Genomic DNA, 44,170 nt, shown 5'->3' with positions numbered 1-44,170 from the left:
TCTGACTGCCGAAGGCGATGAGCAAAGATCGTTTCGATTCCGATGCCGCCTCTCCGTTCGGAGAGGCGCCGCGATTAAGGACTCCGGCAAGGAATCCATTGAGCCATGCGCGCTGTTCGGCGCTGAATGGTGCGTTTTCAGGAATGAGGGGGACGATTTTCATCTGTCAGAGCGGCTTGAGAGATGGTTCGGAGAATCAGAAGTCCAGCTGCAGCTGGACGTAGGCGAAGTGGGCGGTGCTGTGCGGTCCAGTGTCAGCCAGATAGTCGCCTGGGAAGAAGATGCTGTAGCCAGCCTGCAGACCGACGTGGGGATTGACTTTGTAGATGGCGGTGAGATCAACCTCCTGACCGCGGAACTTCCCTGCTGAAACCGAAGCGGCGTTGACCGGGCGAACGGCCGTCACCCCATTGACGCGTCGCCACGCGTCGGCCGTGTTGTCCATCCAGTAGAGATGATAGTCGATCATCACCTTGAGCTTGGCCGAGGGGGTGAAGCTGATGTTCAACTGCGGGTTGTGCATGTTGATCCAGCCTGTGGTGTCCATGAATCCGTAGAACAGGTGGTTCGTGGGATACAGGTTCTGGAAAGTGCCGAGGTCACCATCGTTCGGATCGCCGTCGCCGGGGCTGTAGTTGTATTGCAGTCCGATGCGCGGCTTCCATGAGGACTTCAGCCAGTTGTAGCCCACGCCCCAGTGACCTGCGAAGGCGCTCAGGTTGCGGCCGGATACTTCTCCCGTCTGATAGGCCATTTCGGTTTCGTAGTCGAAGCCGCCAAGCTTTGCAGGATCCCCTTTCCAAAGGGTGCCGAAAGTCAGGAAACTGGTGTCGCCGCGGATCGGGCCGAAGCTGCCATTGCCATCATCACGCTTGTGAAAGACATAGAAGTCGGTGGTCTTGTTGAAGGGAACAAAGAGCGTGGAGAAATAGAGGCCGCTGAAGATGTCGTTTTGCGACTCGTCATTGTCGAGAAAGGGCGACTGGTTCCACATGTGATCACGAAACGTGACGGGCGAGGAGACAAAGGCGTCCAACGACCACATCTGGGAGGTGTAGCGCAGTTTGACAGCGTCAAAGGTGCGCGCCTGATTGAGCCACTCAAGCGGACCGACGAGGCGCTGGTCTCCGTAGCTGAGGAACTGGCGGCCGATGGTGGCGCTCATTCCCTTCTTGGCGTTCCCAATTTGCACATAGGCCTTCAGGATGTCGAACACGTCGTCACCCTCCGATGCGGCAACCCCGACTTCGTTCGGGCGGCTTCCGCCTAGCTCACGAATGTCCTGCCCCTGAATGTAGAACTTCAGCCAGGGGTTCACATCATAACCAAGTCCCAGACGAAAGCGCTGCAGCAGCCAGGAGGCATCCTGCGGCCCATTGACAGCGCTGTTGAAGTCAAAGTTGTTCTCACGAGCCTCGAAGCGCATGCGTTCCTGCACATCGACCGTAAGAGCACCGAACTTGATCGGCTTGTAGGTCGGAGGAGGGGGGGCAAGAGTGAACCCCGGCACGCGGGCCGGAGCGGAAGTTTTGGGCGCTGGAGCCTGTGCGAATGCGAGCGAGGTCGTCGCCACCAGTAACGGAAGTAACCTTTTCATCGGGGTATTGGGGTAGTGTGTGTTGTTAGATCGGCTAAGCGGCGGCTTGCAGGGAAAGGGAGGCGGTGCGGCGCAGCAGCGTGCCGTCGGCACGGCGATGGTGCGTGGTCATGCCACGCTGATGGGCGCGTTCTTCGAGGAAAGAGAGAAGGTGCTCGCGGTAGTGGTGCCACTCGGGCGTTTCGATGAGCACCTTGCGATCGCGCGGACGTGGAAAGTCGATGTGCAGGATCTCACCGGCGGTGGCGGCAGGACCATCACTCATCAGCACAACTTGATCAGAGAGGTAGATGGCCTCATCCACATCATGAGTGACCATGATGGCCGTAGTGCCGGTGCGTTCGCGCAGATTGAGCAGCACATCCTGAAGCTCGAGCTTGGTGAGCTTGTCGAGCATGCCAAAGGGCTCGTCGAGAAGCAGCACCTTCGGCTGCAGGGCAAAGGCGCGGGCAAGACCGACGCGCTGGCGCATGCCTTGAGACAGGGCGCCGGGACGCTTCTCAAAACTGCCCGCGAGCCCGAGGGTTTCGAGATAATGGGCGGCGATGTCGAGCTGCTCCTTTTTGTTGAGGTGATAAAACACCTGGCGCACGCCGACCATGACGTTCTCCAGCGCGCTCATCCATGGCAGCAGATTGGGGCTCTGGAAGACCATGCCGCGATCAGGCCCCGCGCCGTCAATTTCTCGGCCATCAATGATCACACCACCTTCGGTGATACTGGACAATCCGGCCACCATGCTGAGCACGGTGCTTTTGCCGCATCCGCTGTGACCGATGATCGAGACAAGCTCGCCACGTTTGATGTGCAGGTCAAAGTCACGCACGATCACCGCGGCGCCACGAGGAGTCGGGTAGGTCTTGCCGAGTTTCGAAATGGTGACGAAGCCTTCTGCAGGCTTGTGGCTTTCCTTGTGCTTCGGCACGGCTGGAACGCCGGTTTGCGCTGCTTCGCGTTCACGAACCCAGCGAAAGGCGAAGGTCGGCCTGGCAGAACGAAGATCGATCGGATCCGCGTCCGGCAGTTCACGGACGGTGAGATTGTCAGCATTGTCTTCACGCTGTGCGACAAGGAAATCCAGCAGGCGCTTTCTCGATGCGAGAATCTCCGGCTCGGCCAGCAGTGTGGCGCGATCGCGCGGACGGCGAAGTTTCACCTCTTCGGCGGGACCAAACGTGGCCGCAGGCCCCATCGTCAGCGGAATGACGCGATCCGCCATGTAGAGGGCTTCATCGACATCGTTGGTGATCAGCAGAATCGTCTGACCGGTGCGCTGCTTGAGTTCGAGGATCTGATCCTGCAGTTCCGAACGTGTGAGTGCATCGAGAGCGCTGAGCGGCTCGTCGAGCAACAGAACGCGTGGCGCAAAGGAAAGCGCACGTGCCACCGAAACGCGCTGGCGCATGCCGCCTGAGAGTTCGCTCGGCAGCTTGCCCAGTGCTGGGGTCAGCTTGACCTGATCCACGGCATCAGCGATGCGCGCGTTGCGTTCAGGCAACGACTCGTCCTGACAGACCTGGTTCACCGCGAGCGCCACATTGCCCTTCACGCTGAGCCAGGGCAGCAGCGCGTAGGTCTGAAAGACGAGACCACGCTCGGGTCCGGGACCCGTAATCGGTTTGCCGTCGAACAACGCCTCACCTTTGTCAGGATTGACCAGCCCGGCGATCAAATTGACCAGCGTGGACTTGCCGCTGCCGGAGTAGCCGACGACGGCCACGAGTTCGCCCTCGTTCAGCGTCAGATTGATGTCACGCAGCACTTCGGTGCGATGGTTCGCCGCTCCGAAGCCGACTGAAACGTTGTTGAGTTCGATCAAGGACATGACGCAGTTCGGTTAGAGGGTCTGGCCGCCAAAAGTGACGAGGCGCTGAAGGGCCAGCATGATGCGATCGAGGACGAAACCGATGAAGCCGATGGTGAACACGGCGACGATGATCTGCGCCATGCTCTCGGTGGAACCGTTCTGGAAGGTGTCCCAAACGAACTTCCCGAGGCCCGGATTCTGCGCGAGCATGTCCGCCGCGATGAGCACCATCCAGCCCACGCCGATGGAAAGCCGCATGCCGGTGAAGATGAGCGGCAGCGCGGCGGGCAGGATGATCTTCCAGATGCGCTGAAAGGCGTTCAGCTTGAGAACCTTCGCCACGTTGAGGTAATCCTTGTCCACACCTGCAACACCGACTGCCGTATTAATCAGCGTGGGCCAAAGCGAACACAGGGTGACTGTGCCGGCGGAAATGAGCAGCGCTCGGGATACGCCTGCATCACCCGCGGGATTGTAGAGGGCGGTGACGAACACGAAGACGATCGGCAGCCACGCCAGTGGAGACACCGGCTTGAAAATCTGGATGAGAGGATTCATCGCCAGATTAAAGCGCGAACTCAATCCGCAGAGAAAGCCAAGCGGAACGGCAATGAGCGTCGCCACGCCGATGCCGATGGCCACCGTGACCAGACTGGTCATGATCTGCGTGCCGAAGGTGGGAGGCCCCGCATAGTATTTGCTGCGATAGCTTGCCGCCTTGCTGCTGTATTGGGCTGCGGAATCCGCCTTGCCAGCAGCCTTCGCCTCTTCCGCCTTCGTATCCCACTTGGCGGCGATGTTCGACATGCTGGTGAGGAACTCCTGCTTCTTGACCGCTTCATTGCGGGCAAACTCGCGCATGCCCTGCCAGGCATTCCATGTCTCCGCCGGAGTGGGAATGCGCTGACTTCCGGTGTGAACGACGTGCGAACAGAGCATCCAGAATCCCATGAACAGCGCGATCACGACGCCTGGAAGCACGGTGTTCGTGACAATCTGCTGCCACTGTTCCTTCACATCATGGCGGGCCATGATGCGAACGAAGGGGCTGAAGTAGCCGAGACCGAGTTTCTCCAGCAGGGACGCAAAGGCGAGCCTGCGGAGGGGTTCTCGTTTCGGTGGAGTCATCGCGGCGGCGGTGGTCGTGGAGGTGTCAGCTGTGGTGGCGTTCATGATGGCGGCGGCTGTCAGGGACGTGTTGAGATTTACTTGAGGCCAATCTCGAGGGCCTTGAGGTAGTCGTTCGGCTTGCGACCGTCATAGGTCTTGCCGTCGATGAACTCGGAGGTGGGCTCACGGAAGCCGTTGCTTCCGAGCGGGAAGTCCGCCTCGGTGAAGAAGCCTTCCTTGATGAGCAGCTTCGCGGCCTTCTCGTAGAGATCGGAACGATAGACCGACTTCGCCGTTTCGAAGTACCACGCGTCGGGCTTTTGTTCCTTCACCTGACCCCAGCGCACCATCTGCGTGAGATACCAGATGCAGTCGCTCGCCCACGGATAGGAGGCGTTGTGTTTGAAGAAGACATTGAAGTCCGGCATCGGGCGCTTGTCGCCGGGCTCGTACTCAAAGGTGCCGGTCATGCTGTTGGCGATCACCGCTTCATCAGCCCCCACATAGTTCGGTGCGCTGAGGATCTTCACCGCCTCCTTGCGATTTTCCGGGCTGGCATCTAGCCAGGCGCAGGCGCGGATGATTGCCTTCGTCAGTGCCAGCGTGGTGTTCGGATTCTTTTCTGCGAAAGCCTTGGTGATGCCGAAGACCTTCTCAGGATTGTAGGCCCAGATTTCGTGATCGGTGATGACCGGCACCCCGATCTTCTTGAAAACCGCCTGCTGGTTCCACGGTTCACCCACGCAGTAACCGACGATGGTGCCAGCTTCGAGCGTAGAGGGCATTTGTGGCGGTGGAGTCACGGAAAGGACGAGGTCACCGTTGAGCACTCCGGGGATGTTTTCTTCACCGGTCTTCGGATCGAAATAGAAGCCGGGATTGATGCCACCGGCCGCGAGCCAGTAACGCAGTTCGTAGTTGTGAGTGGAGACCGGAAACACCATGCCGAACTGCAGTGGTTTGCCCGTGGCTTTGGCGGCCATCACGATGGGCTTGAAACTGTCCGCCTTGATCGGATGCACCGGTTTGCCGTCGGCGTCCTTCGGGATCGCGGGCTTCATCTGCTCCCAGATGGCGTTCGACACTGTGATGCCGTTGCCGTTGTAGTCGAGGCTGATGGGCGTGATGACCTCGGCCTTCGAACCGAAACCAACGGTCGCGCCGATCGGCTGACCGGCGAGCATGTGAGCACCGTCGAGCTCGCCGGAGATGACGCGGTCGAGCAGCACCTTCCAGTTGGCCTGGGCTTCGACTTCGACGATGAGGCCCTCCTCTTCAAAGAAGCCTTTCTCCTTGGCGATGACGAGCGGGGCGCAGTCCGTCAGCTTGATGAAGCCGATCTTGAGCTGGTCTTTCTCAACATCGAGCAGTTCGGTGGTGCCGGCGGCGCGAACGAATGCGGGCGCGACGAGCAATGCCGACAACGTCAGCAGGAGCCGGCGAGTCAGGGTGGAGGGAGTACGTTTGAGTTTCATGCGAGGATGAGTTTGGAGCGGTTCTTGGATTTCGTAGTTTTGGGGGCGGCAGCTTGGGCTTTGGGAAAGGTGAGGATGCTGGAGCTCCAGCATTCGCGCAGCGCATCCGCGCCTTCGGCGCGTTGCGATGGCTGGAGCAGACCGTGGGCGATGAACTCTTCGAGCAGCCAGCGACCGCGTTCGCTGGTGGGTTCATTGGCATCGCGACGATGGAAGACATGGAAGCCGTCCACGGCGGCTTTGGCGCCGGTGCCGAGATCGAGCGGACCAACGAGGGAGCGCTTCAAGATCTCTTCGCTGACGCTGAAGTAGCCGCTCTTCACAAGGATGCGAGCCACTTCAGCGCGGTTTTCTTTCACATCGCAGAACACGCAGGCTTCCTTCAGCGCGGCAGTAATCGCCAGCGCTTCGTCAGCATGACGTTCGATAAAACTCTCCGTAGTCAGCAGCACCTTCTCCGGATGTCCGGGTGCAAGTTCTTCGCTCGTGGCGGCGATCCAGCCGATGCCGCGTTCGACGGCAGCCGAACTCCAGGGTTCGCCAACACAGCAGCCGTCCACCAAACCTGCAGTGAGGTTCGACGCCATCTGCGTGGGGGGCAGCACCACGATGCGAACTTCTTTATCGACATCGATGCCGCCTGCCACCAGCCACCGGCGCAGCAGAAAGTTGTGAGATGAGCAGCGTGAAACAACACCAAAAGTGAAACGGCGGCTCGAACTGCTGCGAATGAGCTTCTTCAGGCTGGCGGCATCACGCACGCCGCGGTTCCAAAGATCACGACTCAGCGTGATGGCGTTGCCGTGCAGATTGAAGACGAACGGAGCCACCACCCGGCAGGGCGGAGTGCTGATTCCCATGCGCATGGCCAGCGCGAGGCCGGCGATGGCATGGGCGGCATCCACCTGGCCATAAAGGAGCTTCTCCCGAATGGTGGCCCATCCGACCTCACAACTTAACTCGACTCGCACGCCATGTTTGCGGAACAGCTCGTGATCTCTGGCCACCAGCAGCGGAGCGCAGTCGGTGAGGGCGATGAACCCGATTCTGACCGGCTGAATGACTCCGCTGAGGACTGCTTTGGAACTGGAAGCTGGCTTTGGCATGACAGCCTCGGGATAAGCAGCCGCGGTGCCATCGTGCCAATCTCCCGCATAAATGATGCGCAATGTTTTTCACTTGGTGTATGAATGGTATTCATGGACCACGCCATCGACACACGCCAGCTTCGCGCCTTCGTCTGCCTCGCACGCACCGGCAGTTTCACGCAGGTGGGCCGCGAACTGCATCTCACGCAGAGCGCCATCAGCCACGCCATCAAGTCCCTCGAAACTGACCTCGGCTGCCAGCTTTTCCATCGCCAGGGCAAGAGCGTGCACCTCACCCATGCCGGACGAGAACTGCTGCCGCACGCCGAGGCAATCCTGCAATCCATGAGCCACGCTCGCAGCGTTCTCGGCACGCTCGATCAGACGCAGCGCGGCAAGCTGCGGATCGGCTGCACCACTGCGGCGGCTCAGTTCATCCTGCCGACGGTGTTCCGCGAATTCAAAGAATCGTTTCCTCAATACGAGATCCAGGTCGTCACGGGCGAGACGCCCGACACCATCGAACGCCTGCAAAAGAACCAGATCGACATCGCGGTCAGCCTGCGTCCGAAGGACGTTTCGCGCCTCGTCTGTCATCCCATCTTCGATGATGCGCTGGAGTTTCTCGTGTCACCACTCCATGCATGGGCGCAGCAGGCACCGAAGCTGAAGGACACCGCAGGAGAGACCTTCATCGTCGCCAGCCGCAACAGCATGAACTTCATCCTCATCCAGGAATACTTCATGAAGTATGGCATCCGGTTGAACAACTTCATCGAACTGGGCAGTTCTGAAGCCACCATCGAACTTGCCAAGCTCGGCATCGGCGTCGCCATCGCGGCGCGCTGGATTGCACGCAGCGAGATCGATGCCGGCCAGTTGATCGCGCAGCCGATGCCACGCGGCAAACTCAAGCGCCACTGGGCCGTCTCCACGCTCAAAGACCGACCGCTCAATCTACCGGAGCGCACGTTCATCGGCCTGTGCGAGGAGGTCGGACGACGGATGATCGACGAGCGCAAGTGACTCGCAGCACACCAGCAGTTTCTGGCGCAATACCGCCGACCTGGCCGCCAGTTCACGCTGCTCCTGCTCATACTGAGCGCGCCCTTGCGCTGTTTCGATCTTCACCGGCTTATAGCCCATGACGCCCAGGTCATAGGGACTTGCACGCATGTCGAGATCACGTCCGGCAAGAGCCAGTTCAAAACATTCCCCGATGAGATCAGCTCCCGTCCAGGGCCAAAGTTTGGAGGACCACTTGTAGAGATCCATGTTGGCATGCAGACAGGCTGACTGCTCGAGATCGGGTCGCATGTCGAGCGTGGGCTGGAGTGAGTTCAGCGGACGCGCCTCGGGCGTGAAGAATCGGAACGCATCGTAATGCGAGCAGCAAACGGGAAGCGATTCGACAAAGGCGGCAAGTTCGCTGGGTGGCAGACGCAGTTCGTATCCCTGATGCCGCACCTGCTGCGCCGACTGTCGGTACACCATCGCCCACTCATGCAGACCAAAGCAGGTGAACCTCCCTGCCCTGCCGAGAATGCGCCGGCAAAGCATCGCCACCCACGCGGCGAATTCGCGCTCACGTTGCGTGAAGCGGCGCTCATCAATGCGAAGCCGGTTTCCTTCACGAATGAAGCGATCGCTTCGCAGCCAGGGGAAGTTTTCCAAATCGTCGTCAACGACTTCCATGCTCGCACCGAGCGGCGGCACCCATTGTTTCAACTTGGCCGGCGCGAAGCTGTAATACGTAAAGAGAAAATCATGCACCGGATGCTTCGCCCCGCGGCTGCGTCGGTCCACAAAGGCGTCCGCATGCGCGACCACACGTGCTTCATGTGCCCGCATGCGTGCGTGCCACTCCCCTCTCTCCATTAGGATCATGGCACCAGCAGCGTCGCGAGACCGAGAAACGTCCCCATGCTGATGACATCCGTGGCCGTGGTGAGGAAGATGCTCGATGCCGTGGCGGGATCCGCACCAAACTTCCGCAACGTCAGCGGAATCAGCGCTCCGCTCAGACCGCTGACGACACAGCTCGCCGTCATTGCCAGCCACACCACGCAGGCGAGCACGAAGGCGCTGGGATTGTGGTTCATACGCGCATAGACCCACATGCCCACACCGGCGGAGACGCCCACCAGCATGCCGTTGAACAAACCAAGCAGCCCTTCTTTGATCACCAGCTTGCGCTCCTCCCCCGCCTTCAGATCGCCGAGCGTCATTCCTCGCAACGCGACCGCGAGCGCCTGACAGCCGGTGTTGCCGGACTGGCCCGCGAGCACCGGCAGAAACACCGCGAGCAGGACCATGCGGTCGAGCGTTCCCTGAAACACTCCCACCACCGCAGCGGCCACAAAGCAGGTCACCAGATTGATCTGCAGCCAGGGATGGCGGAACCGCAGGCTGCGCAGAAACGGTGTCGAGAGACGTTCCTCGCGCTCCACCCCGACCATCGATCCGACCTGCGCGCTGATTTCGATCGCACGCGCCTCGAACAACGTCTGCCCACGCACCAGTCCCAGAAGCACTCCGCCTTTGTCACAGATGGGATAGACCGGGTAATGCTTGTTCACGACGACCTTCATCGCATCGGTCAGCTCCATCTCCGGATCCAAAGTAAAAGGATCCGAAATCATGATGTCGGCCAGTTTCGCATCAGGCGCTGCGAGCATGAGATCGCGCATTACCAGCAGTCCCAGCAGCCGGTCCTTGTCGTCCGTGATGTAGCCGTAGGTGATGAAGGCCTTCTTCGCCAGCTTGCGCACCTCCTCGATGGTGTCCCGCGCCGTGGCTTCAGGTTTGAACACGGCCACTGGCGCCTCCATCAGCCAGCCCACGCTGTCCTCGGGATACTCGCGATTTTTGGCCCATTGCCTGGCCTTGTGCAGAGGGACGAAGTTCATCGCTGCTGTCCTCGGCTCCTCTTCCATCTCAGCCATGACTTGTTGGGCCACCATGGGATTGAGCTGCTGGAGCACCTTTGCAGCGTCCTCGCCGGAGACTTTCTCCAGCAGATCGGCGGCGTCATGCGCACCTCTCTCAGAAACGGCATCAAGCAGGGAGTCGGAGGACGTTTTCATGTGTGAGGAACGAGCCTAAACGACCCCGAGACGCTTGTCATCGGCCGGGGCGAAAAAAACCTCGCACAGGACGCAGGCACGCGCACATTCCCCGCCATGGCCCTGCATGACCGCGACTACATGCGCGAAGACTCCTCCCGTTCCTTTTCCAGAACGGTGCAGGGGCTGACGGCATTCCAGATCATTCTGGGGCTCAATGTCGCGGTGTTCGTCATGCAGTTTGTGTTTGAAGTCGGCTGGCTGCGGCATCCGCTGTCGGGAGAAGTGCTCATGCCACTGGGCGGTGTGAGCGTGCATGAACTCGCGCGCGGCAACGTGTGGACCCTGTTCACCTACATGTTCGTCCATGGCAGCGTGGCGCACTTCTTTCTGAACATGATGCTGCTGTGGTTCGCGGGTCGCGGCGTTCAGCAGGTGTTTGGCAGCCTTCATTTCACCCTGATCTATCTCCTATCCGGCATCGTCGGTGCGGGAGCGGAGATGGCGGTGAACGGCTTCGTGCAGGGAGACATCACCACGCCTCTCATCGGTGCCTCGGCGTCAGCCTTTGGCCTGCTGATGGCCCTGGCCGTGGTGCTGCCCGATGAAAAAATCACCGCCTTCATCTACTTCGTCATTCCCGTGCAGTTGCGGCTGTGGACGCTGGCGAAGGGGCTCTTCGTCATTCAGCTCGTCTTTGGTCTGGCCGGTGTTTTGTTTCAGGTGCTGCCCGAGGGGCTGCAGATCGCCTACTTCGCCCATCTCGGTGGTGCGGCGCTGGGCTGGTTCTATGCGCGCAGTCTCGGCTACGGAGGCCGTCCGCTGACCTATGCCAGCCAGTGGCAGCCCGCCGATGTCAGGCCCGAACGCCGCCCCGCCATGGCACGCGCCCGAGTGCGCCCCGTGCTCGATCTTGAAAACGAAGCCGAGGACTCGCCTCCGGCGAATCCCCTCGTGTCGCTGATCGAAGACGAGGTGAACCCGATTCTCGACAAGATCGGCCAGCACGGCATCGGCAGCCTCACCGACGAGGAACGGCGCACTCTGGAGCGCGCCAGCCGTGAACTCGAACGCCAGCGGCAGGGCAAATGAGCTTGAAGCGCCTCCGTTTCGCATGCTGCCCTCCCGCTCCGCCCGTCTTGCTGCCACTCTCTTGATTGCCCTGCTGTTCGGCTGGGTGGTGCGGACTTACCGCAAAGGCGGGACGTCCACCATTCCCGTCCCCTCCCCCGCGTTGGCTGCTCCGAAGAACGAACCGTCCGCAAACACCTTTCCCGACGAGTAATCCCCCTTTCCTTTTCCTGTTATGTCCATCGCCACCCGCAAAGGAGATCAAGGTCAGACCGACCTGCTGTTCGGCTGCCGTCTCGCCAAATCCCATCCTCGCGTCCACTCACTCGGAGCGGTGGATGAACTGAACGCCGCACTCGGACCGCTGCGCATAGCAGCCGCACGCGCGGAGACAAAGGAGATCGTGCCTCAGGTCCAGCGCTGGCTCATCGGACTCATGGGGGAACTCGCCACCCCGCCCGGTGACGAAGCTCGCTATGCGGAGACTCATCCCGAGCGCATCTCCCCAACGAATGTAGCCTGGCTCGATGAATGGGTGGCCAGGCTCGAAGCGGGCGGTGCACTGAACATCAAAGGATGGGCACTGCCCGGCGAAGCCGGTGTCATGAGCGGCGCCTACGCCGATCTCGCCCGCGTCGCGTGTCGTCGAGCGGAACGAAGTGTCATCGATCTCGAAGGAACACGCGACGGCATGCCCAACAGCGAAATCGTCCGCTTCCTCAACCGTCTCTCCGATGTTCTCTGGCTGCTCGCCCGCTGGGAGGAGCAGTGATGCCAGGCCCCCTGGCTAAAGTCGCTCAGACAGTGTGCCTGCAATGCTACTTTTTCGTTTCGCCTTCGGGCTTTGCGGGTGACGCAGGCTTCTCACCAGTGACGGGATTGGAGCCGGGAGCGGGAGCAGGTTTGATCTCCGGCTTGGGCGTCTCGGGCAACGGTGAGGAGGGCTGGGTCAATCCGGGGGCGGCCGGCGTGGACTTGAGACCCTGCAGCATCTTGCTCACATCAGGCAGGCCGGGCGCGGTGGCGCCCGCTCCTTCGGGTGCGGCGGGCGGTGCATTCTTGTCCGGTTCGGCGAGGATCTCGCTGCGTTTCTTGAGGAGGTTGCTGACGGTATATTCGCTGACGTCATAGACCCAGCCTTCGAGCTTCTTCTCGGCGGCGAGCTTGTCTTCAAGCTTCTTCTTTTCTTCGGCGAAGGCGGCGTCGTTTTTCTTCTTGTCCTCCTCCTTTTCATCCTTCACCGCCGGACGCGCCTTCGGGAGGTCGGCGCTGACGGAAACGGAGAGGTAGTACTTGTCTCCGGTGCCGTCCTTGCCGCCCTGTTTCGCGGCCTGGACGCTGTAGGTGAAGCCTTCAAAGGTGACGATTTTGGCCTTCACGGCGCCCTTCAGAGCGTCCGCGGCCTTGTCCTTGGCGAGCACGTCATTGAAGGTGGGGCTGGAGAGCAGCGTGGCGAGGGAGACCTTGCCGGCGTCGATTTTCTCGCCGGGCTTGGCGCCTTCGAGGGTGAAGTCGGTGGTCTCCGCATCGGGGCGGGAGGCCTTCCAGGAGTCCGCCGGAGTGGCGGCGGTGATTTCGACGGACTTAACCTTCTGCACGTCGAAGAAGGCCTTGTCGAGCCAAGCTTCCGGCTTGCTTTCGAGGTCGGCGAAGGTGTTGTTGATGGTCCAGATGGTTTCGCCGTCGTCAGGGCTGACCATGCGCACGAGGCGCTCGCTGTTGCCGCCGAAGGGAGAGGCGTTGGGATTGCCTGAGGAGGTAACGTTGCCACCGAGGACAAGGGACTTCTTGATGTTGCCCTTGGAGTCGAGCAGTTCGACGAGAGTGCCGATGCCGTAACCGGTGGGTTCACCGGGAGGCTGAACGCCGACCTTGGCCCAGGCTTCCTTGCCGACGAACTGCTTGCGGCTGATCTTCTGCTCCTTGAGGGCCAGGAGCGCGCGGCTGATGTGGTCGAAGCTGGCCTCGTAACCACCGCGCTCAGCGACGGTCCATGCGGTGCCGTTGAGGGCGACATTGACCTCGCTCTGGGCGTCCTTGATGCGGATCTTCTGGATGCTGTTGACGTCGAGATCCGGGACAAGCATTTCACGCATTTCCACGCCCTTGCGGGAGCCGGTGCTGAGGCGAGATTTGCGGGCCTTTTGCTGATAAAGAGCGGCTCCGACGAGTGCGGCGAGCACGGCGGTCAGGATGATGATCTTTTTCATGAGAGATAAAACAGGGTTGAAGGAGGATGAAGGAAATCAAACAGCGGCGGTGGCGGCACGACGACGGATGGCGAGCAGCAGCCCGACACAACTGACGAGCAGCGGCACGGCGAGGAAGTTCAGCCATTTGAGCCGGGTCTTGGTGGCTTCGATCTCCTTGTTCTGCTCCTTCTTGATGTCGCGCTCCTTGCGGGAGAGATCGACGTCGTTCTGCATGAGAGCCTCAAGATCCTTCTGCTGCTGCGGATCGACGATGAAGCCCTTGCCCTTGGAGTCCCGCTTCAGACGCAGAGCGCCCATTTTCTCCGCAATCTGCTGACGCTCGGCCTGCAGCGCCATGAGCTGCGGACGGTAGCGGCTTTCCACCTTCTCACGCATTTCCTTGAGGGTGCTGAAGGGGCGCACGGCGGACTTGCGGTTGCGCACCTGAAGAAGATCGCCGCCACCGGAGAGAACTTCGACGGCGTTGAGGAACATCGGCAGATTGCCGGTGCGGGAGACGAGCATGCCGGTCATGGGATCCTGCTGCACGCAGAAGGCGTCATAGAGCATGTCCACATCGGAAACGAGAATGACCACGCCTTCGCTATTGGCGGATTCTTTGAGGGAACCGTCATCTTTTTTCGGCTCCTCTTTCTTCTGTTCGGCCGGAGCGGCTGCAGGTGCTGGCGCAGCAGGAGCGGTGGCAGGAGCTGCCGGTAGAGCCACCGGCGGTGTGGTGACAGACACAGGCGGTGTGGTGGCGGTGGCAGGTTTGGGCTTTTCTTCATCCTGGGCGCCACCGGTGTCGGGTCGTCCCGGCGCTGCGGCAGGCTTGCCTGCGGGGAAGGCCGTTTTGAATTTACCTGTCAGACGAACTCCGAGGATCTGCTTGCGGCCGCTGGGATGGAATGAGGTCAGGCCCTGAGGCGAACGCGCTTTCTCCGCTTCCGAGACTTCGATCATCTCAGATTCTTCCGAACTGTTGACGAGCATGTCGGCATCTATGCCGTCGCGTTTGTCGATGCTGAAAGCACCCGCCGTCACCATGACGAGGGAGTTAAGACCGGAGGTGATGCGGTCTTCACGATTGATGGCCTCCGCGGGAAGCTGGAGCGCCGTTGGGTTGTTGCGGCCCTGCAGCATGCCGCGGTAGTTCATGTCGGCGACGACGAGGTCGCTCTTGAAGCCGACTCCCCAGGCTTTGAACAGGTTCTTCAAATCGGAGGTGGTGTTGATCATGCTCTGCTGGCCGGTCATCGGATTGGGCCGTCCGCTGAAGGCCTGGGCGACCACGCTGTTCGGGTCAACAAAAGCGATGACCTTGCCGCCGCCAAGCAGGAACTGGTCGATGGCATATTCGGCGGTCTCCGAAATGTCAGCGGGATGGAGCACGACGAGCACCTTGATGTTCGGATCGATCTTGTCCGCGCCGATGGGCACCTCGACAACCTCGTAATCGGAACGGAGCTGCTGGATGAGCACCCACGGACCATCTCCCTGCTGCTTCTGGAAGGGATACATGGGTGATCCCATGACCGGCATGGCGCTCATGACACCAACGACATTCTTGGTCGGTTTGATGACCTTCGAGATGGCGCGGGCGATGTCATACTCGACGGCGGAGCCTTCATTCGGCCCCGGCGGATTGAGGAAAGGAATGACCTCCTTCTGGTCGAGGCACTGCACCGCGAGACCGAAGTAGATTTTGTCCCCCTCCTGATTCACGGGCCCCATGTCCTGAATTTCGTCCGCACGGGCGTTGTCCTCTTCGTCGGTGTTGGGATTGGGGTGAATGGTTTCGAGGATGATCTTGTCGCCGGAGGCCTTGACCATTTCCAGCAGCAGGTCTTCCACCGCACGCACATGCGGCTTGAGCACGTTGGGCATCACGCGGTCGTCCGTGGTGTAGTAATAACGGATGGTGACTGGCTCGTCCTCGTTGAGGCGGCTGAGGATGTTTTTTGTTCCTTGGGAAAGGGTGTAGATCCGGTCTTGGGTAAGATCGACGCGGAAATTGCCAAAGCCGAGGCCGCCCACAAGAAAGTTAAGGACGACGACGATGGCGATGACCAGGATGGCGGTGATGCCGGTGGTGGATTGCTTGCTGTTCAGATTCACGCTCATGGTGTCAAAGCAGGTTGAAGATTGGTTTGATGCCAGAATCAGGCGCGTTTCGCACGCAGGGCCAGGTTGGTGATGAAGAGGGTCACGACGACGACGGAAAGGAAGTAGAGCACGTCACGGAAGACGAAGATGCCCTTGGTCATTTCAAAGAAGTGATCCATGAAGCTGAAGTAGCTGATGAAGCGAACGATGCCCTCGGCCCAGGACGGTACCGTGGCGACGATGGTGTGAGTCACGCCAGGATCACCGATCAGGGCGATGACCATGCAGAAGGCGACGCTGACGATGAAGCAAACCACCTGGCTGCGAGTGATGGCGCTCACCGCACAGGTGACGGAGAGGCAGGCCATGGCATACAGGTAGCTGGCGGTGTAGCCGCTGATGATCGGGCCCATGTCAGGATCTCCGAGATAGCAGACGGTCCAGACGATCGGGAAGGTCAGAAACAGACCGATGAGCCAGACACAGGCGGCGGCAAAGAACTTGCCAAGAATCGCCTGCCAGGGAGACACCGGCATCGTGAGCAGAAGCTCGATGGTGCCGAGACGATGCTCTTCCGACCACAAGCGCATGCCGACGGCGGGCGCCAGCACCGTGAAAATCCACGGATGCCAGACGAAGAAGCGCTCTGTCAGCGAAACGTCCTCGCTGTCGAGAATGCGCGAGAAGAAGAAGGTGAAGCCCATCGAAGCCAGGAGGAAGATGACGACGATGACGTAGAGAACCGGCGAGTTGAAGTAGGCCAGGAATTCCCGTTTGAAGACGGCAATGGTGTTCTGGATGTTTCGGTTGTTCATGTTACGTGAAATGGGGTTGGAACAGTGAATTGAAATCAGGCGGCCTTTTTATGCTCGGTGTCGGGACGCGTGATGCTGCGGAAGACTTCGTCGAGCGAGTTCGCGCCGGGGACGAGTTTCTTGAGGCTTTCGGGAGTGCCGTCGGCCACCACCTTGCCGCGGTCGATGATGATGGCACGGGAACAGGCGGCCTCGACCTCTTCGAGAATGTGCGTGGAGAAGATGATCGCCTTGTCCTTGCCCATGCGCTTGATCATGCTGCGCACCTCGTGCTTCTGATTGGGGTCGAGACCATCGGTGGGCTCGTCGAGGATGAGCACATCGGGATCGTGAATGATGCTCTGCGCGAAACAGGTGCGATGGCGGTAGCCTTTGGAAAGCGTGTCCACGCTCTGGTTGCGCACATTGTCGAGGAAGCACAGATCCAGCACACGGTCGATCGCCTTCGAACGGTCTGCCCCATGCAGGCCGCGCATCTCCGCACAGAATGCGAGGAAGCTGGCCACGGTCATGTCCGAATAGAGCGGTGCATTCTCCGGCAGATAGCCCAGCCGCTGCTTCGCCTGCTCGGGCTCCTCCAGCATGTCAATGCCGCAAAGTTTCACGCTGCCGCTGGTGGGCCGAAAGTAACCGGTGACCATGCGCATCGTCGTGGACTTGCCTGCGCCGTTCGGCCCGAGGAAGCCGAGCACTTCACCTTTTTCCACGGAGAAGGAGACATCATCGACAGCCACCTTGGTGCCGAACACTTTGATGAGGTTCTTAACTTGGATCATAACGTCGTTGGGATCGGTTGGTTGGGGGTAAAACGCCACGGGGAGGCGGTTTGGTTGTTCGCCCCCTCCGGACGTTCAATCGCGGAGCGCTGCTTTAGGGGGTACGCAGGGCTTTTCAACTGAATTTTCGCAGGGAGAGCGCGAGCTCGGTTGAACGTGGAGGCTGACAATCAGGTTGCAGAAAAAATTCAACGTGACGCGGCATTTCGCACACCTACATTCAGCGCCCCTCCGCCGACCTTCATGCTTTGGAACCAAAACATCGATCCCACCAAGGATCTGACCAAAAAGCCGTTCATTCTCTGGCGTCCGTTCATCGCCACGTGGGAATGGCTGGTGCCGCCCACGGTGGCGCACCGCGACCGTCAGTCGACACTGTCGCGCTGGGTTGCGGCCACGGTGATCGTGAGCATCTGCACTTCGCTGCTGATCCTGGGCGTCATTTATGCCCGTCCGTTGAAGAACTCTTACAAGAACATGCGGGCGGAGAGCATGGTGAAGGAGGCGCGGCGCATGGCGGAGAACGGCCAGGTCGTCAATGCGGTGATGAAAGCACAGGAGGCGTACTCCAAAGCACCTGAAAGCATCGATGCCATCCGCCTGAACTTCGAGTACTTCACGCTTATGAAGCGCGACACAGCGCTGTACTTTTACGACAAGCTCAAGGAACACGAAGCCCTCACTCCGGCCGACGAACAGCTTCATGTGCGCTGCCTGATGAACCTGGGCAAGCCCAAGGAGGCCTCCGTCGCGCTGGAAAAGCTGATGCGTGTGAAGCAGCCCAGCGAGGCGCTCATGAAACTTGCAGAGGACGTCTGGGGCCAGCGCGAGCAGCACAAGCCACTGCTCAACGTCCTGCGCAGCTACACCACGACCCATCCTGAAGACAAGGAGAGCGCACTGCGTCTCGCCAAGGTGCAGGTAGCCTCCGGAAATCCCACCGAAGCCGGCGAGGGCATGGACACGCTGTGGAGCCTGGCCTCCCAGAACGAAACGCTCGGCCTGCAGACGTTGGAGTACATCAGCAGCCTGCCTTCGCTCACTCCCGCCGACACGGCCAAGCTGATCCAACGCCTTAAGGCACACCCCAAGGCGGACGACCGTCATTATGTTCTCGCCTTGAAGCGTGAGGTTCAGCAGTTCCCGGAACGCAAGAAGGAAATCGTCATGGATGGCATGATGAAGTACCGAGACAAAAAGCGTGATCAGCTGCTGCCGTTTGTGCGCTGGCTCGTTGAAGAGGGGGAATTCAGCAAGGTCCTCACCATTCTGCCGGAGCAAGACGCCAAGACCCATCAGGGGCTGCTGGAAAACTATCTCAACGCACTGACGATGCTGCAACGCTTCAACGACTTGGAACGGCTCGTGAACGATCCCAAGGTGGCGGAGGTGCTGGATCCGGCGACCCTGACAATGTTTCGTGCGCACCTGGCCTACGTCCTGAAAAAACCCGCCGAAGAGCTTCGTGCCAAACTGATTGCCGCCAAGGATGCGGCGCAGATCAACGGACGCTACCCTGCCCTGCTGCGAATCGCCCAGTATGGTGAAGATCGCGGCCATTTCGACATCGCCGAAGACGCCTATCGCCTCACGATCAAGGCGGCTCAGCGCGCCTCGGCCTCCCCACGCATCGAACGTGAAGCCTTCACCGGGCTCATCAAAGCCTGCACGGCCAATCAGAACACCGAATCTCTGCTGCAGGCCACCCAGAGCGCCGTGCAGCGCTGGCCCGACGACACCACGTTCATCGAAAGCCATCTTTACGTCAGCCTTCTGGTCGGGAAAAACATCGAGCTGTCTCTGCGCAATGCACACAACCTGCTGAAACTGCAGCCCAAGGACAACCAGCGCAAACTCGCCGTCTCGCTCGCATTCTGGCGCCTGCAAGACATCCAGCAGGCGGTCTCCTTCCTTCAATACATGGATTTGAACCTGCTGACGGAGGGACAGCGCGCGGTGTTTGCCGCCATCGCCAACAGCGGGGGGTTCCACAACGAAGCTGTCGGCGTGATCAAGGCCATCAATCCTCGCGCAACCATGCTGCCTGAGGAACGCCGGTGTTTTGAGCGCGTTCTGGAGGTCAAGTGATGTCGGAGACTTCAGAACGTTCGGTCGCTCATTTGCCGCTCCTGCTGTAAAATGAAGGCATAAAAAAGCCGCCATGTTTCATGGCGGCTTTGATCAAACCCAGTGGCGGAGCGGACGGGGCTCGAACCCGCGACCTCCAACGTGACAGGCTGGCGTTCTAACCAACTGAACTACCGCTCCTTTGCCGTTTGGGGCCGCGATAGTAAACGCTGCCCCCTTTCTGGCAAACGGAAAGTTCCTTCCAATGAAAATTCCTCACGGCACTTCCTCGCCAGACCCCGTGTAGAACCACCCTGTGACCCGTCCATCCAGCACGAGCGCCTGTGCCTCAACTGGCTGCAGGCCAAAAATGGTACTGGCTTCGTAGTTTACTTTCACAGCCCATCCGTTTTTACCCTGAATCTTCGCGGGCTGCGGGTCCTGCCATCCAGTAATGTGTTCAGGTTTGATCTCCGTCACCTGGCCACGCTTCATGCTGGCGATGAGCAGAGGATAGCCACCATCGCTGCCTCGCACCGGTTTTCCACCGGCCTCCACTTCACCACTTGAGGGAGCAGCCTCCGGTTGCGCAGCAAGCTGCTGCTTCTTGGCTGCGATGGCCTTCAACTCCTCCGCCCTGACGACCTTCCACTTCTCGTAAACGTCATTGAGCAGTTCCTTCAAGTCGGTCCCATCAATCGGAACCAGCGCACGCGCCGGCGAGGTGGGAGTCGGGGCCAGAGTCAGTTGTCCGTTTTCCGCGGCTAGAGCAAACACCTTGGCCCCTGCCATGATTTTGCTGGCTCCGACGCTCATCTTGAACATGGCATCCTGCTTCAGCGCCACCTCGCGAGGAAATGCCGACGAAGGAATCTTCAGCCAGTTGCCGGTTAAAACTTCGATGGGATCGAATTTCGGACCAGATGAGGCCGCGACAGGCGCAGGGGCCGGAGTTGCTTCCACCGGCTTGGGCTTCTCCGCCACGACTGATTTGACGGAAGCGGGCGTTGCCGGGGTCACGTCCGGCTTTTGCTCCGGCACGACGGCCGCAGTCACGACCTTCTTCTGCTTGGGAGGATTCAGACTCTTGAACACGATCTTCTGACCGGGAGGCGCACCAAAGTAGTCGTATGCAAGAAAGGCGCCGCCGATGATGAAGATGGTATAGAACAGGGATTTCATGGGAGAGGATGTTGGGGACTCACACTCTGTCGTATGATCAAGCGATCGAGAACTTCATTATCTTGGGGCTGCTGTTACATTTTCCGTCAAGATTCTGTCAAAAGTCACGCGGACACGAGGCTTGCGGGCCTTAATGCGCGCGCTACATAGCCGCCATGCCCCAACCCAACCTGCTCCTCGGAGTCAATATCGACCATGTGGTGACCCTGCGTCAGGCACGCTATCGCAGCATGCTGGAGTCGCCCAACGCGGAACCTTCTGCGCTGGAAGCAGCATTGACCGCTGAAGCGGCGGGAGCTCATTCGATCACTGTGCATTTGCGCGCCGACCGTCGCCACATTCAGGATGACGATGTACAATTGTTGCGACAGAAGATAGGCACCAAGCTGAATCTGGAGATGGGCAACACCCGGGAGATTCTCGACATCGCACTGAGAGTGCGACCTGACTTTGTGTGCATGGTTCCTGAGAATCGCGAAGAGGTCACCACCGAAGGCGGGCTCGATGTGGCAGGTCAGCGTGATGCCCTCCGCGGCACAGTGAAGGCGCTCAATGACAATGGCACACGCGTCAGCATGTTCATCGACCCGGATCTCGATCAGGTGCGTGCCAGCGCCGAGATTGGTGCGGCGATGATCGAACTGCACACAGGAACCTTTGCCAATCACACCGGAGCCGAACGCGCCGCCGAGGTGGCGCGACTGTGCGACGCTGCAGAGCTTGGCCACACCCTGGGACTGCAGATCAATGCGGGACATGGTCTCACCACGCGCAATCTTCCCGACCTGTGGGCGGTTCCGCACCTCGCGGAGTTGAACATCGGCCATCACATCGTCTCACGCGCTGTGTTCATCGGCCTGCGCGAAGCCGTGCGCGAAATGCTGGCGGTCATGGCAACCTACCGCGACTGATTTCCCCTCATGAAAGCCACCGGAATTGGCATTGATCTCGTGGAGGTGTCCCGCATCCGCGAGCTGCTGGAAAAACACGGTCAGCGCTTCAAAGACCGCACCTTCACCGCCGGCGAGATCGCCTACTGCGATGCCTGCGCCGAACCCGCGATGCACTACGCCGCCCGTTTTGCAGCCAAGGAGGCAGCAGCAAAAGCCCTCGGCACCGGCATCTGGGCCGAAGGCGTCAACTGGACGGACATTGAAGTTGTGCGCACTGTCAGCGGCAAACCCGAAATCGCACTGCATGGAGCCGCCCGGCAGCATGCGGGCGATGCCACCTGTCTTGTGAGCCTTACGCACACCAGTGATCTGGCGATGGCGCAGGTGCTGCTGGCGTGAGCTTTCCCTTTTCACACTCCCCTGCCGCCACTAGAATCCCACCCCACCATCATGCGACGCGCGATCTATCCCGGCAGCTTCGATCCCATCACCAACGGCCACCTCGACGTTTTGCAGCGTGCGGCGGGCATTTTTGACAAACTCATCATTGCCGTGGCACGGGACAATTCCAAACAAAGCCTCTTCAGTGTGGAGGAGCGTGTGGAACTGATCCGCAGCGCCGCAGCTGAGATTCAAGGCATTGAAGTCATGCCTTTCGACGGCCTTCTGGTCAATTTTGCCCGCCAGCACCAAGCCTGCGCCCTCGTGAGAGGCCTGCGTGCCGTGTCCGACTTCGAATTCGAGTTCCAACTGGCCCTCATGAATCGTAAATTGGAACCGAACCTAGAAACTCTCTTTCTCATGCCCCGCGAAGAGTACACCTACATCAGCAGCCGCCTGGTGAAGGAGATCTGCCGCCTGGGCGGTCACATCGAGCAGTTTGTGCCGCCCAACGTCGCCACCGCCCTCCGCTCCAGGCTCCAGTCATCCTGACCTGCCCCATTTTCTCATGCACCGTCCCTTTAACATCGATCTGCGCTCCCTTCCCGACGGCGGCAAGGACATTGCCGGCCAGGAGCCCCCTGCATTCTTCGATTTGGACGCCCAGGACTCCGTTCAGGCGGTCTCCCCGCTCAAATACGAGCTGCACGTCGAACGCGACGGCACCGACCTCCTCGTAAGCGGGCGGCTGGAGGCCACCTTCAGCCTTGAGTGCGGGGCCTGCCTCGAAAGGTTCGACCACCGGGTCGAACTGCCCAAATACAGAGCCGAAATCGAGATTGAGAAGGACGCCACGATCAACTTGACGGATACGATCCGTGAAGATACTCTCTTGGCCCTTCCGAGCTACCCACGCTGTGAGGACGGCAATGTCCGGCCTCGTCAGTGTCCCGCCGAAGGCAGGTTTGAACCGGGGCTGGAAACAGCTCCCGACGAATCTCAAGGTGCGGGTCCGGGTGTGTGGGAAGCATTGAACAAGCTAAACTAGAACAGACCCCACCTCGATACTCTCATGGCCAATCCGAAGCGCAGACAATCCAAGAGCCGCCAACGCATGCGTCAAGGCGCAAACCGCTGGAAGGCACCCACCCTCAAGAGCTGCCCGGAATGCGGCACCACCATCCCCGGCCACGTTGCCTGCCCGTCCTGCGGTTACTACCGCGGCCGTCAGGTGATCAGCAAGGTCGCCGGCGAGGGCTGATTCCCCTTCCCCTCTTTTTCCAACCCCGCTGTGTCTTACGACGCGGCGGGGTTTTTGTTTTGACTGCGATCTCCAATTTGCACCGCTGACAACAACACAGCTTCGCTGACAGCCAAGGCACCTGTCTCCGACCAACAAAAAAGCCAGATGGATGAACCATCTGGCTTTTCAAAAGGAGGAATCCTGAAACGGATTATTCGGCGTTTTCTTCGACGTAGCGAACAACGTCGCCCACGGACTGAAGCTTCTCGGCCTCTTCATCAGGAACGTCGATGCCGAACTCTTCTTCGAAAGCCATCACCAACTCGACGGTGTCGAGGGAGTCGGCTCCGAGATCTTCGATGAACTTGGCTTCGGGGGTGACCTGCTCGGGATTCACGCCAAGCTGTTCAACGATGATGTCTCTGACTTTTTCTGTGATGTTTTCTGCCATAGATGGGGGTGGGTGATGGGCCGGAGCTTTAGCGGCTGAGTTTGCTTTGGCAAGGAGAAATTCCCGTGTTTTTCAAACGCGGTACAACCGGCTCATTTTTCGGCCTCTGCAGAAGGTTGTTCCGCGGTCTCAGGTTCACTGACTTTTTCGATGAGTTCACCGCTGAAACGACCGAGCAGGCGCTCCAAAACACGATCTGCTCCGGCGAATTTCAAATCGTCGAACACTGCGCGTTTTTCCGCGCCGCCACTGCTGCGATACCATGCATATGCGAGGCCCTTGTGCTCCCACTTGCGCTTGTCCACACGAAACACATCAACGTATCGGATGTTCGCGCCTTCAGGTGTCACCCAATGGTCGGCCTCACCACGCAGCACTTTGCCACGATTGCGCAGCAGGATGATGACCACGATCACTCCTCCAGCAAAGCAGCCATAGGCAAACCAGAATTGCTCGGCGATCTCGCGGTCACTGTAGAGCTTGGGATCCTCCTCCCACCCGTTCTGTGCCGCATAACTCTTCCAGCGCGGAGAGTCGCCATCCACACCAGTGGGCAGCCCCTTCGCCTGGGCATCCGCGAGCCACTGCTCCATTCGCCCTTCTTTTTTGGCGGTTTCAAACGAAGGCAGGAATTCATTCATGAACCATTCCTTCTTCTGCGCGATGGCCACCACTTTGGGATAGCCCCAAACACCGTCGTAGAGAAACACGAGCCCAAAGACCAGCAGCAGCCCGGCCAGCATTCCCATCCGGCGAAAGTACCAGCGCGTGACGCGGCACACGATCGATTCCGAGGCCTGAGCGGGAGATTGGGAGTCGGTTTCCATTAGAGGCTGATTCAATCGCAGGCACGAGGGGAAGCAACACGGGATTTTGTGTGACAAACTCCATGCAGTTTTGCAATGAGCCGGCGCTTCCCATGGCCGAATTGATGCGTATCAAAGGACAAACTTATCCGATAAACCATGATCATAGATCCTCTCTACCTCCTTCTCTTCCTCGGAACGATGGCGCTGTCCCTCTGGGCTTCGTGGCGCGTAAAAGGTGCCTACGCGAGATATTCTCAGGTGCCCGCCAGTTCCGGCCTCTCTGGCGCCCAGATTGCACAACGCATTCTGGACCTCAATGGCATCCGTGACGTCGCTGTGCGCCCTACCAAGGGCCTGCTAAGCGATCATTACGATCCAGCAAACAAGCAGCTGATGCTCTGCGAAGAAAACTACTACGGCACCAACGTCGCCGCGCTCGGCGTGGCTGCGCACGAGTGCGGGCATGCCATCCAGCACCAGCAGCTCTATGCGCCGTTGCAGTGGCGCATGGCCGCCGTGGGCATCACCACCATCGCCGGCAACATCATTCCCATCGCAGGCTTCGGCCTCTTCTACATCGCCCCCAGGATCGCCATCCCGATTCTGGCCGCCTGTTTTGGCATCGTGATGCTGTTCCAGCTCGTCACACTGCCCGTGGAATTCGATGCCACCGCCCGTGCGAAGCGCATTCTCGCGCAAACCGGGGCGGTTGCGCCCGGAGCGGAAACCGCCGCGATGAGCAAGGTCCTTGATGCCGCCGCACTGACCTACGTGGCTGCCTTCATCAGCGCCCTCGGCACCTTCCTCTACTACATCATGCACATGGTTGGTGGCCAGCGCAGCGACGATTAAGGTCGTGAAAAGCATTCCCCCTGACGCGGCGTATGAGTCCCATGCGCCGCGTTCTTTTTGCCCTCGTAATCCCCTGCCTTTCCTTTGCGGATGACATCCCGCTCATTCGCGGACTTAGCCGCACGAATCTGCTCGAGTATCGCGCCGCCGACGGCTCGAAGAGAATTGCGCAATCAGCCGCCGATTGGGAAATACGAAAGCGGGAGGCACTTCACGGCTTTCAGCAGGTGACCGGTCCTCTCCCCGGCCCGGAGATGCGCTGCTCTCTGGATCCGAAGATCAGCGAGGAAACCGACTGCGGCAGCTACGTGCGGCGGTTGATCACCTACACTTCCCAGCCAGGCGGTCAGGTGCCGGCTTATCTCTGTGTTCCGAAATCAGCGCTCAACGGAGGAAAAACACCCGCCGTTCTTTGCCTGCATCCCACGGAAAACAAAATCGGTTTCAAAGTCGTCGTCGGACTCGGAGGCAAACCGCACCGCCAATACGCCGCCGAACTCGCCGAACGTGGCTTCGTGACCCTCGCGCCGAGTTACCCCCTGCTCGCCGATTACCAGCCCAATTTAAAAGCCCTCAAAATGCCCAGCGGCACTATGAAAGCCATCTGGGACAACATCCGTGGCCTCGACTACCTCGACTCGTTGCCCTTCGTTGACCACTCACATGGCTACGGAGTCATCGGACATTCACTGGGCGGTCACAATTCCATCTACACGGCCGTGTTCGACGATCGCCTCAAGGTCATCGTCTCAAGCTGTGGCTTCGACTCCTTCCTCGACTACTATGGTGGCAACATCAAAGGCTGGAACCAGGAACGCTACATGTCTAAGATGGGCGACTACCTCGGCCGGCCGCAGGACGTGCCCTTCGACTTCTACGAACTCATCGCCTGCCTCGCCCCACGCCACGTCTTCGTCAACGCACCGCTGCGCGATGCAAACTTCCGCTGGCAAAGCGTTGACCGGATTGCAGGCGCAGCTCTGCCATTGTTTGCGCTGCATCACGCGGAGTCACACCTCCAGATCGTCCACCCGGACTCCGAACACGATTTCCCCGACGCCGAACGTTTCGCCAGCTACGAGCTGATCAAGCGCGTGCTGCGGCCTGCTCAATGACCTGCACCAGGCGCGGACACAGCTTCGAATGGGAGAACTCCGCGCCGAGCGCCTGAGCGGCTTCATTCACCGGCCTGGGGCCGAGCGCCATCGCATCGTGAATCAGGCTCACAATGCCCGCGACATCTCCATTACGTGCGAGCCTGCCATGCGCGGGATCATTCAAACGCAGCGCCAGATCACTGCCATGACTGGCTCCCGGGCCGATGAAGAGGAACGGAATGCCCAGCGTGAGGATATTGTAGATTTTGCAGGGATGCACAATGCCGACAAACGGATCGCCCATGACGACGAGATGCAGATCGGCTGCTGAAAGCGAGCCAGACAGCTTCTCCATCGGCTGATATGGCAGGCAGGTGATGTTCTTCAGCCCGCGATCGTTCGCGAATGCCTGCACTCGATTAAACTCGCTGCCACCACCTGCAAAGAGGAAGTGCACGCGATCATCTGACTGAAACTCGTCTGCCGCCGCCATCACCACATCCAGAGGATGACATGGACTGTGATTGCCGGAATACATCACGACAAACTTCCCTGTCAGCCCGTGCTCTGCACGAAACGCCTCACGCGCCGCCACATCGTACCGAACCGCCTGGTCATGCGACCACGGAGCGTCGATGTGAATGACTTCTTCTCGCACTCCCTTTGCCTTCAGGCGATCCGCCATGAAGCGATCCAGGGCGATGATGCGCGACGCACGACGAAAGCTCCAGTTCTGGATCAAGGTCAGCATGCGCTCCACAAATCCGCCTGCTTTCAACCATCCGGCGGCCACCGCTTCATCTGGATTCAAATCCATCACCCACGGCACCACCGCGCCTCCTTTCAAGAGCGCCATCACCGTGCCCAGCGTGGAAATCAGCGGCGGAGAAGTCAGGCACACCGTCACATCCTGCTTGGGCAGGAACAGCAGAATGCGCGTCGCATTCCCCCAAAAGATGGCGAAATCGACCAACCGGCGCCATTTGGCCCTCTTGCCGAGGCCCGGCGTCCAGATGCGTCGAATGTCGATGCCACGCCACGTTTCACGCACCGGATAGCGGACCTCAGGATTATCGTAGCCCCGCGACGAGGCCACCACGGTGACCCGATGGCCCGCCTTCACCAGTTCCAGTGCAAGGTCGGTCAGATGCTGCGCCGTGGCGACGTGATCCGGATGGAAGCACTGGTTGAGCAGCAGAATCTTCATCGTCGCGTCTTCGCGGACTTCATCCACGCAGTCTGCCGGCAGCCAGCTCCTCCAAGAAGGACTGATAAGTCCGGGTCAGACCGTCTTTGAGCGAAACACGCGGCTGCCAGCCGAGCTGGTTGATGCGTGAGGTGTCCAGCAGCTTGCGCGGCGTGCCATCCGGCTTCGAGGCGTCCCAGACGATCCTGCCTCGATAACCGACGACTTCGGCCACGAGTTCCACCAGTTCACGAATCGTCCCATCGGTGCCACAGCCGACATTCACGAGGTCGGGAGGATTCTCCAGCCGCAGCAGAAACGCACAGGCATCTGCCAGATCATCCGCATGCAAGAATTCGCGCCGCGGACTGCCCGTGCCCCATGCTGGAACTTCTGCGAGCCCCGCGTTCTTCGCCTCATGAAAACGCCGGATCAGCGCCGGCATCACATGCGAGTTCTGCGGGTGGTAGTTGTCTCCCGGACCATACAGGTTGGTCGGCATGGCGGAATGATAGGTCACGCCGTACTGATTGCGGTAATACTCCGCCATCTTCAATCCGGCGATCTTAGCGATGGCATAGGCCTCGTTGGTTGGTTCGAGGGCGGAGGAAAGCAGGCAATCCTCGTGCATCGGCTGCGGCGCCAGTTTGGGATAAATGCAGGAACTGCCGAGGAAGAGCAGCCGTTTCACGCCATTGACCCAGGCGCCGTGAATGCAGTTCGTGGCAATGGCGAGGTTCTCATGGATGAACTCCGCCGGGTAGGTGTTGTTGGCGTGAATGCCGCCCACCTTTCCTGCCGCCACGATCACCGTGTCCGGCTTTTCCGCTGCATAGAAGGCCCGCACCGCGGCCTGGTCGGTCAGATCCAGCTCCTTGCGCGTACGCAAAACCAAGGTAACGCCCGCCTCCTCTTCAAAGCGGCGCACCAACGCGCCCCCCACCATGCCTGTGTGACCGGAAATGAACAGTTTCTTCATGCTTCAGAGATTCTTCACCCTCGCCTCGTGTTCCGCGAGTTTCAGGTCGGCTTCAACCATGATTTTCACCAGTTCCTTGAACCGCACCTTCGGTTCCCAGCCGAGCTGCTTCCGCGCCTTCTCGGGATTGCCGATCAGCAGATCGACCTCCGCCGGCCGCTCATAGCGCGAGTCATGCACGACGTGCTTTTCCCAATCGAGACCGAGCAGGTCAAAGGTCGCCTGGCAGAATTCACGCACGCTGTGCGTCTCGTTAGTGGCGACGACATAATCGTCCGGCTGCTCCTGCTGCAGCATCAGCCACATCATTTCCACATACTCGCCGGCAAAACCCCAGTCGCGCTTGGCATCGAGGTTGCCGAGGAACAGCTTGTCCTGAAGCCCCATTTTGATTCGCGTGGCCGCGCGGGTGATCTTGCGTGTCACAAAGGTCTCCCCACGGCGCGGACTCTCGTGATTGAATAGGATGCCGTTCGAGGCGTGCAACCCGTAGCTCTCGCGATAGTTGACCGTCAGCCAGTAGGCGAGAACCTTCGCGCAGCCATACGGCGAGCGCGGCCAGAACGGTGTCTTCTCGGTCTGCGGCACCTCCTGAACCTTTCCAAACATTTCCGAAGATGACGCCTGATAGAAACGCGTCTTCTTGTCCAGCCCCGTCTCCCGGATCGCCTCCAGAATGCGCAATGCGCCGAGGCCATCGACATCTCCGGTGTACTCCGGAATGTCGAAGGACACCTTCACATGCGACTGTGCCCCCAGATTGTAGATTTCCTCCGGCTGCAGTTCATAGAGCAGCTTCACCATCTGCACCGCATCCGCGAGATCACCGTAATGGAGAATCATCCGCGCATTATCGACATGCGGATCCTGGTAAATGTGATCGATGCGCCCGGTGTTAAAGCTCGAGGAACGGCGAATCACACCATGCACCTCATAGCCTTTCTTCAGAAGCAGTTCGGCCAGGTAGGAGCCGTCCTGTCCTGTGATCCCTGTGATAAGCGCTTTTTTCATGAAGATGCCTTGTCTGAGGAAAGAATCCGCCTCTCCAACAGACGCAAAGAAAGCATGATCTCTGCAACCATGCGTTGGAAAGCGTAAAACCAGCCGCGCCAGCCGTCGAGCAGCGTGCCACGCACCAGAAGCGTGTAGATAAACACCAGCCAGGGGCCGGGAAGAATGGCGCGGCGAATGCGGTCCTGCAGATGCAATTCGTCAGGCGGCAGGGAAAGCAGCTTGTCTGCCTCCAGCGCGGCATACTTGTCCTGTGACGCAAACCAGCGGGACAACGGCTTGCGGTCGTCGTGATCAATCTTGGAAACCAAGGTCCCGCTGGCGCCAGGAACATGCAGAAGCTGCGTGTGGCCGTCTTTGCGGTAACGGCAGTGATCCTTGCGGAACAGCACAGCGCGCGGCGGATACAAGCAGGCACGCAGAGGCCTGCCACCGATGAGATACCGGAACGAGGCGAAAAAAGCATCATGCGTTGTGCTTTCCGTCGAGCGGATGATCTCATCCTCAAAACCCGCGCCCAAAACGTAGTCTGCATCCAGCGAAAGCACCCACAAGGACTGCACGGCATCCACGCCGTAGTTCCACTGTGACGTATGGTCGTCAAAGGGACGCACCAGCAGCCGCACGTTCGAAAACTCCGCGGCAATCTGCGCTGTGGCGTCCGTGCTGCCGCTGTCGATGATCACAACTTCCCCGGCCCATCGAAGCCGCTCCAGGCAGCGGCGCAGATTGGGCTCCTCATTGTAGGTAAGGATGAGCGGGGTGATGGAAGAAACGGCGGTCACGGCTGATTGGGCAGGACATCCCGATACAGTTGATGCAAGGCGCCCCCCATGGCGTCCAGCGAATACTCTTCCTGGGCGAGACGACGGGCAGCCTGCGACATGCGCAAGCGCTCGGATTCCGAATCGAGCAGAGATTGGATGGCCTCCGCGAGGGCGGCTGGTTCACGTGCCGCGATTTTCACCGCCACATGGGCCGCAGCATCCACCGCCAGCGCCACCTGGTCGGTCGAAACACATGGCAGACCGGCGGCCATGGCCTCCAGCAGGGCGATGCCAAAATTCTCCGAGTGTGACGGCAGCACGAACAACTCCGCCGATGCAAAGGCCGCGAGCCGTTGCTCTCCCCCCACCTGCCCCGCCCAGGTGATGTCGCCCGCCACGCCTGCGTCCGCAGCCTGCTGCTTGAGTGATTCCACCAAGACTGGATCACCATCGCCGCAGATGATGAGCCGCAGTTTTTTTTCGCGTGGGGACAACCGGGCAAATGCCGCGATCAAAAGATCAATCCCCTTCTTCACATCGATGCGCGAGAGAAAGAGCAGGTTTCGTGTGCCTGCCACCTCGGGGTGCCTTTGGGCAAAGACTGACGGCAGCGGCAGTTGCTCGAAGGGTGTCAGATCAACGCCAATCGGGATCACCCGTTGGAGACATGACAAACCGAAACGCGACGCCTCCTCCAGCTCCATCCGGCTCGTGTAGTGCATCGCCGCGGCGGAACGCAGCATGGGTAGTTCCAGCAGCCGGAAGGAAAGTGCCTTCAGCCAGCGGCGGCGGTTTTCCATGCCCCACCGGTTGAGCACTCCGAGAGGACGAATCACGTACGGCACCCGTTTCCGCCTCGCCATGCGGGCAGCCGCTAGGCTTGAGAATGAAAACAACGCATGCGCATGAACCACATCATAACTCTGCACGTTCTCACGCAGCCATTTCCTCAACGGCAGCGAGACTTTGTAAAACTCCGTCTGCTTCGGGAAGTAAAACACACGGCAGCCGTCTTCCTGGACACGATGACCGGTTGTCCCTTGCGTCCTCCGCCCCGGACCATCATCATCGGTTGTGGCGATATCGACTTCGACCCCCAGTTTTCTCAACGCGCCCGCCATCAATGGCATGGCAAAGCTCGGGCCGCCTTGCGAAGGAGAAAGAGAGGGGATGACGTGAAGAACTTTCAAAGGAAAAATCAGCGCTCGATCCAGCGCTCCAGCATGAAGGCGCTCCAACGTTGATACCATGTCGGATGCTTCTCCGGGAGACGTCGGGTCACATCAGCAAACGCACCGCCCCATTCCGAAGAAAGCCACTTCTCAAAGGGAAAGAGGAAGCCGCGCTTCGGCTGGTTCGCCACCCACTCAGGCACCTCGGGCACGGCTTCGAGCAGCAATTGCTTTCCTGGCCGCAATCGCTCCGCCGCAGGAATCCCCGCCACGGATTCAAACAGCACGCGATCCACCAAAGGCACGCGCAGTTCGAGACCATGCGCCATGCTCATCACATCGCTGTCCTTGAGGAGTTGATTGCGCATGTAGAGAGACAGCTCGCAGGCGCTGACCTGATCCCTCGCATCACCTTCAGGCACGTCACCGAGGCTGGGATCATCCGGCACCTCGTTCACGTCGCATCCCGCGTAACGAGCAGCGAGTTCACGAGCAGTCTTCCGCGTGAAAACGCCCCTGAACGCCCGGTAGGCGTGCGGAATGGTCGCCTCACGTTGCAGCAGGCTGCCCACACGGCGCATGGGCAGTCTGGGCATGTGCTTTTCCAGCAGCGGCCCGGCCGGTCCCGCCAGTCCGATGCGATGCGTCAATCGTGCCATCGCTGCCAGCCGTGGCACGCGCTCGAAACTCGGATAACCGCCGAACATCTCATCCCCGCCCAGTCCGGAAAGCACCACTTTCATGCCATGCTCGCGGGCAAATCCCGCCACGCTGAAGGTGTTGAAGCCGTCGATGCTCGGCTGGTCCATGTGGGACAGGAAACGCGGAAAGCTCTCGCCCAACGCAGAGGCGTTCAGACGCAGTTCATGATGCCGCGCACCAAAATGCGCCGCCGTTCGCGCCGCGATGCTGCTTTCGTCGAGACCCTCATCATCCACGCCGATGGAAAACGTGCTCAGTTCGCGGCGCCCGGTCTGATGCGCCAGCGCCAGCAGGGCGGTGGAGTCCACCCCGCCGCTCAGAAAGAGGCCCACTGGAACATCGCTCACGAAATGGTGCTCCACCGAGTCCAGCAACGCTGCGCGCGTCATCTGCACCGAATCCGCGGGCGCCACCTTCTCACCACCGAATTGCAGCGACCAGAAGCGGCGTTCCTGCACCTGTCCGTCACGCCAGGTCAGTTGATGACCGGCGGGAAGACACCGCACCCCCTCCAGCAACGTTCGCGGCTCAGCCACGCTGCCCGTTTCAAAGAAACCCATCAGCGCCGCCGCATCCAGTTTCGAGCCTGCGCATCCAGTCTTCTGCAACACCCGCAGTTCCGAGGCAAATGAGAGCGTTCCGCCCGAGAACGAGTAGTAGAGCGGCTTGATGCCAAAGGGATCTCGCGCCAGAAACGCTCGACGTTTACGCGCATCCCACAACGCAAAGGCGAACATCCCGCGCAGCCGCCCCGTCATCGCCTCGCCCTCCCGCTGATAAAGCCGCAGCAGCACCTCCGTGTCCGACTGGCTGTGGAAGACGACGCCCTCGCGCTCCAATTCGGCACGCAGCTCGCGGAAATTGTAGATTTCCCCGTTGAAAACGATCGTCAGCCCCGACTCCGCAACATGCATCGGCTGGCTTCCACCCTCGGACAGATCCAGAATCGCCAGGCGCGTGTGCACCAGCGTTGCCAGTTCCGATTCCCACACCCCCTGCCCGTCCGGCCCGCGATGCTGCAACGCTGCCAGTGCCTTAGACGCAAAGTCCTTGGTCACCTTACCAAACTGGCCGGCTATGCCGCACATGAAGTTTTTGTTAAAGTGAGACCGCCTCTCTCACGCCTTGCGGATCGTCGTGATCAAAAACGACCCCTGTCTGCAGGCATTGGTGATGAACCGGCTCACAGCATTCGGAGCCCTCGCCATCAACCAGTCTTTGAACTTCGAGGCCGGGAGCAGGAAGACCTCAGACTTCTGTCCCTTGATGGTTTCCATCTCCAGCACGAATCCCATGCTCTCGATCAGTGCTCGCCACTCCGCCGGACGGTAAAAGCGCGCAATCGCTCCATCGGTGTGCAACTGCTCCAGTTCGTGCAAGGAGCGTCCCTTGAAAAAGCCGCCCTGCAAGATGCCGCGGAACAGGCCGGTGGCGATGTAGTGATACAGGAAGCTGCGGTGATAGACCATGATCGTGGCCTTGCCGCCGGGGCGCAGGACACGGTTCATCTCGGCCAGGATCTGGCCGGTGTTCGCGGAGTGATGGATCACTCCCCAAGTCCAAATAAAATCGAAGGATGCGTCAGGAAAGTCGAGCTTCTCCGCATCCATCTGGCGAATCGTCCCCTTCAAATCAAAGACCTCAAAGCGCTTCGAGGTGCTCTTCACCGCGTATTCAGTCAGGTCGATGCCCGTGTAGCTCTTGCAATGTGGGGCAATCAGCTGGGCATGGCTGCCATTGCCCACGCCGATCTCCAGAACATCCTTGGCGGCCAGCTCCTCGAACAGGACGAGGTCCTCGAACGGACGTGTCCTCCATGGCATATAACGCCACGAGTCACTGAAGAAGCGTTCATCAATCTCCTGGTAAAACTCCTTCGAGAACTCCGCGGCTGGAATCCGGTCGCCCCAGTCATAGCGCATCGGATTATTCTCCCACCACGAGCGGTTCTGCTGCTGCCATTCCCCCTGTCTCCGCTCGTCGGGCAGTTCCGTGGGCGTGGAGAATCCGGAAGGAAGTTTTTGCTGGGTGTCCATGATGGTTCCGCGGCGCGGCAGGCCCGATGACGGTTGACTTAAAAGAGGGTGTAGATAAATGGCGCGGCAGCAGTGCCTCCGACCATGATGATGATGCCAAAGATCAAGAGCGCGATGATCAGAGGGATCAGCCAGAACTTTTTGTTCTTCTTGAGCATGTTCCAAACGTCTGCCAGCAGGCTGGATTGTTTCCCCTGGCTGGCTTCTTCAAAAGAGAGGTTTTTGTCTTCGTTCATGAATGTATTCCCGGTGGAACGCTGCTGTTTTATCCTCTGGACGTCAATTGGAATGCTGAAGCTGCCGGGACGGGATCAACAAGCCCGATTCGAAGACGGCATCCGCGATCACCTGCTGTCCTTCCGGTGTGGGGTGCGCATCGACGGGATAGTGCAGCCAGCGCCCAAGTTTCTTGGAATGCTCCTGCAGGGCATCCAGCGTGTCCACATAGGCGATGTCATGCTCGCCACAAAACTTGGACACTTTTTCAATCGCGGCGGTGCGGCTGAATCGCGAATCACCGCCAAAGGTGCTGTCCCACATGTTATCGTACACTTGAGGTAGGTAGGGGATGCCCGTGATGATGAGTTTGGCCCCCTGCTTTTGACACTCTTTCTGGATCCCGATAAGCAACGCTTCAAACAGCCTCCATTGATAGCGGTTCTTCTCCGAAACCTCCTTCTCCACGACGATCTCCATGTTCGGCCACAGAGACTGGCCGCCGATGCGCAGCCTGCTGCCGATCGCGAGCGCAAACTTCGACCGGCGAAGATAACGGAACGTGGCGAAGTTTTCCAAAAAACGCCGGATGACCTGCGGTGCGGTGCTGGAGGCGCCTGTCTGCGCCCCGCCAGCAGTGGCAGACGCTTTCGGCTTCTCCCAGTGGCGCTCATACAACGCTCCTTCCTTGTCCAAGTCGAAGTAATCGCGCGCCCTGTCCTCGCCATAAATCCAGCCGCCGTGATCGGGCGGCAGCAGATCATAAAGGTCGGTGGCATAGGACAGCCCGAGCACCACGTAGTGCGGCTTGAGCACCGGCCCCTGGTCCATCAGCCTCAGCAGATGCTGGTGCAGGTTGTAGCCGGTCGTCGCGGCATTGTACACGGCAAAGGCTCCCTGCCCCTCCTGGTTGAGCCGCTGTTCGAGCACACTGGGCCATGTCTGCCCGCTCGAAACCCCCGTGGCAAAGGTGTGCGAATCGCCCAGCACCATCACCCGTGTCTTGCCGGCGTCCGCAGCCGTGTCCACCGCCGGCCCGTTCATGAACATTTCGTTCACATCTCCGGTGACCTCGAATTCCGAGGTCCCCATCTTGAAGGGACCGGGCGTTGGCTTCCAGCCCCAGCGCGCGTCGTCCATCCACAGGCCGCCCTGGCCGTCATAATAGAACTTGCTGTTGATGCTTCTCTCCAAAACGCGGAAGCCTGCTTCGACGAGAACCGCGGTGATCAGGGCAATCACCCCGGCCTGCAGCAAAAAGCTGAGCAAACGCCTGAACCAGGAACGAGGCGGACGGGCTGAGGGGAACGGAGAATCAGGCATGGGCGGGTTGGTTGAGTCTTATAAGCGCAAAGCACTACTTGTCCGGGCCAGAACGGTTTCACAGGCCTCATGCACACGCATGACATCTATGCCTGTCAGACATTCGTTGGCAAATGGGCACTGCTTGAGCAGACACCCCGCACAGGGAACCTCGTGCCTCAATACCTCGTGGCCCGGGCCATAGGGATGCCAGCGCCCCGGCCAGTCCAGGGCCGAAAAGATTCCGACACAGGGCCTGCCGACCGCCGCAGCCAGATGCATCACACCGGTGTCATTTCCCAGATAAAAGCGTGCCCGGCGCAGGAGCGCGGCGGACTCGCGCACCGCAAGCTCCCCCGCCGCACACAGCCCGGTCCCCCAACCTGAGATCAAGCGCAAGCCAAGCTCGCGATCCTCATTCCCGCCCAAGATGACCGGCAGCAGGCCATGTTTCTCGATCAGCAGACGCCCGACCTCGGCGTAACGCTCTGCAGGCCATTGCTTGGAAGACCACTTGGAACCGGCGCAAAGCGCAAACCAGCCATGCGGGGCGCGTGCTTCACCGCAATGGCGCGACCACCAGGCATCGGCGCGGGACTGCTCCTCCGCCGTGATGCGCAAATCCATCGATCCCTCCCCCGGCTTGACCTCTGAAAGCCCGGACTTGGCAAGTCGTTTGAGAAGGGCATCGGCCTCATGATCCACCGGGCTCAACGAACCATCGGCGGCGCGGGGCAGCGGATTCTCCGGGAAGCCATCGAAACCGAAGGTATTCTTGATTCCTGCCATGCGGAAAAACCACGCATCCCGTGCCCGCTGCCGGGCCGTGCGGATCGTTGGCAGCAGGTAAGCCACGGCATCAAAACGGGACTGGCGCAGCAACCATGCGGTGCGCAACATCGACCACAGCCTTCCCCCGGTTGAACCACCGTGATACTTCAGGAATTCCTGGATCAGTCCTTCACCCGGGAGCACGCGTTCGGGCGGCAGCGCATCGCCTCCCTGCGGCACCTCGCTCAGCAGGGTGAACCTGGCCTGCGGAAACTGGCTCCTCAGCAGCCACAGAGATGGCAGGGCCACGATGGTATCACCGATCTGGCCGAAACGGTAGATCAGCAGTTGGTTGATGCTGGCGTTGCCCACGACCTTGGATGTCTGACCTCAGTACTGGCGGAAATAGCTCCGTGGATCGTCTGCCGTCTCCGCATCGATCCAATACGTCGGTCTGGCTTTGTCAAAACCCTTGTGCACAGGGGACGATCCCAATGTCCGGCGCAGAAGCGCGATCACGGTGAAGACCGTGAAGTAAAACACGCTCAACAGCACATTGCTGATCACCAGCCCGACCGTGCATGACAGGGCATACCACACACAGTACGCAGGGCGGGCGACGGCAGGCACCAGAATGAACAGCACTCCCGCGCCCGCTCCCCAGCCCGCAACTTGCAGCGGCAGTTTGAAATCCCAGCCGCCATGACGGAACAGGTGCCAGAACAGAATGACGAGTCCGATGACGGGGAAACCGATGATGAGACTTCGGGCAAAGGAACGGAGTTCCCGCGGCCCGGGCTTCCAGTTGACGTGTTCGAAAGGATTGATCATGAGAGGGGATGGTTTGCCTTGTCAGGCCGCCAGCTAGTCAAGCTTGAAACTTTCAATGTACTTGCGGCGCTCGCTGTCATCCTGCACGGGCTGCTCGGCTCGGCGCAGGATGCAGTTTTCCAAAACGAGCACGTCCATGTCGCTGGCCATGAAGCAGCGGTAGGCGTCCTGCGGAGTGCAGACAATCGGCTCCCCGCGGATGTTGAAGCTGGTGTTGATGATCACTCCGCAGCCGGTCTGCCGCTTGAACTCGCGAATGAGCCGGTAGTAACGGCCGTGCCTAGCCTCGTCCACGGTCTGGATGCGGGCGCTCATGTCCACATGCGTGATCGCCGGCAGCGCGGAGCGCGGCACGTTCACGCGTTTGCGCAGGTCGGGGTCCTTCATCAGCGCGCGCTGCTCGTCGGTCAGGTCGCACCACAAATCCTTCCTCACATCCGCCACCATCAGCATGTAGGGGGACTCGCGGTCGTGATCGAAATAGGTGGAAACATCCTCGATCAGCACGCACGGGGCGAAGGGGCGGAAGCTCTCGCGGAATTTGATGCGCAGGTTCATCTGCGACTGCATCGCCGTGCTGCGCGGGTCGCCGATGATGCTGCGGGCGCCGAGCGCGCGCGGACCGAACTCCATCCTGCCATGAAACCAGCCTACAACCCTTTCCGAGGCCATCTCGCGCGCCACCTCGCCCAGCAATTCCGCTTCGTCGGCATGGAAGGCATGCGGGATGTTCTTCTCCTGTAGAAACGCCCGGATTTCTTCATTCGAAAACTTGGGGCCCAGCAGCGACCCCTTCGCGCTGTCCCTGCCGCCGGGATGGCGCGGCCTGTCGAGAAGCTGATGATGCACAAACAATGCCGCCCCCAGCGCTCCACCCGCATCGCCTGAGGCAGGCGTCACAAACACGTCGTCAAAAATCTTCGAGCGCAGCAGCTTGCCGTTGGCCACGCAGTTGAGCGCCACGCCGCCCGCCATGCAGAGGTTCGCGCATCCGGTCAGCTCCCGCGCATGCCGCGCCATGCGCAGGACCGCCTCCTCGGTGACCTTTTGAATCGAGGCCGCGATGTCCATCTCCCGTTGCGTGATGGCCTCCTCGGGATTGCGCGGAGGGCCGCCGAACAGGGCCGCGAACTTGTCGTTCGTCATCGTCAGCCCATGGCAGTAATTGAAGAAGCTCATGTCCATCGCCAGCGAGCCATCTTCCCTCAAATCCACCAGATGCTGCAGGATCAAGTCCGCGAACTTCGGCTCACCATAGGGGGCCAGTCCCATGAGCTTGTATTCACCCGAGTTGACCTTGAACCCGCAGAAGTAGGTCACCGCGCTGTAGAGAAGACCCAGCGAATGAGGAAAGTGCAGGGTCTTGAGCATCTTGATCTTGTTCCCCCCGCCCACGCCGATTGTGGCCGTGTCCCATTCCCCGACTCCGTCAAGTGTCAGGATCGCCGCCTCGTCATAGGGGGAGACAAAAAACGTGCTGGCGGCGTGCGACTCGTGATGGCCGGTGAAGGCGATGCGTTTCTGGTAGCGTCCGTCGAGCGCCTTGCGGATCTCGCGCGGCAGATGCAGCTTCGTCTTCAACCACAGCGGCATTGCCATCATGAAGGAGCGCAGGCCAGCGGGCGCAAAGGCCAGATAGGTTTCCAGCAGACGGTCGAACTTCTGCAACGGCTTGTCATAAAACACCACATGATCGATCTCCTCCGGGGTGATGCCCGCCTCGCGGAGGCAGTAGTCCACCGCGTGTTTTGGAAACTCATGATCATGCTTGATCCGGGTGAACCGCTCCTCTTGTGCTGCCGCCACAATGTCTCCATCCACCACGAGCGCGGCAGCGCTGTCATGATAGTAAGCCGAGATGCCGAGAATTCGATGGGCCATGATTTGGGAAGAATGCCTGGGGAGGAACTGGCGTGGTAATGCTCTCACAAACCCGCCCTGCCATGGCTCAGAAAAGCCGCCGATGCCTGGCAAGGCAGGAGGAGACAGAACAGGAGGGAGCAAAGGCGTGACGCATCATGCCGGACATTGAGGATAACATCAATTTCGCGCAACCCGCTTCGCCAGTTGCCTGGCAACGTGGTGGCCGGGCTTCTCCACCAGCAGATAAAAGACATGGGACGCTCCAAAGATGACGAACATCTTCACCAGCCAGTTGAGATTGAAACCAAGGTTCGGCAGCGGCATTTGGGCATGCGCCGCCTCGGCGACCAGATGGACGAGATACACGGAGTAACTCCAGGTGCCAGCCCACTCCAGGGCACGGCTGCGCTCCCACCTCCCCGATACCGAAATCTCGGCACGCAGCCAGAAGAAAACGGCGAAGGCAAAGAGATTCAGCGTCCACGGATAGCCGATGGGGGAATGAAAGCGCAATGCGCTGCACACCCAGCTCAGAAACCAGACAGTGAGCCGCCAGGTCCACAACCGCCGCGCCATGCTTTCCATCGTCGCGGCTGGCCTCTCCGTCGATTGTTCGGCCAGTTTGCATCCCAGCAGCCAGCACGGGAAGGCGACCACCGAGGCCAGTACCGGTCCAAAGGGGCTGTAGTCCTTCGCCAAAGGAAAAAAGACCACGACGCCATAGGCCAGCACAAGAGAAGCGGCCAGGATCCAGTTCCATCCCATGCGCGAACGAATTTTGCGCAGAACGGGATAGACCGTGTAGTAAATCAGTTCAGCGAGAAGGCTCCAGAGAACGGAGTTTTGGAACAAGGTGAGTTTCACGCCCAAGGGACTGGCCAGCACAACGGCCGCCAGCAGTGGTACTCCAATCCGCACATAACGTCGCGTCAGATACGGCAGCAGTCTGAAACTTCCCGGGTGACGAAAGGGATGGTGGATGCAAAACCCGGAGATCACAAAGAACACGATCACCGCCGGGACTCCGGCAAACAGGTTGCCGTAAACACCTTGCACACCGAGTGCCAGCAGATTCTCCCTGTCGAGCCCCGTCGTCAGAGGTGGGGAGCCGCAGTGGCTGAAGACCACCCACAGCACGGCAAAAAACCGGATCGAATCCAGTCCCTCGACACGGGAGGGAACAGATGAAGTACGACTCATGTTACAAATGGTGATTGAACGCCATCATCAGGCAGACGCAAATGCACCCCGTTCACCAAGTCCTCTTGAGCCAGCGCATGATTTGAGCACCAAAAGTCTTGTTCAACATCCAATAAGCCAGAGAAAGCACCACCAGGCTTCCCAGAATCTTGGCATTGGACGTGGCAAAGGCCTGCAGGACGGAGAACAGCATGGCCGTCCCGACGGAGGTGCCCAGCAGAGCCGAGTGCCGGTTGCGAATGGCCACCTGATAGATCCGGCCAAAGAAGGCGCCCAGCAGGAAAACCGGCACGAACATGCCGATCCTGCCGAAGTCGGCATAGCTCTGCGCCATGTATCCGATGCCGATCGATGTGCCCGACTCGCTTCCCGAGAACCTTACCCCCGTGAACCGCCGGGCGCGCTCGGAGTCGTCCAGCACGGACTTGTTGCGGAAGATGAAACGCGGCATCAAGACGTGCTTGACGGCACCGAACCACAGTTCGCCTTTTGCGTACGGCTCAAAGTGCGGCACGTGGGAGATCGTGTGGCCAAACAGCGTCACATACTGCACCCGGGCCACCAAGGCCCGCATGCCGTTATCGAACGACTTGGCGTCCATGCGGGACACGCGGCTCTCCAGCCAGCTAAGGCGCTGGAGCGCCTTCTCCACGGTGCCCCGATGCTGGCTGGCCCTCACAAACTCGCGGTACTCCATCTTGATGGAGCTCCAAAAGACGGAGGTCACAAACGCCAGAACGAACACCAAGGAACCGGCCAGCTTGAGCTTGATGTTCATGGCGCGCCGGATCGTCATCGCGGCAATAAGGAACATGAACAATCCCTCCTTGTAGCTGCTGAAGAAACCCAGGAAACCGCCGAAGAACTCGATCGCCACCATCAGGGACATCATTCCGTAGCCCTTGTCCAGCAGCAGCACGCGGTAGCAGACCATGAAAAAGAACACCCACTTCATTGTCGAAAACGGCACCAGAAACTGGTGGAGGGCCGTCACATACCAACCGATCCCCTCCGCGATGGTGGCCACGATCCACGATACCACCCACATCTGCATCAACCGGACAGGGTCGATCTGTCCCGCCTCCACCTCAATGATGTCAGCCACCACCCTCCCACGGCCTTGCGCTGAAAGCATGGAACGCATGCCAACCGCCAGGCAAAGCACACCTGCCAGAGTAAGCCAGGTGGCCGTCTCGATCTCCGGAGCCTCCAGCACGGAGTCCATCGTCACATTGTAAAGGTCGGAGTAGAAGACCGCCACCACCACCTGCAGCCATTGCATGGCGCAACAGGCGAACAGAATGGGAGACTCCCCGCGGAACAGCAGAAGACTCGCGCAAACCGGCAACGTCAGCACGCACGCCGCTGTCAGCAACGAGTACTGGGTGGGGAGCCCGGCAAGCACCGCCGCGAACGTCACCACCCAAACCCAACCCGGCAGAGGCTGAAAAAGACCCCGCTCCATCGGACGCTGGCGAGATGGGCGTTGCGAACGTGCAATCGGCGCGGAAACTCGGTTTTTGGCACCTGACGCTAAAGATCTCGTTGTTTGGCTCATGATTGGTTCTCGTCGAGTGATGTCCGTTCAGGCATCCTGAGACACCCCTCGATGACTCTCCATCAAATGCAGGAAATCAGCAACAAAGCGTTCCCGGCCAAACCGCGTCTTAACATGGTGACGGCCCGCACTGCCCAGCCGTTTGCGCAGTTCGGCGTTGCTGATGAGTTCCTGCAGACACGAGCTCAGTTGATCCACATTGCCAGAATCCACCAAACGGCCCGTCACTCCGTCCTCGATGATCTCAAGGAGCCCGCCACGCCGGCTGGCCACCACCGGAAGGCCAAAGAAACCCGCCTCAATGGCCACCGTGGGCAGGGCCTCATTGGCACCAGCCGGCACGGGCACAGCGCAGAGATCGAGTTCCTGATAAATCCTGGACCGATCCTGCACAAAGCCCCGCCAAATCACCCGGTCCTCAATCCCGAGGCTCACCACCTGCCGCCGCAAGCGGTCCCGATAAGGAGCCGATCCAGAACCATAGATGTGGATTTCCGCCCGCGGCACGCCAGCGGGTATCCTGGCCAGGGCAGTCAGAAGATCGTGATGTCCCTTCCACTCCTCCACCTGTCCCACAATGCCGATCCTCACCACGCCCTGATCCGGTTGCGCGCCGGTGCCGGACGGATTCAGGTCCTGCAATCCGTTGTGCACGACGGCCACCTGTTCTGGCGACACCCCCAACTGCACCAAGGCATCCCGCACGGCATGGGACACCGCCACAAAACCGCAAATCCTCCGGGCTAGGCGACGGAAGAGCCAGCGATACTGCGGCTTGTCCGGCAGCACTTCATGCGCCCAGAACCAATCACGACTCCGGTTAAGATAAGGCCACAAAAGCAGCAGGTGATGCCAGCTTGTGTGCAGCACGCGCTCCGGTTGCCCAGCGTTCAGCACCCGATGATACTCGGCCCACAGACCCGGCAAGCGCAGCAGTTGTCCCGCGGTCATGGTCAGGCAGTCCCAGCGCAGTGTGGCGGAAATGGCTCCCAGTGGAACCTCCCGGAAATCAAAACCCGACTCCCGCAGTCGTGCCTGATATCCGCCGTCATTCCAGATGCTGGTGACGTAGGACACCTCATGTCCCGCCGTCCGCAGGCCCGCCCCCAGTTCCAGCGTCATGATCTCCTTGCCGGAGACATTCTCAGCGCGGCTGACAATGGCTAGGCGCATCGGCTCAAGGCACCCACCCTCCAAGGGCTTGGATTGATTGGAAAACTGTATGGGAACACTTTTTTGAATGATTTACAGCGGCTGAAGGGAGGATGAGTGAAATTCAGGGGCCGGAAGGCGGTTGCAAGAAACTTTCCGGACTTCGCAACAATTGTTCAAAATCCGCCACAAAGCGTCCTCGACTGAAACAAATTTGGGCCCGCCGTCTGGCAGCGGCCCCCATTCTCTTCCGCAGTTCCTCGCTGCTCAGCAGAGTTTGCAGATGAGTCGCAAGCTCCGTTTGATTTTCAGCCTCATGCAAAAAACCGGAGACGCCATCCTCCACGATCTCAGGAAGTCCGCCGATTCGAGAAGCCACGACAGGGAGACTGAAGAAAGCAGCTTCGATCGCGACCGTGGGCAACGGATCCGCTGTACGACTGGGAACTGCACATAGATCGATGCACTCGTAAATCTGCCGCCGATCGGACAAAAAACCGTGCCATACCATCCGTCCCCCGACGCCGAGCTGCTCCGCACGTTGCCGGAGACGCTTCGTAAAGTCTTGTTCACCTGTTCCAAAAAGATGCAACTCGGCATCAGGGTGTGAGCCTGCAATGGCGCCAAAAGCCTCCAGCAGGTTCTGGTGGCCTTTCCATTCGCCTATCTGGCCCACAACGCCAATGCGCCCACCCTGCCAGGATCTGCCCCGAGTGCTCTCGGTGCCCACGGGGTCTTTGATGCCATTGTGAATCACATGAATCTTGTTTTCAGGAATACCGATCTCCAGCAGTGAGGCCTTCACGGCATCCGATACGGGTATAAACGCTCTCAGGTGCCTGGCAAGATGTCGAAAGACGTGCCGATACTGAGGTTTGTTCGGAACCACCTCATGCAGCCAGAACCAATCACGCTCAGGTTTAAGGAACGGGTGAAGCATCAGGAGATGATGCCAGTTCGTATGAATCACCTGGACCGATCGTTGCCGCCGTAAAAAGCCGGCGTAATTCAGCCACAGACCCGGTGCACGAATCAGTTGGTCCAAGGTCATGCGAATGCAGTCCGGCCTCAACGTGGCCGAGATGAATCCCAGGCGCATGAACTGTGCTGGAATGCCAGCTTGTTGGAGGCGCCGGCCAAACCCTCCGTCTCCACACCACAGGCTGGAAACAAATAAAACCTGATGACCGCGATCGCGAAGTCCCTCTCCAAGCTCCAAGGCCATGATCTCCTTGCCAAAGAGGTTCTGCCCACCCGCAACGATGGCCATCTTCAGGGGGCTGGCAGGAGCGTCAGTCACGCGGCTTGAAACCAAAGAACGAAAGATGCAGTCCGAAAGGAAAAGCC

At 59.7% G+C, this 44,170-nt stretch carries 42 protein-coding genes and 1 tRNA gene; 12 read left to right on the top strand and 31 right to left on the bottom strand.

The genetic code is table 11. The features are described from left to right. Positions 1-196 precede the first annotated feature (196 nt). The 5 genes from KDL09_RS03460 to KDL09_RS03440 are packed head-to-tail and all read right to left on the bottom strand — an operon-like array spanning position 197 to position 7,095. Positions 197-1,597 carry an alginate export family protein gene (locus KDL09_RS03460; RefSeq protein ID WP_294381342.1) on the bottom strand — a complete coding sequence of 467 codons (1,401 nt, stop codon included), beginning with the start codon at positions 1,595-1,597 and terminating at the stop codon, positions 197-199. Between the two features lie 34 nt (positions 1,598-1,631). Next, positions 1,632-3,422: an ABC transporter ATP-binding protein gene (locus KDL09_RS03455; RefSeq protein ID WP_294381340.1), complete on the bottom strand. Its 1,791-nt coding sequence runs from the start codon at positions 3,420-3,422 to the stop codon at positions 1,632-1,634. Positions 3,423-3,434: 12 nt separating this feature from the next. Beyond that, the gene (locus KDL09_RS03450) at positions 3,435-4,577 is read right to left on the bottom strand and encodes an ABC transporter permease (RefSeq protein WP_294381337.1); all 1,143 of its coding nucleotides are present in this window, start codon (positions 4,575-4,577) and stop codon (positions 3,435-3,437) included. Between the two features lie 32 nt (positions 4,578-4,609). After that, positions 4,610-5,989, bottom strand: a complete 1,380-nt coding sequence (locus tag KDL09_RS03445) for a CmpA/NrtA family ABC transporter substrate-binding protein (RefSeq protein WP_294381336.1) — start codon at positions 5,987-5,989, stop codon at positions 4,610-4,612. Next, positions 5,986-7,095: a CmpA/NrtA family ABC transporter substrate-binding protein gene (locus tag KDL09_RS03440; RefSeq protein ID WP_294381334.1), complete on the bottom strand. Its 1,110-nt coding sequence runs from the start codon at positions 7,093-7,095 to the stop codon at positions 5,986-5,988. The genes KDL09_RS03445 and KDL09_RS03440 overlap by 4 nt, the downstream gene beginning before the upstream one ends. Positions 7,096-7,188: 93 nt before the next feature. On the opposite strand from KDL09_RS03440, the gene KDL09_RS03435 reads away from it, so the two are divergent. After that, entirely contained in the window at positions 7,189-8,103 is a 915-nt protein-coding gene (locus KDL09_RS03435; protein WP_294381331.1) for a LysR family transcriptional regulator, read from the top strand. Here the strand turns inward: KDL09_RS03435 and KDL09_RS03430 are convergent. Both KDL09_RS03430 and KDL09_RS03425 read right to left on the bottom strand, forming a co-directional pair. Beyond that, a complete protein-coding gene (locus tag KDL09_RS03430) occupies positions 8,035-8,928 on the bottom strand; it encodes a hypothetical protein (RefSeq protein ID WP_294381329.1) in 894 nt (297 codons plus the stop codon). The genes KDL09_RS03435 and KDL09_RS03430 overlap by 69 nt on opposite strands. A 32-nt stretch (positions 8,929-8,960) precedes the next feature. Continuing rightward, positions 8,961-10,163 carry a magnesium transporter gene (locus KDL09_RS03425; RefSeq protein ID WP_294381327.1) on the bottom strand — a complete coding sequence of 401 codons (1,203 nt, stop codon included), beginning with the start codon at positions 10,161-10,163 and terminating at the stop codon, positions 8,961-8,963. Positions 10,164-10,259: 96 nt separating this feature from the next. On the opposite strand from KDL09_RS03425, the gene KDL09_RS03420 reads away from it, so the two are divergent. Genes KDL09_RS03420 through KDL09_RS03410 form a run of 3 tightly spaced genes read left to right on the top strand, consistent with a single transcriptional unit; the run spans position 10,260 to position 11,985 of the window. Then, the gene (locus KDL09_RS03420) at positions 10,260-11,234 is read left to right on the top strand and encodes a rhomboid family intramembrane serine protease (protein ID WP_294381325.1); all 975 of its coding nucleotides are present in this window, start codon (positions 10,260-10,262) and stop codon (positions 11,232-11,234) included. Then, a complete protein-coding gene (locus tag KDL09_RS03415; RefSeq protein WP_294381343.1) occupies positions 11,203-11,427 on the top strand; it encodes a hypothetical protein in 225 nt (74 codons plus the stop codon). The genes KDL09_RS03420 and KDL09_RS03415 overlap by 32 nt, the downstream gene beginning before the upstream one ends. 21 nt (positions 11,428-11,448) lie before the next feature. Beyond that, positions 11,449-11,985 carry a cob(I)yrinic acid a,c-diamide adenosyltransferase gene (locus tag KDL09_RS03410; protein ID WP_294381324.1) on the top strand — a complete coding sequence of 179 codons (537 nt, stop codon included), beginning with the start codon at positions 11,449-11,451 and terminating at the stop codon, positions 11,983-11,985. Positions 11,986-12,031: 46 nt separating this feature from the next. Here KDL09_RS03410 and KDL09_RS03405 read toward each other — a convergent pair whose 3' ends face one another. From KDL09_RS03405 to KDL09_RS03390, 4 genes are read right to left on the bottom strand one after another with little or no spacing between them, the layout of a single operon-like run. Next, positions 12,032-13,423 carry a DUF4340 domain-containing protein gene (locus KDL09_RS03405; protein ID WP_294381321.1) on the bottom strand — a complete coding sequence of 464 codons (1,392 nt, stop codon included), beginning with the start codon at positions 13,421-13,423 and terminating at the stop codon, positions 12,032-12,034. A 36-nt stretch (positions 13,424-13,459) separates the two neighbouring features. After that, complete coding sequence (locus tag KDL09_RS03400; protein WP_294381320.1) at positions 13,460-15,529, bottom strand: Gldg family protein; 2,070 nt, start codon at positions 15,527-15,529, stop codon at positions 13,460-13,462. Positions 15,530-15,567: 38 nt separating this feature from the next. After that, positions 15,568-16,326, bottom strand: a complete 759-nt coding sequence (locus tag KDL09_RS03395; protein ID WP_294381318.1) for an ABC transporter permease — start codon at positions 16,324-16,326, stop codon at positions 15,568-15,570. A gap of 35 nt (positions 16,327-16,361) precedes the next feature. Further along, positions 16,362-17,102: an ATP-binding cassette domain-containing protein gene (locus KDL09_RS03390; protein WP_294381317.1), complete on the bottom strand. Its 741-nt coding sequence runs from the start codon at positions 17,100-17,102 to the stop codon at positions 16,362-16,364. 243 nt (positions 17,103-17,345) lie between these two features. On the opposite strand from KDL09_RS03390, the gene KDL09_RS03385 reads away from it, so the two are divergent. Further along, a complete protein-coding gene (locus KDL09_RS03385; RefSeq protein ID WP_294381315.1) occupies positions 17,346-19,190 on the top strand; it encodes a hypothetical protein in 1,845 nt (614 codons plus the stop codon). 103 nt (positions 19,191-19,293) lie between these two features. Here the strand turns inward: KDL09_RS03385 and KDL09_RS03380 are convergent. After that, a tRNA-Asp gene (locus KDL09_RS03380) sits at positions 19,294-19,370 on the bottom strand. Between the two features lie 75 nt (positions 19,371-19,445). After that, a complete protein-coding gene (locus KDL09_RS03375) occupies positions 19,446-20,351 on the bottom strand; it encodes a hypothetical protein (RefSeq protein WP_294381314.1) in 906 nt (301 codons plus the stop codon). Between the two features lie 155 nt (positions 20,352-20,506). Here KDL09_RS03375 and KDL09_RS03370 point away from each other — a divergent pair, with 155 nt between their 5' ends. The 5 genes from KDL09_RS03370 to rpmF are packed head-to-tail and all read left to right on the top strand — an operon-like array spanning position 20,507 to position 22,886. Then, entirely contained in the window at positions 20,507-21,262 is a 756-nt protein-coding gene (locus tag KDL09_RS03370) for a pyridoxine 5'-phosphate synthase (RefSeq protein WP_294381312.1), read from the top strand. Positions 21,263-21,271: 9 nt separating this feature from the next. Continuing rightward, complete coding sequence (gene acpS / locus KDL09_RS03365) at positions 21,272-21,643, top strand: holo-ACP synthase (RefSeq protein ID WP_294381311.1); 372 nt, start codon at positions 21,272-21,274, stop codon at positions 21,641-21,643. A gap of 51 nt (positions 21,644-21,694) precedes the next feature. Then, positions 21,695-22,177, top strand: a complete 483-nt coding sequence (gene coaD / locus KDL09_RS03360; RefSeq protein WP_294381308.1) for a pantetheine-phosphate adenylyltransferase — start codon at positions 21,695-21,697, stop codon at positions 22,175-22,177. 16 nt (positions 22,178-22,193) lie between these two features. Continuing rightward, positions 22,194-22,673, top strand: coding sequence for a hypothetical protein (locus KDL09_RS03355; RefSeq protein ID WP_294381307.1), 480 nt, complete (start codon positions 22,194-22,196; stop codon positions 22,671-22,673). Positions 22,674-22,697: 24 nt separating this feature from the next. Next, positions 22,698-22,886 carry a 50S ribosomal protein L32 gene (gene rpmF / locus KDL09_RS03350; RefSeq protein WP_294381305.1) on the top strand — a complete coding sequence of 63 codons (189 nt, stop codon included), beginning with the start codon at positions 22,698-22,700 and terminating at the stop codon, positions 22,884-22,886. Positions 22,887-23,079: 193 nt separating this feature from the next. Here rpmF and KDL09_RS03345 read toward each other — a convergent pair whose 3' ends face one another. Next, the gene (locus KDL09_RS03345) at positions 23,080-23,319 is read right to left on the bottom strand and encodes an acyl carrier protein (protein WP_294381303.1); all 240 of its coding nucleotides are present in this window, start codon (positions 23,317-23,319) and stop codon (positions 23,080-23,082) included. 92 nt (positions 23,320-23,411) lie between these two features. Further along, positions 23,412-24,146: a hypothetical protein gene (locus tag KDL09_RS03340; RefSeq protein WP_294381301.1), complete on the bottom strand. Its 735-nt coding sequence runs from the start codon at positions 24,144-24,146 to the stop codon at positions 23,412-23,414. A 138-nt stretch (positions 24,147-24,284) separates the two neighbouring features. On the opposite strand from KDL09_RS03340, the gene KDL09_RS03335 reads away from it, so the two are divergent. Both KDL09_RS03335 and KDL09_RS03330 read left to right on the top strand, forming a co-directional pair. Further along, positions 24,285-24,980: a zinc metallopeptidase gene (locus KDL09_RS03335; protein WP_294381299.1), complete on the top strand. Its 696-nt coding sequence runs from the start codon at positions 24,285-24,287 to the stop codon at positions 24,978-24,980. A 41-nt stretch (positions 24,981-25,021) separates the two neighbouring features. Next, a complete protein-coding gene (locus KDL09_RS03330) occupies positions 25,022-26,095 on the top strand; it encodes an alpha/beta hydrolase (protein WP_294381297.1) in 1,074 nt (357 codons plus the stop codon). On the opposite strand, the gene KDL09_RS03325 is transcribed toward KDL09_RS03330, so the two are convergent. The 16 genes from KDL09_RS03325 to KDL09_RS03250 all read right to left on the bottom strand — a co-directional run. Next, the gene (locus tag KDL09_RS03325; protein ID WP_294381295.1) at positions 26,067-27,311 is read right to left on the bottom strand and encodes a glycosyltransferase family 4 protein; all 1,245 of its coding nucleotides are present in this window, start codon (positions 27,309-27,311) and stop codon (positions 26,067-26,069) included. The genes KDL09_RS03330 and KDL09_RS03325 overlap by 29 nt on opposite strands. Beyond that, positions 27,304-28,242, bottom strand: coding sequence for a GDP-L-fucose synthase (locus tag KDL09_RS03320; protein WP_294381294.1), 939 nt, complete (start codon positions 28,240-28,242; stop codon positions 27,304-27,306). The genes KDL09_RS03325 and KDL09_RS03320 overlap by 8 nt, the downstream gene beginning before the upstream one ends. Positions 28,243-28,245: 3 nt before the next feature. Next, positions 28,246-29,253, bottom strand: coding sequence for a GDP-mannose 4,6-dehydratase (gene gmd / locus KDL09_RS03315; RefSeq protein WP_294381292.1), 1,008 nt, complete (start codon positions 29,251-29,253; stop codon positions 28,246-28,248). After that, positions 29,250-30,038 (bottom strand): glycosyltransferase family 2 protein, encoded by a 789-nt coding sequence (locus tag KDL09_RS03310; RefSeq protein ID WP_294381289.1) that lies wholly within the window; start codon positions 30,036-30,038, stop codon positions 29,250-29,252. The genes gmd and KDL09_RS03310 overlap by 4 nt, the downstream gene beginning before the upstream one ends. Beyond that, positions 30,035-31,210: a glycosyltransferase gene (locus tag KDL09_RS03305; RefSeq protein WP_294381287.1), complete on the bottom strand. Its 1,176-nt coding sequence runs from the start codon at positions 31,208-31,210 to the stop codon at positions 30,035-30,037. The genes KDL09_RS03310 and KDL09_RS03305 overlap by 4 nt, the downstream gene beginning before the upstream one ends. 8 nt (positions 31,211-31,218) lie before the next feature. Next, complete coding sequence (gene asnB, locus KDL09_RS03300; RefSeq protein WP_294381285.1) at positions 31,219-32,982, bottom strand: asparagine synthase (glutamine-hydrolyzing); 1,764 nt, start codon at positions 32,980-32,982, stop codon at positions 31,219-31,221. A 30-nt stretch (positions 32,983-33,012) separates the two neighbouring features. Then, positions 33,013-33,930: a class I SAM-dependent methyltransferase gene (locus KDL09_RS03295; RefSeq protein ID WP_294381283.1), complete on the bottom strand. Its 918-nt coding sequence runs from the start codon at positions 33,928-33,930 to the stop codon at positions 33,013-33,015. A 38-nt stretch (positions 33,931-33,968) separates the two neighbouring features. Continuing rightward, a complete protein-coding gene (locus tag KDL09_RS03290) occupies positions 33,969-34,109 on the bottom strand; it encodes a DUF5989 family protein (protein ID WP_345781065.1) in 141 nt (46 codons plus the stop codon). A gap of 100 nt (positions 34,110-34,209) precedes the next feature. Then, positions 34,210-35,469, bottom strand: coding sequence for a hypothetical protein (locus KDL09_RS03285; RefSeq protein WP_294381279.1), 1,260 nt, complete (start codon positions 35,467-35,469; stop codon positions 34,210-34,212). A gap of 18 nt (positions 35,470-35,487) precedes the next feature. Further along, entirely contained in the window at positions 35,488-36,591 is a 1,104-nt protein-coding gene (locus KDL09_RS03280; protein ID WP_294381275.1) for a glycosyltransferase family 9 protein, read from the bottom strand. Positions 36,592-36,609: 18 nt separating this feature from the next. Further along, complete coding sequence (locus KDL09_RS03275) at positions 36,610-37,050, bottom strand: hypothetical protein (RefSeq protein WP_294381273.1); 441 nt, start codon at positions 37,048-37,050, stop codon at positions 36,610-36,612. Positions 37,051-37,083: 33 nt separating this feature from the next. Further along, the gene (locus KDL09_RS03270; protein ID WP_294381271.1) at positions 37,084-38,931 is read right to left on the bottom strand and encodes a carbamoyltransferase; all 1,848 of its coding nucleotides are present in this window, start codon (positions 38,929-38,931) and stop codon (positions 37,084-37,086) included. Positions 38,932-39,090: 159 nt separating this feature from the next. Continuing rightward, on the bottom strand, positions 39,091-40,113 hold the full coding sequence (locus tag KDL09_RS03265; protein ID WP_294381269.1) for an acyltransferase: 1,023 nt from the start codon (positions 40,111-40,113) through the stop codon (positions 39,091-39,093). A gap of 52 nt (positions 40,114-40,165) precedes the next feature. Beyond that, positions 40,166-41,395: a hypothetical protein gene (locus tag KDL09_RS03260; protein WP_294381264.1), complete on the bottom strand. Its 1,230-nt coding sequence runs from the start codon at positions 41,393-41,395 to the stop codon at positions 40,166-40,168. A gap of 303 nt (positions 41,396-41,698) precedes the next feature. Further along, positions 41,699-42,844 carry a glycosyltransferase family 4 protein gene (locus tag KDL09_RS03255; RefSeq protein WP_294381262.1) on the bottom strand — a complete coding sequence of 382 codons (1,146 nt, stop codon included), beginning with the start codon at positions 42,842-42,844 and terminating at the stop codon, positions 41,699-41,701. A 103-nt stretch (positions 42,845-42,947) separates the two neighbouring features. Next, on the bottom strand, positions 42,948-44,170 hold a 1,223-nt coding region (locus tag KDL09_RS03250; RefSeq protein WP_294381261.1), incomplete at its 5' end, for a glycosyltransferase family 4 protein.

Source organism: Prosthecobacter sp. (assembly GCF_020439865.1).
Classification (GTDB): Bacteria; Verrucomicrobiota; Verrucomicrobiia; order Verrucomicrobiales; family Verrucomicrobiaceae; genus Prosthecobacter.
Note: the sequence above shows the minus strand (reverse complement) of the source record. Positions and strands in the feature narration are given on the sequence as shown.

Excerpts from the sequence above, each read along its gene's own strand:
- KDL09_RS03400 (WP_294381320.1), bottom strand. The coding sequence starts at position 15,529 with ATGAGCGTGAATCTGAACAGCAAGCAATCCACCACCGGCATCACCGCC.
- KDL09_RS03335 (WP_294381299.1), top strand. The coding sequence starts at position 24,285 with ATGATCATAGATCCTCTCTACCTCCTTCTCTTCCTCGGAACGATGGCG.
- KDL09_RS03345 (WP_294381303.1), bottom strand. The coding sequence starts at position 23,319 with ATGGCAGAAAACATCACAGAAAAAGTCAGAGACATCATCGTTGAACAG.
- KDL09_RS03410 (WP_294381324.1), top strand. The coding sequence starts at position 11,449 with ATGTCCATCGCCACCCGCAAAGGAGATCAAGGTCAGACCGACCTGCTG.
- KDL09_RS03295 (WP_294381283.1), bottom strand. The coding sequence starts at position 33,930 with ATGGACACCCAGCAAAAACTTCCTTCCGGATTCTCCACGCCCACGGAA.
- gmd (WP_294381292.1), bottom strand. The coding sequence starts at position 29,253 with ATGAAAAAAGCGCTTATCACAGGGATCACAGGACAGGACGGCTCCTAC.
- KDL09_RS03435 (WP_294381331.1), top strand. The coding sequence starts at position 7,189 with ATGGACCACGCCATCGACACACGCCAGCTTCGCGCCTTCGTCTGCCTC.
- KDL09_RS03445 (WP_294381336.1), bottom strand. The coding sequence starts at position 5,989 with ATGAAACTCAAACGTACTCCCTCCACCCTGACTCGCCGGCTCCTGCTG.
- KDL09_RS03270 (WP_294381271.1), bottom strand. The coding sequence starts at position 38,931 with ATGGCCCATCGAATTCTCGGCATCTCGGCTTACTATCATGACAGCGCT.
- KDL09_RS03455 (WP_294381340.1), bottom strand. The coding sequence starts at position 3,422 with ATGTCCTTGATCGAACTCAACAACGTTTCAGTCGGCTTCGGAGCGGCG.
- KDL09_RS03355 (WP_294381307.1), top strand. The coding sequence starts at position 22,194 with ATGCACCGTCCCTTTAACATCGATCTGCGCTCCCTTCCCGACGGCGGC.
- KDL09_RS03285 (WP_294381279.1), bottom strand. The coding sequence starts at position 35,469 with ATGCCTGATTCTCCGTTCCCCTCAGCCCGTCCGCCTCGTTCCTGGTTC.
- KDL09_RS03460 (WP_294381342.1), bottom strand. The coding sequence starts at position 1,597 with ATGAAAAGGTTACTTCCGTTACTGGTGGCGACGACCTCGCTCGCATTC.
- asnB (WP_294381285.1), bottom strand. The coding sequence starts at position 32,982 with ATGTGCGGCATAGCCGGCCAGTTTGGTAAGGTGACCAAGGACTTTGCG.
- KDL09_RS03330 (WP_294381297.1), top strand. The coding sequence starts at position 25,022 with ATGCGCCGCGTTCTTTTTGCCCTCGTAATCCCCTGCCTTTCCTTTGCG.
- KDL09_RS03450 (WP_294381337.1), bottom strand. The coding sequence starts at position 4,577 with ATGAACGCCACCACAGCTGACACCTCCACGACCACCGCCGCCGCGATG.
- acpS (WP_294381311.1), top strand. The coding sequence starts at position 21,272 with ATGAAAGCCACCGGAATTGGCATTGATCTCGTGGAGGTGTCCCGCATC.
- rpmF (WP_294381305.1), top strand. The coding sequence starts at position 22,698 with ATGGCCAATCCGAAGCGCAGACAATCCAAGAGCCGCCAACGCATGCGT.
- KDL09_RS03265 (WP_294381269.1), bottom strand. The coding sequence starts at position 40,113 with ATGAGTCGTACTTCATCTGTTCCCTCCCGTGTCGAGGGACTGGATTCG.
- KDL09_RS03320 (WP_294381294.1), bottom strand. The coding sequence starts at position 28,242 with ATGAAGAAACTGTTCATTTCCGGTCACACAGGCATGGTGGGGGGCGCG.
- coaD (WP_294381308.1), top strand. The coding sequence starts at position 21,695 with ATGCGACGCGCGATCTATCCCGGCAGCTTCGATCCCATCACCAACGGC.
- KDL09_RS03370 (WP_294381312.1), top strand. The coding sequence starts at position 20,507 with ATGCCCCAACCCAACCTGCTCCTCGGAGTCAATATCGACCATGTGGTG.
- KDL09_RS03275 (WP_294381273.1), bottom strand. The coding sequence starts at position 37,050 with ATGATCAATCCTTTCGAACACGTCAACTGGAAGCCCGGGCCGCGGGAA.
- KDL09_RS03255 (WP_294381262.1), bottom strand. The coding sequence starts at position 42,844 with ATGCGCCTAGCCATTGTCAGCCGCGCTGAGAATGTCTCCGGCAAGGAG.
- KDL09_RS03375 (WP_294381314.1), bottom strand. The coding sequence starts at position 20,351 with ATGAAATCCCTGTTCTATACCATCTTCATCATCGGCGGCGCCTTTCTT.
- KDL09_RS03385 (WP_294381315.1), top strand. The coding sequence starts at position 17,346 with ATGCTTTGGAACCAAAACATCGATCCCACCAAGGATCTGACCAAAAAG.
- KDL09_RS03390 (WP_294381317.1), bottom strand. The coding sequence starts at position 17,102 with ATGATCCAAGTTAAGAACCTCATCAAAGTGTTCGGCACCAAGGTGGCT.
- KDL09_RS03420 (WP_294381325.1), top strand. The coding sequence starts at position 10,260 with ATGGCCCTGCATGACCGCGACTACATGCGCGAAGACTCCTCCCGTTCC.
- KDL09_RS03425 (WP_294381327.1), bottom strand. The coding sequence starts at position 10,163 with ATGAAAACGTCCTCCGACTCCCTGCTTGATGCCGTTTCTGAGAGAGGT.
- KDL09_RS03440 (WP_294381334.1), bottom strand. The coding sequence starts at position 7,095 with ATGCCAAAGCCAGCTTCCAGTTCCAAAGCAGTCCTCAGCGGAGTCATT.
- KDL09_RS03430 (WP_294381329.1), bottom strand. The coding sequence starts at position 8,928 with ATGCGGGCACATGAAGCACGTGTGGTCGCGCATGCGGACGCCTTTGTG.
- KDL09_RS03260 (WP_294381264.1), bottom strand. The coding sequence starts at position 41,395 with ATGCAATGGCTGCAGGTGGTGGTGGCGGTCTTCTACTCCGACCTTTAC.
- KDL09_RS03405 (WP_294381321.1), bottom strand. The coding sequence starts at position 13,423 with ATGAAAAAGATCATCATCCTGACCGCCGTGCTCGCCGCACTCGTCGGA.
- KDL09_RS03395 (WP_294381318.1), bottom strand. The coding sequence starts at position 16,326 with ATGAACAACCGAAACATCCAGAACACCATTGCCGTCTTCAAACGGGAA.
- KDL09_RS03340 (WP_294381301.1), bottom strand. The coding sequence starts at position 24,146 with ATGGAAACCGACTCCCAATCTCCCGCTCAGGCCTCGGAATCGATCGTG.